Origin of the sequence: Paracoccus aestuarii (genome assembly GCF_028553885.1) — a bacterium.
GTDB lineage: Bacteria > Pseudomonadota > Alphaproteobacteria > Rhodobacterales > Rhodobacteraceae > Paracoccus > Paracoccus aestuarii.
In genome coordinates this window covers 2,515,825-2,573,495 of record NZ_CP067169.1, presented here as the reverse complement: position 1 = coordinate 2,573,495, position 57,671 = coordinate 2,515,825, and the positions used below count along the sequence as shown (strand labels likewise).

Annotated in this window: 46 protein-coding genes and 3 pseudogenes (2 of these 49 only partly in view); 31 read left to right on the top strand and 18 right to left on the bottom strand. The window is 64.1% G+C overall.

Features of this window, described 5'->3' with window-relative positions; all coding sequences use genetic code 11:
• Together JHW48_RS13050 and JHW48_RS13045 are read right to left on the bottom strand one after the other, a co-directional pair.
• A protein-coding gene (locus JHW48_RS13050; protein WP_240637868.1) for a transketolase family protein crosses the window boundary here: on the bottom strand, positions 1–568 show its 5' portion. 392 nt of this gene lie to the left of the window's left edge; the window shows 568 of its 960 coding nt (coding positions 1–568); the start codon lies at positions 566–568; the stop codon falls past the left edge of the window.
• 86 nt (positions 569–654) lie between these two features.
• Positions 655–1,512, bottom strand: a complete 858-nt coding sequence (locus tag JHW48_RS13045) for a transketolase (protein WP_119886540.1) — start codon at positions 1,510–1,512, stop codon at positions 655–657.
• Between the two features lie 292 nt (positions 1,513–1,804).
• Between JHW48_RS13045 and JHW48_RS13040 the strand changes: the two genes are divergently transcribed.
• The 6 genes from JHW48_RS13040 (at position 1,805) to JHW48_RS13015 (ending at position 7,279) form a co-directional block, all read left to right on the top strand.
• Complete coding sequence (locus JHW48_RS13040; protein WP_119886541.1) at positions 1,805–2,779, top strand: TRAP transporter substrate-binding protein; 975 nt, start codon at positions 1,805–1,807, stop codon at positions 2,777–2,779.
• Positions 2,780–3,346, top strand: coding sequence for a TRAP transporter small permease (locus JHW48_RS13035; RefSeq protein WP_119886542.1), 567 nt, complete (start codon positions 2,780–2,782; stop codon positions 3,344–3,346). It abuts the gene before it with no gap.
• Positions 3,343–4,602: a TRAP transporter large permease gene (locus tag JHW48_RS13030; RefSeq protein ID WP_119886543.1), complete on the top strand. Its 1,260-nt coding sequence runs from the start codon at positions 3,343–3,345 to the stop codon at positions 4,600–4,602. Before JHW48_RS13035 ends, JHW48_RS13030 begins: the two co-directional genes overlap by 4 nt.
• Positions 4,603–4,609: 7 nt before the next feature.
• Entirely contained in the window at positions 4,610–5,509 is a 900-nt protein-coding gene (locus JHW48_RS13025) for an NAD(P)-dependent oxidoreductase (RefSeq protein WP_119886544.1), read from the top strand.
• 61 nt (positions 5,510–5,570) lie between these two features.
• Complete coding sequence (locus JHW48_RS13020; RefSeq protein WP_119886545.1) at positions 5,571–6,545, top strand: LysR substrate-binding domain-containing protein; 975 nt, start codon at positions 5,571–5,573, stop codon at positions 6,543–6,545.
• A gap of 452 nt (positions 6,546–6,997) precedes the next feature.
• The gene (locus JHW48_RS13015) at positions 6,998–7,279 is read left to right on the top strand and encodes a nuclear transport factor 2 family protein (RefSeq protein WP_336390889.1); all 282 of its coding nucleotides are present in this window, start codon (positions 6,998–7,000) and stop codon (positions 7,277–7,279) included.
• 212 nt (positions 7,280–7,491) lie between these two features.
• Here the strand turns inward: JHW48_RS13015 and JHW48_RS13010 are convergent, their stop codons facing one another.
• The 10 genes and pseudogenes from JHW48_RS13010 to JHW48_RS12960 form a co-directional block, all read right to left on the bottom strand.
• On the bottom strand, positions 7,492–7,992 hold the full coding sequence (locus tag JHW48_RS13010) for a GNAT family N-acetyltransferase (RefSeq protein WP_119886546.1): 501 nt from the start codon (positions 7,990–7,992) through the stop codon (positions 7,492–7,494).
• Between the two features lie 89 nt (positions 7,993–8,081).
• Positions 8,082–8,501, bottom strand: coding sequence for a VOC family protein (locus JHW48_RS13005; protein ID WP_119886547.1), 420 nt, complete (start codon positions 8,499–8,501; stop codon positions 8,082–8,084).
• A 351-nt stretch (positions 8,502–8,852) separates the two neighbouring features.
• Positions 8,853–9,290 carry a GIY-YIG nuclease family protein gene (locus JHW48_RS13000; protein WP_205961919.1) on the bottom strand — a complete coding sequence of 146 codons (438 nt, stop codon included), beginning with the start codon at positions 9,288–9,290 and terminating at the stop codon, positions 8,853–8,855.
• A 711-nt stretch (positions 9,291–10,001) separates the two neighbouring features.
• Positions 10,002–10,649 carry a hypothetical protein gene (locus JHW48_RS12995; protein WP_272835621.1) on the bottom strand — a complete coding sequence of 216 codons (648 nt, stop codon included), beginning with the start codon at positions 10,647–10,649 and terminating at the stop codon, positions 10,002–10,004.
• A 607-nt stretch (positions 10,650–11,256) separates the two neighbouring features.
• Positions 11,257–12,585, bottom strand: coding sequence for a cytosine deaminase (locus tag JHW48_RS12990; RefSeq protein ID WP_119886549.1), 1,329 nt, complete (start codon positions 12,583–12,585; stop codon positions 11,257–11,259).
• Positions 12,586–12,595: 10 nt separating this feature from the next.
• Positions 12,596–13,504 (bottom strand): LysR family transcriptional regulator, encoded by a 909-nt coding sequence (locus JHW48_RS12985; protein WP_119886550.1) that lies wholly within the window; start codon positions 13,502–13,504, stop codon positions 12,596–12,598.
• A gap of 57 nt (positions 13,505–13,561) precedes the next feature.
• Positions 13,562–14,554, bottom strand: a complete 993-nt coding sequence (locus JHW48_RS12980) for an isopenicillin N synthase family dioxygenase (protein WP_119886551.1) — start codon at positions 14,552–14,554, stop codon at positions 13,562–13,564.
• Positions 14,555–14,619: 65 nt separating this feature from the next.
• Positions 14,620–15,137, bottom strand: a pseudogene (locus JHW48_RS18585) (ABC transporter permease).
• A 370-nt stretch (positions 15,138–15,507) separates the two neighbouring features.
• Complete coding sequence (locus JHW48_RS12965) at positions 15,508–16,284, bottom strand: ABC transporter ATP-binding protein (protein WP_272835619.1); 777 nt, start codon at positions 16,282–16,284, stop codon at positions 15,508–15,510.
• Positions 16,285–16,288: 4 nt separating this feature from the next.
• Entirely contained in the window at positions 16,289–17,269 is a 981-nt protein-coding gene (locus tag JHW48_RS12960) for an ABC transporter substrate-binding protein (RefSeq protein ID WP_119887826.1), read from the bottom strand.
• A 568-nt stretch (positions 17,270–17,837) separates the two neighbouring features.
• Here JHW48_RS12960 and JHW48_RS12955 point away from each other — a divergent pair.
• Positions 17,838–18,797, top strand: a pseudogene (locus tag JHW48_RS12955) (IS481 family transposase).
• Positions 18,798–19,272: 475 nt separating this feature from the next.
• Here JHW48_RS12955 and JHW48_RS12950 read toward each other — a convergent pair.
• The gene (locus JHW48_RS12950; RefSeq protein ID WP_119887827.1) at positions 19,273–20,694 is read right to left on the bottom strand and encodes a tyrosine-type recombinase/integrase; all 1,422 of its coding nucleotides are present in this window, start codon (positions 20,692–20,694) and stop codon (positions 19,273–19,275) included.
• A 517-nt stretch (positions 20,695–21,211) separates the two neighbouring features.
• On the opposite strand from JHW48_RS12950, the pseudogene JHW48_RS12945 reads away from it, so the two are divergent.
• The 17 genes and pseudogenes from JHW48_RS12945 to JHW48_RS12865 all read left to right on the top strand — a co-directional run bounded on the left by JHW48_RS12945 (position 21,212) and on the right by JHW48_RS12865 (position 43,672).
• Positions 21,212–22,377 (top strand): annotated as a pseudogene (locus JHW48_RS12945) (IS3 family transposase).
• Positions 22,378–22,580: 203 nt separating this feature from the next.
• Positions 22,581–22,778, top strand: coding sequence for a preprotein translocase subunit SecE (secE, locus tag JHW48_RS12940; protein WP_240637895.1), 198 nt, complete (start codon positions 22,581–22,583; stop codon positions 22,776–22,778).
• A gap of 165 nt (positions 22,779–22,943) precedes the next feature.
• Entirely contained in the window at positions 22,944–23,480 is a 537-nt protein-coding gene (nusG, locus tag JHW48_RS12935; RefSeq protein WP_119886857.1) for a transcription termination/antitermination protein NusG, read from the top strand.
• Positions 23,481–23,556: 76 nt separating this feature from the next.
• Complete coding sequence (gene rplK / locus JHW48_RS12930) at positions 23,557–24,009, top strand: 50S ribosomal protein L11 (protein WP_119886856.1); 453 nt, start codon at positions 23,557–23,559, stop codon at positions 24,007–24,009.
• Positions 24,010–24,012: 3 nt separating this feature from the next.
• Positions 24,013–24,711, top strand: a complete 699-nt coding sequence (gene rplA / locus JHW48_RS12925) for a 50S ribosomal protein L1 (protein ID WP_119886855.1) — start codon at positions 24,013–24,015, stop codon at positions 24,709–24,711.
• A 236-nt stretch (positions 24,712–24,947) separates the two neighbouring features.
• Positions 24,948–25,463 carry a 50S ribosomal protein L10 gene (gene rplJ / locus JHW48_RS12920; protein WP_119886854.1) on the top strand — a complete coding sequence of 172 codons (516 nt, stop codon included), beginning with the start codon at positions 24,948–24,950 and terminating at the stop codon, positions 25,461–25,463.
• A gap of 65 nt (positions 25,464–25,528) precedes the next feature.
• Positions 25,529–25,900, top strand: coding sequence for a 50S ribosomal protein L7/L12 (gene rplL, locus JHW48_RS12915; protein ID WP_119886853.1), 372 nt, complete (start codon positions 25,529–25,531; stop codon positions 25,898–25,900).
• Positions 25,901–26,129: 229 nt separating this feature from the next.
• The gene (gene rpoB / locus JHW48_RS12910; RefSeq protein ID WP_119886852.1) at positions 26,130–30,275 is read left to right on the top strand and encodes a DNA-directed RNA polymerase subunit beta; all 4,146 of its coding nucleotides are present in this window, start codon (positions 26,130–26,132) and stop codon (positions 30,273–30,275) included.
• Positions 30,276–30,326: 51 nt separating this feature from the next.
• Complete coding sequence (gene rpoC / locus JHW48_RS12905; protein ID WP_119886851.1) at positions 30,327–34,565, top strand: DNA-directed RNA polymerase subunit beta'; 4,239 nt, start codon at positions 30,327–30,329, stop codon at positions 34,563–34,565.
• Positions 34,566–34,691: 126 nt separating this feature from the next.
• Positions 34,692–34,880, top strand: coding sequence for a hypothetical protein (locus JHW48_RS12900; protein ID WP_147388118.1), 189 nt, complete (start codon positions 34,692–34,694; stop codon positions 34,878–34,880).
• A 17-nt stretch (positions 34,881–34,897) separates the two neighbouring features.
• Positions 34,898–35,836, top strand: a complete 939-nt coding sequence (locus JHW48_RS12895) for a DMT family transporter (protein ID WP_119886850.1) — start codon at positions 34,898–34,900, stop codon at positions 35,834–35,836.
• Positions 35,836–36,657, top strand: a complete 822-nt coding sequence (locus JHW48_RS12890) for a glycosyltransferase (protein WP_119886849.1) — start codon at positions 35,836–35,838, stop codon at positions 36,655–36,657. The genes JHW48_RS12895 and JHW48_RS12890 overlap by 1 nt, the downstream gene beginning before the upstream one ends.
• Before the next feature lie 232 nt (positions 36,658–36,889).
• Positions 36,890–37,261 carry a 30S ribosomal protein S12 gene (gene rpsL / locus JHW48_RS12885; RefSeq protein ID WP_022705687.1) on the top strand — a complete coding sequence of 124 codons (372 nt, stop codon included), beginning with the start codon at positions 36,890–36,892 and terminating at the stop codon, positions 37,259–37,261.
• Between the two features lie 12 nt (positions 37,262–37,273).
• Positions 37,274–37,744: a 30S ribosomal protein S7 gene (rpsG, locus tag JHW48_RS12880; RefSeq protein ID WP_119886848.1), complete on the top strand. Its 471-nt coding sequence runs from the start codon at positions 37,274–37,276 to the stop codon at positions 37,742–37,744.
• Positions 37,745–37,762: 18 nt separating this feature from the next.
• Complete coding sequence (gene fusA / locus JHW48_RS12875; protein ID WP_119886847.1) at positions 37,763–39,886, top strand: elongation factor G; 2,124 nt, start codon at positions 37,763–37,765, stop codon at positions 39,884–39,886.
• Positions 39,887–39,948: 62 nt separating this feature from the next.
• Positions 39,949–41,124 (top strand): elongation factor Tu, encoded by a 1,176-nt coding sequence (tuf, locus tag JHW48_RS12870; RefSeq protein ID WP_272835618.1) that lies wholly within the window; start codon positions 39,949–39,951, stop codon positions 41,122–41,124.
• 184 nt (positions 41,125–41,308) lie between these two features.
• Positions 41,309–43,672, top strand: coding sequence for an ATP-dependent helicase (locus JHW48_RS12865; RefSeq protein WP_119887504.1), 2,364 nt, complete (start codon positions 41,309–41,311; stop codon positions 43,670–43,672).
• Here the strand turns inward: JHW48_RS12865 and JHW48_RS12860 are convergent.
• Positions 43,669–44,454: an EcsC family protein gene (locus JHW48_RS12860; protein ID WP_119887503.1), complete on the bottom strand. Its 786-nt coding sequence runs from the start codon at positions 44,452–44,454 to the stop codon at positions 43,669–43,671. The genes JHW48_RS12865 and JHW48_RS12860 overlap by 4 nt on opposite strands.
• A 13-nt stretch (positions 44,455–44,467) precedes the next feature.
• Positions 44,468–45,388, bottom strand: a complete 921-nt coding sequence (locus JHW48_RS12855; RefSeq protein ID WP_119887502.1) for a cation diffusion facilitator family transporter — start codon at positions 45,386–45,388, stop codon at positions 44,468–44,470.
• Between the two features lie 141 nt (positions 45,389–45,529).
• Here JHW48_RS12855 and JHW48_RS12850 point away from each other — a divergent pair, with 141 nt between their 5' ends.
• The 4 genes from JHW48_RS12850 to JHW48_RS12835 are packed head-to-tail and all read left to right on the top strand — an operon-like array spanning position 45,530 to position 49,665.
• Positions 45,530–45,808 carry a hypothetical protein gene (locus JHW48_RS12850; RefSeq protein ID WP_119887501.1) on the top strand — a complete coding sequence of 93 codons (279 nt, stop codon included), beginning with the start codon at positions 45,530–45,532 and terminating at the stop codon, positions 45,806–45,808.
• Between the two features lie 8 nt (positions 45,809–45,816).
• Positions 45,817–46,386 (top strand): DUF1523 family protein, encoded by a 570-nt coding sequence (locus tag JHW48_RS12845; RefSeq protein WP_119887500.1) that lies wholly within the window; start codon positions 45,817–45,819, stop codon positions 46,384–46,386.
• On the top strand, positions 46,383–47,321 hold the full coding sequence (gene deoC, locus JHW48_RS12840) for a deoxyribose-phosphate aldolase (RefSeq protein ID WP_119887499.1): 939 nt from the start codon (positions 46,383–46,385) through the stop codon (positions 47,319–47,321). Before JHW48_RS12845 ends, deoC begins: the two co-directional genes overlap by 4 nt.
• A 7-nt stretch (positions 47,322–47,328) precedes the next feature.
• On the top strand, positions 47,329–49,665 hold the full coding sequence (locus JHW48_RS12835) for an aldehyde dehydrogenase family protein (protein WP_119887506.1): 2,337 nt from the start codon (positions 47,329–47,331) through the stop codon (positions 49,663–49,665).
• Positions 49,666–49,756: 91 nt separating this feature from the next.
• Here JHW48_RS12835 and JHW48_RS12830 read toward each other — a convergent pair whose 3' ends face one another.
• The 3 genes from JHW48_RS12830 to JHW48_RS12820 form a co-directional block, all read right to left on the bottom strand.
• Positions 49,757–50,719 (bottom strand): ABC transporter permease, encoded by a 963-nt coding sequence (locus JHW48_RS12830; RefSeq protein WP_419182388.1) that lies wholly within the window; start codon positions 50,717–50,719, stop codon positions 49,757–49,759.
• 5 nt (positions 50,720–50,724) lie between these two features.
• Complete coding sequence (locus JHW48_RS12825; RefSeq protein WP_119887533.1) at positions 50,725–51,732, bottom strand: ABC transporter permease; 1,008 nt, start codon at positions 51,730–51,732, stop codon at positions 50,725–50,727.
• Positions 51,733–51,803: 71 nt separating this feature from the next.
• Positions 51,804–53,507: a peptide ABC transporter substrate-binding protein gene (locus JHW48_RS12820; RefSeq protein WP_119887532.1), complete on the bottom strand. Its 1,704-nt coding sequence runs from the start codon at positions 53,505–53,507 to the stop codon at positions 51,804–51,806.
• A 254-nt stretch (positions 53,508–53,761) separates the two neighbouring features.
• Between JHW48_RS12820 and JHW48_RS12815 the strand changes: the two genes are divergently transcribed.
• The 3 genes from JHW48_RS12815 to purU form a co-directional block, all read left to right on the top strand.
• Complete coding sequence (locus tag JHW48_RS12815) at positions 53,762–55,594, top strand: ABC transporter ATP-binding protein (RefSeq protein ID WP_205961979.1); 1,833 nt, start codon at positions 53,762–53,764, stop codon at positions 55,592–55,594.
• A gap of 71 nt (positions 55,595–55,665) precedes the next feature.
• Positions 55,666–56,832 (top strand): M20 aminoacylase family protein, encoded by a 1,167-nt coding sequence (locus JHW48_RS12810; protein ID WP_119887531.1) that lies wholly within the window; start codon positions 55,666–55,668, stop codon positions 56,830–56,832.
• Between the two features lie 139 nt (positions 56,833–56,971).
• Positions 56,972–57,671 carry the 5' portion of a formyltetrahydrofolate deformylase gene (purU, locus tag JHW48_RS12805; protein ID WP_119887530.1) on the top strand. 185 nt of this gene lie beyond the right edge of the window, so 700 of the gene's 885 nt are visible here — the first part of the coding sequence; the start codon lies at positions 56,972–56,974; its stop codon lies beyond the right edge, outside the window.

Genomic DNA, 57,671 nt, shown 5'->3' with positions numbered 1-57,671 from the left:
TGCCCAATTCGAACTTGTAGTCGAGGCAGTGCTTGCGGATCACGGACGGGACGTTGCCGCGCGGCAAGCGCATGTAGACTGGTCCGGGATGGGCGGTGATGGCGGGCACGGCCTCGGCGACGTCGATGGCGTCGCAGGGGTCCACGATGGTCAGGTTGGGCAGGCCGCGGAAGATCGCCAGATCCTCAGTCGCTTGGTGGCTGGGCCCGTAGCCGGTGGTCAGGCCAGGCAGGGCGCAGACGATCTTGACCGGCAGGTATTCCTCGGCGATGGCCATGGCGATGAAGTCATAGGCGCGACGGCTGGCGAAGACGGCATAGGTAGTGGCAAAAGGAATGAAGCCTTCGCGCGCCATGCCGGCGGCGGCGGACACCATCACCTGTTCGGCCATGCCCATCTGGTAGAAGCGATCCGGGAACGCCTTTGCGAAGATGTGCAGATCGGTGTATTTCGCCAGGTCCGCCGTCAGGCCGACGATGCGGTCGTTCTTCTTAGCCTCTTTGACAAGGGCATGGCCGAAGGGCGCGGGCACTGCATCATAGCCTTCGGCCGCAAGCGAGGCGATCATGGCCGAGGTCTTGCCCCCGCCGGTGCCGGGCTGGCGAGGCTCCCATTTGCGGTGCGGGTCGTAACGGTGCTGGATGGTCATGGTCCTCACTCCTCCGGCTTGTTGTCGTCTAGGACCGCAAGGGCCTTTTGCCATTCGTCGGATTCGACACGAACGAAATGCGTGATCTCGCGCGATTCCAGGAAGGGCACGCCCTTGCACATGACGGTGTCGCAGACGATGACGCGGGGACGGTCATCCTCCAGGTTACGGGCGGCGTCGAATGCCGCGACCAGCGCCTGGATATCGTTGCCGTCCACGCGCTGGACGTGCCAGCCGAAAGCGGCCCATTTATCGGCCAGAGGTTCGGCGGTCAGCGTTTCGGTCGACTTGCCGTCGGCCTGCTGGTCGTTGAAATCGACGATGCAGATCAGTTTCGACAGCTTGTGATGAGCCGCCGACATTGCGGCCTCCCAAGTCGAGCCTTCGCCTAGCTCGCCGTCCGACATAAGGTTGTAGACGAAGGCCGGGTTCTTCTTGGCCTTCAGGCCCATGGCCATGCCGACGCCGATACCCAGACCATGTCCCAGCGATCCGCCGGTGATCTCCATACCTGGCGTGTATGCGGCCATGCCCGACATGGGCAGGCGGGAGTCGTCCGCGCCGTATGTTTCCAGTTCAGCTTCGGGCAGAATCCGTGCCTCGATCAGCGCGGCGTAAAGCGCGATGGCGTAGTGGCCGATGGATAGCAGAAACCGGTCACGTCCCTCCCATTCGGGATCGGTGGGCCGATAGTTCAGGGCGTGAAAATACGAGACCGCAAGCACGTCCGCGACGCCCAGGGCCTGTCCAACATAGCCTTGTCCCTGCACTTCGCCCATACGAACGGCCTTGCGGCGGATTTCCCACGCGCGGCGTGCAAGACTGGTGTTCGACAGCGTCGCTGCCGAGCTCTCATTTTGCATGATTCCTCCTCCAGCGGCAGGTCATACCGAGACCCGCGGCGCCTCCTAGGAACGGCCAAACCGGCGCCGGATCAATTAAGTTAATCTACGAACTTGCTAAGCATAGCTTAGGTGACGCAGAGGCGCGAATCGGTCAGGTTCTACGTTAGCCGAGCGAGGAGGACGCTCAGCCCCATCACAGACAGTCGATCTTATGCGTGGAAGCGCACTTGGCAGAAGTGCCAAAGAGGATCGCATGGCAGGGGGCTTGGCATTCTGCTGTTCGAACAGCAACAGCTCTGGGAGGGGCCACATGAAACTTCGTCATCTTTTTGCTGCAACCGCGATCACGCTTTGCGCGGGGCCGGTCGCGGCGCAGAATTTCCAGCTTTCACACAATGCGGCAGCAGGCAATCCCAAGGCCGTAGCTTCTGAAAGGTTCGCTGAACTTGTTTCCGAGAAATCCGACGGACGCCTGAATATTGATGTTGGCGGCGCGGCTCAATTTGGCGACGATTCTGAAACGCTCACTAACATGCGCCTTGGAACGGTTGCATTTTCTGCCAACTCGCAGGGCGCAACGTCGGCAATTGTTCCTGAAATGGCGCTGCTTGGACTGCCCTTCTTGTTCCAGGACCTCGACCAGGCCGAGGCCGTGATGGACGGCCCGGTCGGCGACAAGATTGAGGCTGCGGCCGAGGTGCAGGGTCTTGTCGTGCTGGCTTGGTGGAACAACGGCATCCGCGAAGTCTCGAATTCGAGAGGGCCGATCAACACACCCGCAGATCTGGCCGGTATGAAGATCCGCACACCTCCCGATCCGATGACCATCGACATCTTCACGGCGCTCGGTGCCTCGCCCACGCCGATGGCATTTTCGGAACTCTACATCGCGCTGCAGCAGGGCGTGGTCGACGGGCAGGAAAATCCGCTGATCAACATCCACTCGTCCAAACTGTATGAGGTGCAGCCCTATATCTCGATGACGGCGCACAAATATGAATCGACGCCGCTGCTGGCCTCGAAGATCATCATGGACACGATGTCGCCGGAAGATCAGCAGATCATCCGCGAAGCGGCCGCAGAGGCGGCCGAGCTGAACCGCCAGATGGTCCGCGAGCAGACCGTGTCGCTGAAAAACGAAATGGAGAACGCCGGCGTCGCCTTCAACGAGGTCGACACCGCACCCTTCATCGAGGCGACGCAGCCCGTCTATGAAAAGTGGCGCGCCCAGTTCCCCGAGCTGCTGGAAGAAGTCGTCGCCGCCGCACAGGCTGCGAGCCAATAGATGGAAGCGGCGCGCGGCCCCATGAGCAACAGTAAGGCGGATCCTCCCGCCTTGCGCATCGCCAATGCGGTCGGGCTGGCGCTTGACCGCATCGCCGTCGTGATCGCTACCTCCGCGGTGGTTGTCATTTTCCTCGCCCTGATGGCTGAAGTGTTCGTGCGCTATTTCACATCTTCTGGCCTCGGCTGGCCCAATGAGGTGCCGAATATCCTGTTTCCATGGCTGATCATGGGAGGCATCGTTGTGGGTGCAAACCGCGGCGCCCACATCGCTGCAGAATTCATCCGTGGCCAGCTGTCCCGCACTCAGCTGCGAGTTCTGATGGTCCTGATCCACCTGATGGTCGCAGGGGTCTTCGCATCCCTGGCTTGGCTGTCGCTTGGCGTCATCCAGATCACCCGGGCCCAGGTCTTCCCGATCACCGGGCTAGGTCAGGCCTGGGCCTATACCTCGATGCTGTTCGGTTTCGGCGGTATCTCGGTTGCCTCACTCGCCAACGCGATGCGCGTGTTCTTCGCCGCCGATCCAAGCACTCTCGACCAGACTGAGACGGAGCATATGACATGACCGCCGTGATGACCGGACTCTTCGCGATCATGCTGGTGCTGTCGGTGCCGGTCGGATACGCGCTGATCGTCGCTTCGGGCACCGCAATCCTGTGGCAGGGCAGCACGCCGACCGTTCTGGCCGTGGTCAAGCTGTTCCAGCCCACCCAAAGCTTTCCGCTGCTGGCGATCCCGTTCTTCATCCTCTCCGGCTCGCTGATGATGTCGGGCACGCTTGGGCAGAAGCTGGTGGCCTTCGCAGCCGCCATGGTCGGTCGTTTCCACGGCGGCATGGGGCAAGTGACGGTCGTCGGCTCTACGATCTTCGGCGGCGTGTCGGGTTCGGCCGTGGCTGAGGCCTCCGCGCTTGGATCGATGCTGATTCCGTGGCAGAAGCGCGAGGGGTATCCGCCCGGCTTCGCAGCCGCTGTGACGGCATCGTCGTCGACCATTGCAGGCCTTATCCCTCCGTCGATCCCGCTGATCCTCTATTCGACGGTCTCGAACACCTCGATTGCAGCGCTCTTTACCGCCGCCATCCTGCCTGGGATCATGTTGGCCTTCGGCTTCATGCTGGTCTGCTACCTCTCGGGGCGGCTTCGCGGCTTTCCCCGCCTGACCGACCGCTCGCAATTCAAGGGCTACCTGAACTCGGTCATTTCTGCAGCGCCTGCGCTTGCCATGCCGTTCTTCATCATTATCCTGCTGCGCGCTGGTATCGCCACCCCGACGGAGGTCAGCGTCATCGCCGTCTTCTATGCACTCGTTGTCAGTGCGCTTATCTATCGCGACCTGACGCTCGCCCGGATCAAGGATGCACTTGTCGGCACGGTCATTACCACCGGCGTGGTGATGTTGGTGATCACCGCGTCTAGCTTGGTTGGCCATGTGCTGATCACGGAGCGGATACCGACGCTCGTCGCCCAGTGGGCGCAGAACACCCTCGGCGCTGCGGTGCTGATTATCCTGATGATGAACATCATCATGCTGGTCATCGGGATGTTTCTAGATCTTCCTGCCGCGATCCTGCTGCTGGGCCCGACCTTCGTCGCCATCGGCGGGGCCATCGGTATGGATCCAATTCAGATGGGCGTGATGATCTGCATCAACCTATCCATCGGACTCTTCACTCCCCCGATTGGCACGACACTCTTCATCGGCGCGGCCATTGCGCGCGTTCCGATCGGTGTCGTCGTGAAGGAGCTCTGGCCGTTCTACCTAGTCGCCTTCACCGTCCTGATCCTGATGTCCTACGTCCCCGCCTTCACGCTCTACTGAGGCCACCATGACCGATATAAAAACAGTTGCCTTCGTTGGACTTGGATCGATGGGCCTGCCCATGGCCAGCAACCTCGTGAAGGCGGGGCATCGGGTGCGCGGCTTCGACATGCGGGATGCCGCCATGAACGCTCTGGCAGCGCAGGGCGGCACCCGCCCTGCCGATCTTGCCGATGCTTGCAACAGTGCCGGCATCCTAGTGCTTATGGTCGTCAACGCTGATCAGGCGCGGTCCGTGCTGTTCGGTCCCGACCGCGCCGGCGGCGCCTTGGCCGCGCTGCCTCAGGGCGCGCGGGTCTGTCTGATGGCGACTTGCCCGCCTGATCAGGTCACTCAGCTAGCTGCCGATGTGGCCGCCGAAGGGCACGAGTTGATCGATTGCCCTGTGTCCGGCGGCGTCGTCGGCGCAAAGGGCGGCACGCTGACCCTCATGGTCGCAGCGCCCAAGGCTAGTTTCGATGCGATCGCGCCAGTCCTGCGGGTGATGGGCGATAAGCTCTATCATGTCGGCGAATCTCCCGGTCAAGGCGCCACCGTCAAGGCAATCAACCAGCTTCTCTGCGGCGTCCATCTTGCAGCAGCTGGCGAGGCACTGGCGCTTGGCCGCAAGGCCGGCGTGGATGGCGCGACCCTGTTGGAGATCGTGTCGGGGTCGGCCGCCTCCAGTTGGATGCTGAGGGATCGGGGCCCGCGCATGCTGCAGGATACGCCGCCTGTGACGAGCGCGGTGGATATTTTTGTTAAGGACTTGGGCATTGCATTGGCCGCCGGGCGCGGCTTCAGCATGTCGCTGCCGCTGGCGGCAGCCGCGCACCAGATGTTTCTGGCTGAGAGCGGCTTCGGTAACGGCCTTGCCGACGACAGCCAGGTCATTGCCGCGTATTGCCGCTTGAACGGCATATCTTGAAGCTGTCGGAGGTGTCTTGACCGGCGCCTCCGTCCGCAGTCCTCTGGTCTTGGAGGACCCGATGCCGCTCAACCCAAACCTGAACTCTCTGGCCTACTTCGAAGCCGTGGCACGCACGGGACGCGTCACTGACGCTGCGGCCGAACTTGGTGTCTCCACCGCTGCCGTCAGCCAGCAACTGAAGCGGCTTGAAGAGCAGTGGGGCGTCAAGCTGTTCCGCCGCCAAGATCGCCATCTGTTGCTGACTCTGGACGGCGAGAGACTGTTCCAGACCACCACCGCAGCTTTCCGCATGATCCGTGGCGCCAGAACGGCCGTATTGCGCAAGAGCGATAGCCGTCAGTTGTCATTGCGGAGCAGCCCCAGTTTCGCCGTCCGCTGGCTGACACCCCGGCTGAAGGATTTCTTGGATCAGAACTCGGACGTGGGCATCAGGGTCGACGCATCGCCCGATTTCACGGATTTCGAAACCGAGGCGATGGATCTGGATACGCGCTACGGCTCTGGCAATTGGCCGGGGCTACACTCGGAATGTATCGTGAGCGACTACATTCTCCCATTATGCAGCCCGGACTACCGCGACCAATTGCGCCGCCTTACTGATGACCCTCGCGAACAGATGGCCGCTGCGCGTTTAATTCACTCGGTCAAGGCCTTATATCAGTGGGACCTATGGCTTGCAGTCCACGGCATCGACATGCCGGACGAGCCAGCACCCTTACGGTTCGACCGGTCTTCGATGGCGATCCCGTTGGCCTGTGACGGGGCTGGCATCCTTCTGGATTCGGTGACGCTGGCTTATGACGAACTGCGTCAGGGCACTCTGGTGCCCATGTCGACAGCCTTTCCGGCAGTCGAATTTCCGGCCTACTGGGCCATCTGCCCCCCGCGCCACATGAACCGGAGGATCGTGCGACTATTTATCGAATGGTTGAGGACACATGGAGACACTTTTCAAGTTAACGCTCGTGGGATGCTGCAAGGTTTTGGCTGCTCAATACGCATGGCAGAGGCTGGAGAACCTGGCTTGTTATGAAAAGCGCAGCCACACAGTGCTGTTGTCATTACACGAGCCGTTGGCGAGATTAAGCTAGTGCCTTGCCCACAACGCCCTTGTCGTTCTGCCATAGATTTCTTTGTATAGCCCTTGATGTGGTCAGCAGCGCCCGCTTCGTCCGCAAGAGCAGACTGCGTCTGCTCGATCTCGCCGCGCCAAGCACGACCGTCAGGCTCTGAGAGGCGGCGAGGGAGCAGCCGGCAGTCTTCGACCGTTCGCAATGGGCCGAAGTGCGCGGGTCAGAGGCTGCCGCGCCCTTGTGCCGTCGCCAAGGGCGACAGATCGACGTGAGGAGCCCATAGTTGACCTCCAGAATGTCGGCCGTATCCTAACATCGAGCAAAAATGGAGGTAAGGTTGACCCGAATTCAAGGTAGTAAGGACTGAGGCAATTCCCCGAAGAACCAGTTTGTTCAGGATGCGTCTATCGCCATGGAGTGTGGAGAAGCTATGCCAGAGGCATTCAGCGAGGATGTAACTTGGGAGCAACCTGCAACACAGCCCTTGTCGGGAAAGAATGCTCTTCTTGAGCATCTTGGGTCTCGGCCGAAGCCCGCCTCCATTACAGTTCTGCACGCCATTTCGCACGGAAAGGTCGGTGCCGCGAACGGAGAAGTGACCTTGGCGATCGGGCAAACTCGACGGTTCTGCCATGTCTTTGAGTTTACGAATACCAAGGCAAACTGCATTTCAGTTATCAAAAGCTATAGCTGATCAAGCAGGCGGCTGCTCCGTCCCGCGTAGCAGCCTTTGACCCGTCGATCTCGCTGCGCCAAACACGAATGTCGGGTTTGGGGTAGCTGCAATGCAGCGCACGACACAGGCCGACTGGCCGCAAAGGGCCGAAGAGTGCTCGGGTCTGTGCTGACGGATACATGTGCGGTCGCCATGGACAGAAGATGACGGGAGGCGCTTCTTGAGGTCATTTACCCGTAGTGCCTGTAGACTAAATCCGCAGGATCGGGCCGTTGCGCGTTTTCATCCAGCGTCGCACCAAGCCGTTCTGCCAATTTGGATGATCTCACATTGTCAGGGTCGACGTAGCTCACCAGTGTCTTGATGTTTTTGACATCAAGGCTCCATGCGAGTAGCGCGGCTGCTGCTTCGTATGCGAACCCGTGGCCTTCGGCCTCTGGGTAGAGGAACCATCCCAGCTCGAACTCTGGGAACAACGGTCCTGAATTGATGCCCACCTGTCCGACGCATGCGCCGCTGGCTGTGTTCTCGATCATCAGTGCGCCACAGCCGAAGAGACTCCACTGGGCATGATCGGCACAAAACATGCCCCAAGCTACGGCAGTGGAGAAGGGACCGCCCATGAAGATGGAGCGATCTGACGCCATCAGGCGATGGTATCCCGTCCAGTCCACCGCGCGCATGGACCGGAGGGTTAGGCGAGGAGTGGTAAGCGTGGGAATCGTGGTCATCTGCAGCCTTTTGCTCCTGACTGCAGAACCAATACAGATCATTATCGGCTCTGTCGCGCGTAGCTGCCACGGCAGCTGCATGATGAGCGTCAATCTATGTCGGTTTGCCCACTTACGGGATGGTCCCGGTAATGCTGAAGGCGGGAAGCCAACGAGCCGACATGAAGCTCCAGCTTGTGCCCATCTGGATCCAGGAAATACAGCGACGCGCCCTCTGAACGATTCTCCTTCCAGATGGGTGCGGTTGTGCGGACCTGCGCCGCTAGAGACTCAAAGTGGGATGCCGCAACGTCGAGGGCGAGGTGAGTGTAGTCATCCCGCCTTGCATGCTTGGCGTTTAAGTCCAGTGAAAGGCATAGCCATAGTGCGCCTGCATCTAGATAAGCGCCATCATCCCAAGTGGCGCGCAACCGAAAGCCTAGCGTGTCCTGATAGAAAGACACTGATCGCTCCAGGTCCGCTACCGCCAGTGTTATATGGTTCAGGCCTGCGACGCGTGGTCCGGACATAGCCCCCCGTGATAGCTTTCGACGCCAAGTATTCAGACACTGACATAAATAGAGGTTGGCCTGCAATGCTCCGACACTTGGAGACAGCTTCGTTCCGCAGAGCTGACTGTGACCCGTCGATCTCGCTGCGCCAAGCACGAACGTCCGGTCTGGGGATGCTGCAGGGCGGCGCCAGACCGGACTGTCTGGCAGCAATGGGCCGGTTGCGATGTCAGCAGGGGTCAGAGCCGCGCAGTCACGGGCGCGGCACTTCGAGGCCGCTTCAGGCGATGCTTACAATTTCGGCTGAAGTCGCTTCCCGTATGCGGCAAATAAAGCTGTCGGCATCACAAGTAGCGTTAACGACTGCGATCAATCGGTGGGGGCAACCTTCGCCTGATATGTTTCTTCCCACTCCCACTGCGCAATCTGCTCCCACTTCTCTGCACCATCGAAACGCATCTTCTGAATGTTAAGCTTTGGACCCATGGCCGCAATTAAGAGCGCCTCGAGGTCGCCAATCGTTGTCGAAGTGTCCTCTGTTACGTCCCTGCGTGGCTGGATTAGCGACAGCACTCCGTGGTCGTCGGAAGCCGCACCGACCGGATTGAAGCCGAACCATGAGAAGCGGTCCCACTTGCCGTTGAGATGATCACCATGGTGGTCGCGCAGGCGCGCTCCGAGCCTGTCTCCCTTTGCCAATCCGACGTAGGCCGGACCATATTCGTCGAAGAGAATGTAAATGCCTTGCTGGCGGCGAAAATCGGCAACGCGGATGCCGGGACGATTCTTTCCGATGCGCCCGAGCAAACGGAACTCGTTGCGATTACCCTGTCCTGGAAACCACTCGATTTCCTCTGCTCTCCAGAATAGTCCAAAACTAGTTACCTTCATCGTAGTCTTATTCCCTTATTCCCGCTCAAGCATTGATAATTCGAAACGCTAGTCAACAGACGCTCAGTCAGACAGTTCACTTCGGGACATTTGAACACCACTTATGTTTTCAGCTCAACCTTTCATCCGTCTCAACAGATCCTGTCGCCGTAGATCTCTAAGTTGTGCCGCCTGAGCAGGGCAGGTAGGATCGACAGGGTCGGAGAGATTGCTGCTGCCTGACTTGAGATCAGCGAACACTGTCCGCCTAACTAGCAGGCGCTACCGGTAATTTTTTTGCCTTGAACACGATGTCCGGTCTAGGGAAGCTGCAATGCAGCAGTGCCAGTGTGTCGAGCGGCAGCTAGGGGCCGGGTGCGCAGGTCGAAGGCTGACTGGCGCCATTCCGTTCCCCAACACTGGCAGATCTACATGAAGAGCCCATCGACGACGCTCAGGCAGACTGCAGCATGTCGTGGCTCTGGGGTGGTGAAGTGGAAGGCACAGCGCTTAGTTGCCGGTCGAATCCGCCCATGCTGCGCGGCAGCATTCTCGGAAGACGTCGTTCGATCCGAGCCGCAACGAAATCCAGTGCATGATGATAGGAATTCTGGCTAAGACAGTCGAACTAGATCCTAATCTAACAGATCAGCTCTTGCGTGCCAAGGCCGGAGCTTTTTCGCCTTCGAGCTTCACTGCAGGCTTTGGGTTCTTACCTGCAGATGCATCCGCTGCCTCCTTGATCTTTCCAATGGTTGCCGATACTGAATCATCAGTGTTTTCAATAGCTGCCATTGCGATTTCTGCAGCAAGTGCTGTAATATCAGATGCAGAAACACGCCTCCAAATCTTGATCCTAAGATCTGAAATCAAAACTCCATCCTTCGAACTGAATTTTTTTCCATCAGCCCAAGCTCGAACGGATACTTTTCCACGATTGCTGCCGACGACAGAAGTCATAAACTTTAAAGTGGATGCTGCTGTTTTTAGTTTTAAAAATCCTTCAACGCCTTTCCCGCTTTTCTTCGCCTCTCCGGCAAGTTCATCGAGCGAGTTGTCCAAAGATACAAGTGCATCCCATGACACAGCAACAGTGCCGGGCTGGACGATATCAATGCTTCTATCGACGCCGTGCTTCTGTTGCGATACGACAAACTCCGCCTTTAAAATCTCGAAACCTTCCGGGACAAAAATCGTTGATCTATGGGACAGGTTTGATTTATCGGCAATAAGCCTGATGTAATCAGTGTAGTAAATCTCAACGACCCCATTGACAGGAACGTCCAAATTCTCCATCTCAAACTCAGAGCTTTTTGTCATCGGTTTTCCCTACAAAAATGCTACATTGTTATCTGAGGAGATGGGCTGGCTGAGATGCTCTTTAGATCGAGAGTCGCCTTCTACCACTCCTACATATCGGTCATTTCTTCCTGCATTCTCGACGTATCTCTCGCCGCCAGCCAATCTAAAAGATCGAGTTCCAGCGGAGGAAAACACGGTGAAGTCGCAGTAATCAGCGTGTTCAGGACAAAAAAATGTGGCTTTGAACGCCATCACTATCCTCCCAGCCATCACATCCGAAGAGTGTAGCACATACCCGCCAGATCTCGAACAACTTCTCTGTCTGTGTAGTCAAGAAGGCGTAGTTTCGATCAAAAACTCAGCCACCTTTCGTTCTGGACGCAGCGAACGGCTGCTTCCTGCCCTTTGATCGATTAGTCCGAAGTGGGACTGATTCTGTCGCTGCACCGGCAAACGGCAGCTTCGTCCCGCATAGCAGACTTTGGCTGGTCAATCGCGCCGCGCCAAGCACGAGCGTCCAGTCTGGAGAACCAGCACGGGGCATCCGTCTAATCACGACCGTCCGCTTAGGGCCGACGTTCTGTTGCAGAGAGTTTTACCGTCACGAAAATCGATAGCCGGGAAGATTTCGTGAAGACCATTGTCCGGCTCGGATCAGCGTCCGGTCTGATTGAGGACGGGCGACGACCTGATCAAGAGTATAGGCCTGAAACAGCATCAGGTCTGCCTGCCGTCCGGCGCCGATCACGCCGGCATCGATGCCCATGATCCGGGCTGGAACGGGCCCGGCGAGGCTTGGGGCGTCCGCGATGGGATGATCCAGATGCAAGATGCGAACTGCCTGCCGCCACGTGTCTAGCATGTCGTGATCGCCGTAAGCGTAGAACGGATCGCGGCAGTTGTCCCCGGCCACCGCCACCGGCAGGCCAGCCGCCTGCAGTTCGGCCACCGGCATCACGCCGCGCCAGCGGGGGGTGCGGCCGGGCTGGCGATCCTGCAGATACATGTTCACCGTCGGCAAGGTGATGAGGTTCAGCTGCGCCTCGGCCAGCAGGGCGATGGTCTGGTCCAGATCCGCCTCGGGCAGCAGCGACAGCGAGCAGCAGTGACCGCAGGTGACGCGGCCCTGCCAGCCGTGCCGGATGGTCGCGCGGGCGACATGAGGCAGCGCGTCCGCCTCGGCGGCTTCGTCGACATGCAGGTCGATGTCCAGATCGCGTTCACGGGCCAGCGCGAACAGCCGGTCGAGCAATGCGTCCAGTCCCTCCAACGCGCCGTGGGTCCCGCCCGAGGCGCGGGTGACGCCGCCCAGAATGCCATGCTCAGCGGCCACCAGGTCGGCCAGCTCCGGGCCGTAGTCCCCGCCCCACGCGTCCATCGGCACGAGCGCCACGGCCTGCAGGGCGATCCGGCCCACAAACGCCGCGCGCATCTCGGAAAAGGCTGCCCAGGTTTCGGGGGCCTGTCCCTCGTGGCTGTCCAGATGGGTCCGGATCGCGGCGACGCCATGGGCCTCGGCGCAACCGAGGCCGAAGGACATCCGGGCCAGCAGATCGTCGCGGCGCCAATGGGCCTTGCGGTCGCGGCTGGTCGCATCGCGCGCCCCCGCATGGGTGCCGCCGCTGTCGGGGGCGCGGCCAAGGGTATGGGCCTTGTCCAGATGCGCATGGGCATCGACCAGCATCGGCCAAAGCTGGCGGCCGGCGAGGTCGATCCTGTCGGCCACGGCCGTCCCCGCCGCCGCGATCTGCGCCACGACCGGCCCGTCCAGCATCAGGTCCACCCGCACCGAGCCATCGGCTTCGGGCGATGTCCCCTCGGGCGCACCGTCGGCCAGCAGGGACAGCGGCACGCGGGCATTGCAAAGCGCCGCGCGCCCGCGGCCGCTCAGGCGCCGCAGCGCCGCAAGGGAAGAACCCAGGTCATCCATCTTTCTGTTCCTATTCGTGTTCGGTCGCAGGTGTGGCAGCGAACCGCCGCCGCACCAGATCGACAAAGCGGCTGGCCGCAGGAGACAACGCGCCCCGGGCCCGATGAGCCAGCGACAGGTTTTGCCGCCCCGCAGCGCCCTCCAAAGGCAGGAAGGCCAGATCGCCGTCACGCAGTTCCTGATCCACGTCGACGCGGTTCAGGAAGGTCACATGCGGGCTGCGGCGCACGAGTCGCTTCATCATTTCCATCGAGTTCGTCTCGACCACCGGGCGGATCACCGCATGGGCGGGTGCCAGGTTCTCGACCACCTCGCGCAGCGAGATGCTGAGATCTGCCAGCACCAGCGGATAGGTCAGGCAATCGGACACGCGCACCTGCGACTTGATCGTCAGCGGATGGTCATGCGCCATGACCGCACCGAGCCGGTGCTGAAACTCGGCCACCCGCTGCAGGCGCGGGTCCCGCGGCAGGTTGTAGGCCAAAGCAAGCTCGCAGCCGCCGGACAGAAGCGCCTCGAGGACCGCAGGCCGGTGGCCCACGGTCACGCGGAAGTCGACCTGCGGATGGGCGTCGCGGAACTCGGCGATCACATCGGCCAGGCGTCCGGCGGCCAGCGTGGCCATGGTCGCCACCGTCACCTCGCCCCGCGCCATGCCCTTTAGGCCCCGCACCTGCGCGCGCACCCGGTCATGGGCGCGCAGCGTGTCACGGATATGGCCCATCAGCATCTCGCCGGCCGTGGTCAGCTGCAACCCGCGGGGCAGGCGCTCGAAGATGGGCGTTCCCAGATCGGCCTCGGCCTCCAGCACGAAGCGGCTGACGGCCGAGGCCGACACGTTCAGCACCCGCGCCGCCTTGCGGATCGAGCCCTGGCGGGCGACCTCGTCCAGATAACGCAAGGCGCGGCCGTGCAGCATGGACCTTCCGGGGGCTGGTTTCGCAGCCACGATGTCACCCGGAAGGCCCATCCGCAATCAGCCCTTGATCGCGGCGAAGTTGGCGTTGATCCGCATGGTCAGGTAGTCACCCGCAGTCATCGGCTCATACTTGCCCAAGGGACCGACCATCAGCGCGTCGCGGTTGGCTTGGCAGAAGAAGGGCAGCGACAGGCGCCGGCCCATGTATTCGCCGGGGCGCGGCATCCGCACGCGGTGCAGCGTCGATTGCAGCTGATCGTCGGACCAGCGCATCAGCATGTCGCCGATATTGCAGGTGATGTAGCCCGTGCGCGGCGGCACGTCGGTCCATTGGCCGGACGCCGCGTCCTTGCCGGGGCAGACCTGCAGCCCGCCTTCGCCTTCCTTCTGGTGCAGGATGGTCAGGCAGTCGAAATCGCTGTGCGCACCCGCGCGCCACGACTTGAAGTCCTCGGGCTGGGCGTTCTCCATTGACATGTAGTGGATCAGGCGCAGGGTGGACTGATACTGGTCGCTGGAGGGATCGTGGGCCTTGGCGAAGAAGTCCTCCTCGAACCCCATCTTCAGCGCGAAGCAGGACAGGATGCGCATGCCCAGCTGCCAGTTCTGCGCTTCAAAGCGCAGCATCCGCTCCTGAAATCCCGGCAGCTCACCCTCGGAGGGCCAGAGGCCGCCCATGTTCGGCCGGGTGATCTGGTAGCTTTCCTTGTTGTCGGGCGTGCCGGTCGAGGGGCGGACCTGGGCCTTGAACTCCCACCCCGCATTGGTGCCCTTGGGCATGGGATACTGCGCCTTCACCTCTCGCGGCAGCTCGAAAAATTGCCAGGCGGTGTCGAAGGCCGCGTCGATATCTTCTTGCGCGATGCCGTGGTTGTAGACCTGGAAGAAGCCGATATCGGTCGAGGCCGCCCAGAGGGCGTCGGCGATCTCGGCCTTGCGGCTGTCGAAATCGGACAGGTCGATGGTGGGCACCTCGCGCTCGACCGTGGTGCCTTCACCGCCGATGGTGGCTTCCTTGGCCAGCTCGGCCAGCGTCGTCTGGTTGGTCATGGTCTTCTCCTTGAGTGAGGGAGCAATTCCCAAGGCCGCGGCCTCGGACGCTTCTACTCCGGGGGTTATTTCGAGGGTTTGGGCAGGCTCCACGGGAACAGCCATTTCTGGGTCAGCACGATGGCCTGGAACAGAATCAGCGACATCGCGGCCAGCACGACCAGCCCGGCCCAGGCCTGCGGCATCCGGAACATCGAGGTCGAGAACTGGATGAAGTAGCCGACGCCTGCATCGGCGGCGATGAATTCGGCCACCACCGCGCCGATGACCGCCAGCGTGATCGAGACCTTTAGCGCCGAGAAGATGTAGGGCACCGCATAGGGCAGGCGGATCTGCGTCATCTCGCGCCGGGCGGGGGCCGAGAGGCTGCGCGACAGCTCGATCAGCTCGGGGGGGTGGCGGCCAGTCCAGTGGCGGTGCTGACGACCAGCGGAAAGAAGGCGATCAGCGTGGTGATGACGACGCGCGGCAGATCGCCCGCCCCAAGCGCCACTACGATGATCGGCGCGATGGCGACGACGGGCGTGGACTGCACCACGATCAGCAGCGGATAGAGCGTTCTCGACAGAAATGCCGAGCGCATCATCACCATGGCCAGCGGGATCGCCACGAGGATGGCAAGGCTGAAGCCCATCACCGCGACGCGCAATGTGGCCCAGATATGGGTGGCCCATCGCGCCGGACCGACCGCGCCGAAGGATCCGATGATCGCGCTTGGCGCGGGCAGCAGGAAGGACGGGATCGCTAAGGCACGCACCGCGCCCTCCCAGACCAGCAGCACGGTCAGGAATGTCGCGGCCGTCGTCAGGCCGGGGATGCGCGCCAACCGAGGCGGCCGCGCGTTCGCGGCGGCGGGGGGGCTGGGGGGCGCGGGGGCGCGTGTGCGCGCGCTGCGCAGCGGCGGGACCGGCGATGTCGCGGCGCGGGGCTGTTCGGTCACGGCAGGCTCCATCTCATGCGGCCTTTCGGGTCATCAGGCGGGCGCGCAGGTCGGCGGACAGGTCCAGCACGCCGGGATCGCGCATGCTGTCCGGCCCGCGCGGCCCGCTCAGCGGCACGACATGCTGGCTGGCTACGGTGCCGGGCCGGCCGGACATGACCAGCACGCGGTCGGCCAGCAACGCGGCTTCATTGACGGAATGGGTGATGAAGACGACCGTCTTCGGCCTGTCCGCGAAGATGCGCAGCAGATCGAAGCCCATCACCTCGCGCGTCAGCGCGTCCAGCGCGGAAAACGGCTCGTCCATCAGCAGGATGTCGGGGTCCAGATGCAGGGCGCGGGCAATGCCGACGCGCTGCTGCATCCCGCCCGACAGCTCGTCCGGCAGGCGCTTGCCGAACCCCTCAAGCCCCACCATCGCCAGCAGCTCCTGCGCCCGCTCGCGGTCGCGGGGGCTGACATGGCCGGTCTTGTGGCGCAGCGGAAAGGTCACGTTGTCCTCGACCGTGGCCCAGGGCAGCAGGGTGGGCTTCTGGAAGACGATGCCGATATCGTCGCGCGGGCCGGTGACCGGCATCCCGAAGACATCGACCACACCGGCCGTGGGCGTCAGCAGCCCCGCGATCATCCGCAACAGCGTGGACTTGCCGCAGCCCGAGGGGCCGAGCACCGCCAGGAACTCGTGATGGCCGACCTCGAAGGCGACATCCTGCAAGGCGTGGATGGGGCCCGAGCGGGTCTGGAAAACCTGCGCCACGGAGTCGAAACGGATCGCGGGGGGCTGGTGCATCGCGCTATTCCATGAAATCGCGCGAGACGGTCGTCTCGGCGTCATAGCTGTCCGGATCAAGGCCCTGCGCGGCGGCGACGCGGCCCCAGGTCTCGGCCAGGCGGCCCGGCTCGAAGACGCCCAGCCCGTCGGCCTCGGTCACCTCGTTCATGATCAGCGCCATCGCGTCCGACAGCGAGCCCTGCACATCCTCGGCGCCCAGCTCGGCCACGATGTTGGTGACGGATTGCGCGGCCGCCTCGGGGTTCTCGTGCGCGAACTCGACCGAGCGCTTGAAGGCGCCAACGAAGCGCCGCGCCACGTCGGGGCGGTCCGCGAGAAAGCCGTCATTGGCGATCAGCGAGGCGGAATAGAGGTTCAGCCCCGCCGCCGACCAGGGCAGCGCCTCGATCTGATGGCCCGCCTCGCTGCCTTGGTTGCGATAGCGCGTCAGGTCGGTCATCCAGGCCACGATGGCATCCACCTGGCCCGTCATCAGCATCGGCCCAAGCGCGCCCGGCTCGGCATTCACCACCGTGACCGCGTCCGGATCGACGCCCGCATCCTGCAGCACCAGCGGCAGGAACACGTTGGACGAGGTAAAGGCCGAGGTCGCGATCCGCTTGCCCGCCACGTCGGCGACTTCGACGACATCGCCGCCCTCGACGACGTAGAAGGCATGAGGCCCCTTGTTGAAGATGGACATGATGGCGGTGACGCCCACGCCTTCCTGCGCGCGCGCCGCCATCAGCGCCCCGATATCCGAGACGCCCACATCCGACGACCCCGCCGCCAGCCGCGAGATCGCGTCGGTCGAGCCGCGGCCGGGCGCGATGGTCACCTCGATCCCGGCCTCCTCGCAGAAGCCCTGGTCGATGCAGACATAGATCGGCGCCTTGTCGCCCCCGGGGAGCCAGTCCAGCTGGAACGTAACCGGATCGGCGGAGAGGGCGGGTGTGGCCATGGCTGCGACACTGGCAAAAAGGCAGGCAATGGAGCGGGTCATGCTTGGGGTCCTGTCGGTCGAGGTTGGGGTGACGGCTTGGGCGCCGTGGCCTGCCGGTCGGCGGCCAGGTGGCGCAGCGCGCAGGCCTGTTTTTGCGGATCACCGCTGCGCAGGCAGGGCAGGCAGCGATGGGCCGGATGATCTGGTTCAGTGCGGGTCGCGAACATCATGTCCTCGCATCGAGGGTTTCCGTTCGAGCAATGTCCAAGGGCTGCACCCCCGACCGCTTCTACTCGCCCCTCAAGCTTGCCAGATGCGTTCGATTATCGGCAACGCAAATCCAGTGTTCTTCCCCGGCTTCGTCAGAAGGCTGCCCGCTCAGAGGCAACACGCGCATAGACTGAGCAAATTCTATGAAGCCAGTAATACCTGATGGGGTCGAACCAATTTAGTGCGGGTGCGCCGTGGGTTTCATGAACAGGCCAGCAATCCGCACAACGCGTTCTGAAAATTCGCACGCTGGCAAGCTCGAAGCTGGGTTTTGACCTAGCTGCGCGAGCGTCAAGACTAGGTGTTTGATCCCACGGTTTGATGGTGCGATCCTTTCTCAGGAATGGAAGGAAGCATTATGGGCCAGGTTCGCCATGGAAGCGCCACGACCACGCACGCCGTCAGAGCTGCAATACAACGATCGCAAGCTTCGCTCGCGACGCTAAGCCGGGATCTTGGGATCAACCCGAAGACGGTTGCGAAATGGCGCAAGCGCCAGACGGTCGAGGACCTCAAGACCGGGCCGAGAGAACCGCGCTCGACGATCTTGACCGAGGCCGAAGAGGCGACCATCGTCGCTTTCCGGCGGCACACGCTGCTGCCGCTGGACGACTGCCTCTATGCCCTGCAGCCATCCATTCCGCACCTGACACGCTCATCGCTCCATCGGTGTCTGCAGCGCCACGGCGTTTCTCGGCTGCCTGACGTGGAGGGCGACAAGCCGAAGCGCCAGAAGTTCAAGCGCTACCCCATCGGCTTCTTTCACATCGACATCGCCGAGGTGCAGACTGCTGAGGGCAAGCTGTTTCTGTTCGTCGGCATTGACCGCACGAGCAAATTTGCCGTGACCCAGCTCGTCGACAAGACAGACAGGAAGACGGCCTGGGAGTTCCTGCAGCACATGCTCGAAGCAGTGCCCTATCAGGTCCACACCATTCTCACCGACAACGGCATTCAGTTCGCCGAGCAGCCCCGGAACCGCAACTCTGTTCATTCTCGCCCCATGCGTTTCGACATGATCTGTGAGGCCAACGGTATTGAACACCGCCTCACAAGGCCCAACCACCCGTAGACCAACGGCCAGGTCGAGCGAATGAACCGCACGATCAAGGACGCGACCGTCAAACGCTTCCATTACGACGATCACGACCAGCTCCGCACCCACCTGTCAGACTTCATGGCAGCCTACAACTTCGCCCGCCGGCTCAAGACGCTCGGCGGGCTCACACCCTATGAATACATCTGCAAGATCTGGACATCCGAGCCAGACAGATTCATCCTAAATCCGATCCACCAGATGCCGGGACTAAACACCTAGGGTTCCGGGTCTTTGGTCGTCCAAGTGCGGGACATTTACGACAACATGAAGACGGCAGCCAAGCGGAGCCCGCTCCAGCTCAAAGGGCTCGAGGGTGATGTCGCGGCCATCCTCGATACGAATGCCTTCGACCGTGACGCAGCGAATAATAGCAAGAACCTCTAAGTCGCAACGACAAGGGGATCTAGGAAACTGGTGGTCTATTCGCCAACGCACCTTGTGGGATCGAGGTGAGGCGACTTGTCCATTCGTATAAAAGATGCGCAGAGGCAAGTTGTGGCGGAAAAGCAAGCTGAGTTCACCTTAAGTCAAAGCCCGCAGACCGCCTTCGTGTCGACGAAAACGGTCGATTTATCTCGGTGATGTCTGCGTAGGGCCGTCGAAACCACGGTGCGCGACCGGGGTCCTAGCCTTGCCTCTTCCAGCTTCTAAGGTGATTTGGTTCCTTAGCGCGGCCTGCCCGAACTTTCCGCCCTCACGTGGCCGTGTCAATGGAGGCCCGATTTCTGGATGATGCAGGGACGCGACCTCTTTTGAAAGCCTTCGGATTCTCGATAAAGGCATAGGCATCCGCTAGCTTTTCTAAAGCTTCACGCTGCGGATCCTCAATGAAATCTAACTTGAACATTGACGCCAAGTAGTTTTCCAGCGCCCGGCTTACGGTTTCATCTTTGGAGCCGGCCTGATGGGCCAGAATTTTATCGATGACGCGCGCAGAGACATCCAAGGCATCCATAATCGTGGCTGCAGTCCTTCGTAAGTCATGACGGTGCCAAGCTTGCGTTCCACTTTCGCGCTGCAGCGCCTTGGTGATTCGATTCCAGTTCCCGAGCTCTTTCCCCTTCGAATTACGGAATACCAAGTCATCGGGGCGCCGGCGTTCAAAGTTTGGTAGGCTACGGAGAAGTCTGATCGCTGCGTTAGACAAGGGAAGCGTCTGTTGCCGTGGCTTTCCGCGAACGGTCTTTACACGAGGTTTGTGCCAATCGCCCTCGTCTTCCTTGAAGTCCCGCCATCGCATCTTCACCATCTCGTCCAGCCGCGCTCCGGTGAGCAGCAGGAACCTTAAGGCGATCGGCCTAACGTCATCCTCGGGTTTGGTATGCATCGCGAGGGAAGCAGGAGCGGGCCATACGAGAAGAGGCAGCAAAGCTTCCATCTCAGGCTGGCTCAGGGATCGGTCCCGTCTACCGGTGATTTTATCATCGTCCGACGCGGGGTCGTGCGTTTGTGTGAGGTCTACCACAGGAAGCGACGGCACGCGCCCTGAACCAACCTTGCTGAACTTTCGCCGATTTGCAGCCCAATCAAGGACAGGCGAAAGATATGCACGTGCTCGCGAAACTTGACCGCTCGCGGTGTCCTTCCCCGACAGCGGCCGATAGCGAGACATGTCGGCTGAGAGGTCGAGCAAGGTTAGATCGGTCACTCGGGTTGACAACCTCTTGCTGAAGACGGCCTTGATCCGTTTTTCAGCCTCCGACGGATAACCGCGTTTTGTCTTCTCCCAGATTTTGAGTTTGCCGGCCACTACGTTGGAATATTCGTTAATGACATCCTCGAAGGTCGGAATTTTCCTTTCTGCTGCCTCATCGTTGGCAAGCGCTACTTTTTGTGCCGCGGCGGTGACATCGCCGCCATTTCGCACTTGCTGGCGCAAGGCCGAGGCTTTCAGCCGCGCAGCCGAAAGTCTGACATCGGGATACTCTCCAACAATGGCGTTCTGGATCCGTCCGTCCTTGCCTCGCATTCGGAACGCGAAGATCTTACGTCCGGACGGGTATGCGCGCAGCATCAAGCCAGCTTCCGTATCCAAGACCTCGGTCCTCCGATCCGGCCGCATGTTCCTGATGAAATTCTCGGTAAGTGTAGTTCTCGCCAAAGCAAAGCCTCCCATCCTATGCCCCAAGGACACGTAAGGGCATGATGATGGTGGCACAACGGTGGCACAGATCGAGCGGTTGCGGTTGTGCAACTTGGTTAAGGCTGCGCTATAGAAGAAGAATGAAAGACTATCTTGTAATTGTAATTTAATAGAAAAAACGATTTCTAAGGTGCGTAGGCAGGCATTTTAGAACGTTGGAGATGCGGCGTATCGCGGAATCATAATCCGCGTGTCGGGGGTTCAAGTCCCTCCTCCGCTACCATTGGTCCCCCCGAAATTTCCGGCATCAGTTCTGGGGCATCGACAAGGGCCCTGAGGTGACCGGCGATCGAAATCTCCATTTGACCGTTTGCGCTTTCTGAAACAGTGACTGTTTCGCTCAGCCGACTCAGGATGAGGGCATATTCGTTCGTGTCACCAGAAGCATTTGAGCCCATGATGGGAATAAGCTGCTGCAAGTCCTTCCTGGACCTGCATCGGTTTCGTTCCGGTCTTTTGAGAGCGATAGTCGCCATCAATAAGACCGGATATGGCAGCGATACACAGCGACGAGTTCAAGCGGGATGCGGTTCGCATCGCGCTTACCAGTGGCCTGACACGGCGTCAGGTTGCATCTGATTTGGGGATCGGGCTTTCGACGCTCGGCAAGTGGGTTCGGGCGGTTTCGGAGAAAGCCAAGGTGCCCTCGCAGGATGCCGGTCTTCTGCGCGAGAACGAGCGGCTTCGCAAAGAGAACCGCATTCTCCGGGCGGAGAGGGAGGTGCCAAAAAAGCGGCGATGTTCTTCGCGGATCAAAGGCCGTGAAGTTTCAGCATATTGACGAGTATCGCGGCCCCCTGACCCGTAGCCATCTGTGCCGCCTGATGGGAGTTTCGGAACGCGGGCTTTATGCCTGGAAGCACCGGCCTCCATCGCATCGCCAGCGGCGCGACATGGTGCTCTTGGCTCATATCCGCGATCAGCATCGGTTAAGCCTGGGCAGCTAGGGCCGACCACGGATGACCGAGGAGCTGAACGAGCTGGGCATCCGCGTCGGCCAGCGCCGTGTGGGCCGTCTGATGCGCCAGAACGGCATCCAGGTCATTCGCAGCCGAAAGTTCAGGCGCACCACCGACAGCGATCACGCCTTCAACATCGCGCCCAATCTCCTGCAGCAGGATTTCACGGCGAGCGGGCCGAACCAGAAGGGGGCTGGTGACATCACCGTCGCCATTGTCGCTCGGACCGATGGCGCAACAATGGCGACTCTGGACGCGCGAGGGGCGGGTTTATCTGGCCGTGATCATCGATCTCTTCTCAAGGCGGGTCGTGGGCTGGGCCATCAGCAACCGCATGAAGCAGGATCTGGCCTTGCGGGCCCTGAACATGGCGATCGCGATCCGGAGGCCACCGCCAGGTTGCATTCATCACACGGATCGCGGGTCGCAATACTGCGCTCACGACTATCAGAAGCTGCTGCGCAAGCACGGGTTCAAGGTGTCGATGAGCGGGAAGGGCAACTGCTATGACAATTCTGCCGTCGAGAGCTTCTTCAAGTCGCTCAAGGCCGAACTCGTCTGGCGCCGCAACTGGCAAACCCGTCGCGAGGTCGAGATCGCCCTCTTCGAATACATCAACGGCTTCTACAATCCGCGCCGGAAACACTCAGCCCTCGGCTGGAAATCACCCGTGGCCTTCGAACAAAGGGCCGCTTAACATGAGCGCCTGACCGGAACAGAGCCGGTGCAGGTCCAGCCCGGCTATGATCAAGAACAAGTCCTGACATTAAATCCAATCCACCAGATACCGGGACTGAACAGCTCTGGAAGGGTTCTGTGGAACACCCCATGGCGGGTGGGAACCGGGTTGAAACCCGGGCGGGGCGGCGCTATGTGGGGCCGGTATCAAAGGAGCCTGCCGTGGCCACGAATCCCGTCCAGTTCATTAACCAGGTCCGCGCCGAAGCCGCCAAGATCACCTGGCCGAACCGTCGCGAGGTCATCACCACCACGATCATGGTGATGATCTTCGCCTCGCTGACCAGCCTGTTCTTCTTCCTGGTGGACCTGGCGATCCGCACCGGGCTGACCCAGGGGCTGCGGCTGATCAGCGGCTGATCTGGGGCTTGCAATTTCCGGGCAGGGGCGGTATCAGCCCCCGACTGTCCGGTTCACGGCGTGCGGCCAATGCGCCTGCGCGCCGATTTCAATTTTTCCGGACGTGATGGAATTCAAGGGAATTTCGCAGGAATTCCCGGAAGATGAGCAGGGGTCGATCAAGACATGGCAAAGCGTTGGTATTCGGTCAGCGTCCTGTCGAACTTCGAAAAGAAGGTCGCAGAGGCGATTCGCCAGTCCGTCGCCGAGAAGGGTCTTGAGGATCACATCGACGAGGTGCTGGTCCCCACCGAGGAGGTGATCGAGATCCGCCGCGGCAAGAAGGTGACCTCGGAACGCCGCTTCATGCCCGGCTATGTGCTGGTGCATATGGAGATGTCGGACCGGACCTATCACCTGGTGAACTCGATCAACCGGGTCACCGGCTTTCTCGGCGCGCAGGGCAAGCCCATGCCGATGCGCGACGACGAGGTGAACGCGATGCTGAACCGGTCGGGCGACGGCGAACCCGTCGCACCGCGCAACCTGATCCGCTTCGACGTGGGCGAGAAGGTGAACGTGACCGACGGTCCGTTCGAGGGCTTCTCGGGCATGGTCGAGGAGGTCGACGAAATCTCGTCGCGGGTCAAGGTCACCGTGTCGATCTTTGGCCGGCCCACGCCGGTCGAACTGGAATTCACGCAGGTCTCCAAGACCGCGTGATCGTCTGCGGGAGGCCGTTTGCGCCGCACCGCTAAGTCGGCCCCGTCCCGGGGCGTGATGATAAGGAGAAGGCCAGATGGCCAAGAAAGTTGTCGGCAGCCTGAAGCTGCAAATCAAGGCGGGTCAGGCGAACCCGTCGCCCCCCGTCGGCCCGGCCCTGGGTCAGCGCGGGATCAACATCATGGCGTTCTGCAAGGAATTCAACGCCAAGACTCAGGAGATGGAGCAGGGCGCCCCGGTGCCTGTCGTCATCACCTATTACGCGGACAAGTCCTTCAGCTTCGAGACCAAGACGCCGCCCGCGTCCTTCCTGCTGAAGAAGGCCGCCGGCCTGAAGCCCGTGGGCAAGCGCAACCGCGCCAAGGGTTCGGAAAAGCCGGGCCGTGCCACCGCCGGCACCGTGACCGTCAAGCAGGTCCGCGAGATCGCCGAGACCAAGATGGCCGACCTGTCGGCGAATGACATCGACGCGGCAATGAAGATCATCGTGGGTTCCGCCCGGTCGATCGGTATCGAGGTGAAAGGCTAAGTCATGGCAAAGCTGTCCAAGAAAAAAGCCGCCGCCCGCGAAGCCTTCGAAGGCAAGGCCAACCTGACCGTCGAGGACGCCGTCAAGCTGGTCAAGTCGCAGGCCTCGGCCAAGTTCGACGAGACCGTCGAGATCGCGCTGAACCTGGGCGTCGACCCGCGCCATGCCGACCAGATGGTCCGCGGCGTCGTGACCCTGCCCGCAGGCACCGGCAAGGACGTCCGCGTCGCCGTCTTCGCCCGTGGCCCCAAGGCTGACGAAGCCAAGGCCGCCGGTGCGGACATCGTCGGCGCCGAGGACCTGATGGAGACCATCCAGTCCGGCAAGATCGAGTTCGACCGTTGCATCGCGACGCCGGACATGATGCCGCTGGTCGGTCGCCTCGGCAAGATCCTGGGCCCGCGCAACCTGATGCCGAACCCCAAGGTCGGCACGGTGACGATGGACGTGAAATCGGCCGTCGAGGCCGCCAAGGGCGGCGAGGTCCAGTTCAAGGCCGAAAAGGCCGGGGTGGTGCATGCGGGCATCGGCAAGGTGTCCTTCGACGAGGACAAGCTGGCCCAGAACCTGCGCGCCTTCGTCGAGGCCGTCAGCCGTGCCAAGCCGACCGGCGCCAAGGGCACCTACATGAAAAAGGTCTCGATCAGCTCGACCATGGGTCCGGGCGTGTCGGTGGACGTCGTTTCGGCGACCGCCAACTGAGACCACAAGTTTCCCGTCCCGCAAGGGCCGGGAATGGCGGGGCCGCCTGGCCCCGTCCTGTCCGAGACGGAGGGTGCGGAGCGATCCGCTTAATGTCCTTCCTGAGATGGGGAAGCATTTTTCCGAAGACCGCCTTGCGGACCTTCGGGTGATCTTGCCCTAGCGGACCCGACCTGAGGCCTTGGCCTTGGGAAAAGTGAGAGCCGGGGGGATACCCCCCTACTTGGAGTGAAACCGTGGATAGAGCACAAAAAGAACAGGTGGTCGACGAGCTCGGCCAGATCTTTGAAAGCTCTGGCGTCGTGGTGGTTGCCCACTACGAGGGGATGACGGTTGCACATATGCAGGACCTCCGCGCGCGCATGCGCGAAGCGGGTGGTTCGGTTCGCGTTGCCAAGAACAAGCTCGCCAAGATCGCCCTGGAAGGTAAGCCTTGCGCCAGCATCGCCGACTACCTGACGGGCATGACCGTGATCACCTATTCGGAGGATCCGACCGCAGCTGCGCGGATCGCCGACAAGTATGCCAAGGATAACGATCGTTTCGTGATCCTGGGCGGTGCGATGGGTGATTCGGCTCTGGATCCGGCCGGTGTGAAAGCCGTCGCCTCCATGCCGTCGCGTGACGAGCTCATCGCTCAGATCGTGTCGTGCCTGGGTGCGCCTGCCTCGAACATCGCCGGTGCCATTGGCGCGCCTGCTTCGAACATCGCGAGCATCCTCACGACCCTCGAGGAACGTGAGGCTGCGTAAGCAACCCGATCCCTGCGTGTGGTTGAAGACCCGACGTTGGAACACTAACTGGAAAGAACGGAAAAATGGCTGATCTGAAGAAACTCGCCGAAGAAATCGTGGGCCTGACCCTGCTGGAAGCCCAGGAACTGAAGACCATCCTGAAGGATGAATACGGCATCGAGCCCGCCGCCGGCGGCGCCGTGATGATGGCTGGCCCGGCTGCTGCCGCCGAAGCCGCCGAAGAGAAGACCGAATTCGACGTCGTCCTGGTCGAAGCCGGCGCCAACAAGATCAACGTGATCAAGGAAGTGCGCGGCATCACCGGTCTGGGCCTGAAAGAAGCCAAGGACCTGGTCGAAGCCGGTGGCAAGGTCAAGGAAGGCGCTTCCAAGGCCGATGCCGAGGAAATGAAGAAGAAGCTCGAAGCGGCTGGCGCCAAGGTCGAGCTGAAGTAATCGATCCCCGGATCGACGTGAAACAGGCAGGGTCCGGGGTTTCCCGGTCCCTGCCGAACCTGTCTTGAAGGGCGGTCCGGGATCGGACAATCCTTCAGGGCATGTTCGAGGTTCGGGAGCCGCGCGGTGGGACGCGCGGCACGAATGGAACCTCACCCCTGCTATTCGTATGCCGCATCCGGGGGCCCCGACCCGCATGCCGCGCGAAGACGAAAGGTGACAAGACCCCATGGCGCAAGCTTATGTCGGCCAAAAGCGTATCCGTCGCTATTACGGCAATATCCGCGAAGTGCTGGAGATGCCGAACCTGATCGAGGTTCAGAAATCCTCCTATGATTTGTTCCTGAATTCGGGCGAGGGGTCGGGCCATAATGACGGCGACGGCATCCAGGGCGTCTTCCAGTCCGTGTTCCCGATCAAGGATTTCAACGAGACCGCGACGCTGGAATTCGTGAAATACGAGCTGGAAAAGCCGAAATACGACGTGGACGAGTGCCAGCAGCGCGACATGACCTATGCCGCGCCGCTGAAGGTCACGCTGCGCCTGATCGTCTTTGATGTCGACGAGAATACCGGGGCGAAATCCGTCAAGGACATCAAGGAACAGGACGTCTTCATGGGCGACATGCCCCTGATGACCCAGAACGGCACGTTCATCGTGAACGGCACCGAGCGCGTGGTCGTCAGCCAAATGCACCGCAGCCCGGGCGTGTTCTTCGACCATGACCGCGGCAAGACCCATTCCTCGGGCAAGCTGCTCTTCGCCTGCCGGATCATTCCCTATCGCGGATCCTGGCTGGATTTCGAATTCGACGCCAAGGACCTGGTCTTCGCGCGCATCGACCGCCGCCGCAAGCTGCCGGTGACGACGCTGCTCTATGCGCTCGGCATGGATCAGGAGGGCATCATGGATGCCTTCTATCAGACCGTGAACTATACCCTGCGCCGCGAGGGGCGCGAGCAGGGCTGGGTCACGCGCTTCTTCCCCGAGCGCGTGCGCGGCACCCGTCCGGCCTATGACCTGGTCAATGCCGACACGGGCGAGGTCATCACCAAGGCCGGCGAGAAGGTCACCCCCCGCCTGGTCAAGAAGCTGCAGGAATCGGGCGAACAGCTGAACCTGCTGGTCCCGTTCGAGCGTATCGTGGGCCGCTTCGTCGCCAAGGACATCGTCAACCAGGAGACCGGCTTCATCTATGCCGAGGCCGGCGACGAGATCACCGCCGAATACGACAAGCAGGGCGAGATGAACGGCGGCCTGCTGAAGGTGCTGTTGGACAATGACATCACCGATGTGCCGGTGCTGGACATCGACCATGTGAACGTGGGCCCCTATATCCGCAACACCATGGCGGCCGACAAGAACATGGGCCGCGAAGGCGCGCTGATGGACATCTACCGCGTCATGCGCCCGGGCGAGCCGCCCACCGTCGAGGCCGCGCAGACCCTGTTCAACAGCCTGTTCTTCGACAGCGAGCGCTATGACCTCTCGGCCGTGGGCCGGGTCAAGATGAACATGCGCTTGGATCTGGACGCGCCGGACACGCAGCGCACGCTGCGCCACGAGGATATCGTGGCCTGCATCCGCGGTCTGGTGGAGCTGCGAGACGGCAAGGGCGAGATCGACGACATCGACCACCTGGGCAACCGCCGGGTGCGTTCGGTCGGCGAGCTGATGGAGAACCAGTATCGCGTGGGCCTGCTGCGCATGGAGCGTGCCATCCGCGAGCGCATGTCCGGCGTCGAGATCGACACCGTGATGCCGCAGGACCTGATCAACGCCAAGCCCGCGGCGGCGGCGGTGCGTGAATTCTTCGGCTCCAGCCAGCTGTCGCAGTTCATGGACCAGACCAACCCGCTGTCCGAAGTGACGCACAAGCGTCGCCTCTCGGCCCTTGGGCCGGGCGGTCTGACGCGCGAGCGTGCGGGCTTCGAGGTCCGCGACGTCCACCCGACCCATTACGGCCGGATGTGCCCGATCGAGACGCCGGAAGGCCAGAACATCGGCCTGATAAACAGCCTGGCGACCTTTGCCCGGGTGAACAAGTACGGCTTCATCGAGACCCCCTATCGCAAGGTGGTCGAGGGTCAGGTGACCGATGACGTGGTCTACATGTCCGCCACCGAGGAGATGCGCCACACCGTCGCCCAAGCCAACGCGACCCTGGACGCCGATGGCAACTTTACCGACGAGCTGATCAGCACCCGCCAGGCGGGCGACTTCATGCTGAACCCGGTGGATGCGGTCGACCTGATCGACGTATCGCCCAAGCAGCTGGTCTCGGTCGCCGCGGCGCTGATCCCGTTCTTGGAGAACGACGACGCCAACCGCGCGCTGATGGGGTCGAACATGCAGCGTCAGGCGGTTCCGCTGCTGCGGGCCGAGGCGCCCTTCGTCGGCACCGGCATGGAGGCGACCGTCGCCCGCGATTCCGGCGCCGCCATCATGGCGCGTCGCGGCGGCGTGATCGACCAGGTCGATGCGCAGCGCATCGTGGTCCGGGCGACCGAGAACATGGGCGCGGGCGATGCGGGCGTGGACATCTATCGTCTGCGCAAGTTCAAGCGCTCGAACCAGTCCTCGACCATCAACCAGCGTCCGCTGGTCAAGGTGGGCGAGAAGGTCGTGGCCAACCAGGTCATCGCGGACGGTCCCTCGACCGACCAGGGCGAACTGGCCATCGGCCGGAACGTGGTCGTGGCCTTCATGCCCTGGAACGGCTACAACTACGAGGACTCGATCCTGATTTCCGAGCGGATCCACCGCGACGACGTGTTCACCTCGATCCATATCGATGAATACGAAGTGGCGGCCCGCGACACCAAGCTGGGGCCGGAGGAGATCACCCGCGACATCCCGAACGTGGGCGAAGAGGCCCTGCGCAACCTCGACGAGGCCGGCATCGTCTATATCGGTGCCGAGGTCGGGCCGGGCGACATTCTGGTGGGCAAGATCACCCCGAAGGGTGAGAGCCCGATGACGCCGGAAGAGAAGCTTCTGCGCGCCATCTTCGGCGAGAAGGCTTCGGACGTGCGGGACACTTCGCTGCGTCTGCCGCCGGGTGCCTATGGCACGATCGTCGAGGTGCGGGTCTTCAACCGGCACGGCGTCGACAAGGACGAGCGTGCGCTGCAGATCGAGCGCGAGGAAGTCGAGCGTCTGGCCCGCGACCGGGACGACGAGCAGGCGATCCTCGACCGCAACATCTATGCCCGCCTCAAAACCCTGATCCTCGGCAAGACCGCGGTGAAGGGGCCGAAGGGCATCAAGGCGAATAGCGAGATCACCGAGGAACTGCTGGGCACGCTGTCGCGCGGTCAGTGGTGGCAGCTGGCCGTGTCGGAAGAGGACACCGCCAAGGAAGTCGAGGCGCTGAACCAGCAATACGACACCCAAAAGAAGCTGCTTGAGGCTCGCTTCGAGGACAAGGTCGAGAAGGTCCGTCAGGGCGACGACCTGCCGCCGGGCGTGATGAAGATGGTCAAGGTCTTCGTCGCCGTGAAGCGCAAGCTTCAGGCTGGGGACAAGATGGCCGGTCGTCACGGCAACAAGGGCGTCGTGTCCAAGGTCGTCCCGATGGAGGACATGCCGTTCCTTGCGGACGGCACTCCGGTCGACCTGGTGCTGAACCCGCTCGGCGTGCCGTCGCGGATGAACGTCGGGCAGATCCTCGAGACCCACATGGGTTGGGCATCGCGCGGCCTTGGCCTCAAGATCGACGAGGCGCTGGAAGAGTATCGCCGCAACGGCGACATGACTCCGGTGCGCGAGGCGATGCGGATCGGCTATGGCGACGAGCTCTATGCGGACACGTTCGAGGGCATGGACGACGAGACGCTGCGTGAGCATGCCGGAACGGTGCGGACGGGTGTTCCCATCGCGACGCCGGTCTTCGACGGCGCCAAGGAAGCGGACGTCAACGACGCGCTGACGCGGGCGGGCTTCGACACGTCGGGTCAGTCTCTGGTCTTCGATGGCCGCACCGGCGAGCAGTTCGCGCGCAAGGTCACCGTGGGGATGAAGTATGTCCTCAAGCTGCACCACCTTGTCGATGACAAGATGCACGCCCGCTCAACCGGGCCGTACAGCCTGGTGACGCAGCAGCCTCTGGGCGGCAAGGCGCAGTTCGGTGGTCAGCGTCTCGGCGAGATGGAGGTCTGGGCGCTGGAAGCGTACGGCGCCGCCTACACGCTGCAGGAGATGCTGACGGTCAAGTCGGACGACGTTGCCGGCCGGACCAAGGTCTACGAGTCCATCGTCAAGGGCGAGGACAACTTCGAGGCCGGCGTCCCGGAAAGCTTCAACGTGCTGGTCAAGGAGGTCCGGGGTCTGGGCCTCAACATGGAACTCCTGGATGCGGAGGAGGAGGAGTGAGGGCCTGAGGCCCTCACCCACCCCCCCACGCGCCCTTTCAAGGATTGAGAAATGAACCAGGAACTTGCCACCAACCATCTGAACCCGCTGGCCCCGCCGCGGCAGTTCGACGAAATCAAGATCTCGCTGGCCAGCCCGGAGGAGATCCTCGCCTGGTCCTTCGGCGAGGTGAAGAAGCCCGAAACCATCAACTACCGCACGTTCAAGCCGGAACGTGACGGCCTCTTCTGCGCGCGCATCTTCGGTCCGATCAAGGATTACGAATGCCTCTGCGGCAAGTACAAGCGCATGAAGTATCGCGGCCTGGTCTGCGAGAAATGCGGTGTCGAGGTGACCCTGCAGAAGGTCCGCCGCGAGCGCATGGGCCATATCGAACTGGCCGCGCCCGTGGCCCATATCTGGTTCCTCAAGTCGCTGCCCTCGCGCATCGGCCTGATGCTGGACATGACGCTGCGCGATCTGGAACGGATTCTCTATTTCGAGAACTATGTCGTCATCGAGCCGGGTCTGACCGACCTGACCTATGGCCAGCTGCTGACCGAGGAGGAATTCCTCGACGCGCAGGACAACTATGGCGCCGACGCCTTCCAGGCGGATATCGGGGCCGAGGCGATCCGTGCGATGCTGGCCAATATCGATCTGGGCGCCACGGCCGAGCAGCTGCGCGAGGACCTCAAGGAGGCCACGGGCGAGCTGAAGCCCAAGAAGATCATCAAGCGCCTGAAGATCGTCGAGTCGTTCCTGGAATCAGGCAACCGTCCCGAATGGATGGTGCTGACGGTCATTCCGGTCATCCCGCCGGAACTGCGCCCGCTGGTCCCGCTGGATGGCGGTCGCTTCGCGACCTCGGACCTGAACGACCTCTATCGCCGGGTCATCAACCGCAACAACCGCCTGAAGCGGCTGATCGAGCTGCGCGCGCCCGACATCATCGTGCGCAACGAAAAGCGCATGCTGCAGGAATCGGTCGATGCGCTGTTCGACAACGGCCGTCGCGGCCGCGTCATCACGGGCAACAACCGTCGCCCGCTGAAGTCGCTGTCGGACATGCTGAAGGGCAAGCAGGGCCGCTTCCGCCAGAACCTTCTGGGCAAGCGCGTCGACTTCTCGGGCCGTTCGGTCATCGTGACCGGCCCCGAGCTGAAGCTGCATCAATGCGGCCTGCCGAAGAAGATGGCGCTCGAGCTGTTCAAGCCGTTCATCTATTCGCGGCTTGAGGCGAAGGGTCTGTCCAGCACGGTCAAGCAGGCCAAGAAGCTGGTCGAGAAGGAACGCCCCGAGGTCTGGGACATCCTGGACGAGGTCATCCGCGAGCATCCGGTTCTGCTGAACCGTGCGCCCACGCTGCACCGTCTCGGCATCCAGGCCTTCGAGCCGATCCTGATCGAGGGCAAGGCGATCCAGCTGCACCCGCTGGTCTGTTCGGCCTTCAACGCCGATTTCGACGGCGACCAGATGGCCGTGCACGTTCCGCTGAGCCTCGAGGCGCAGCTGGAAGCGCGCGTCCTGATGATGTCGACGAACAACGTCCTGTCGCCCGCCAACGGCGCGCCGATCATCGTGCCGTCGCAGGACATGGTTCTGGGTCTCTACTACACGACCATGATGCGCGAGGGGATGAAGGGCGAGGGCATGGCCTTTGCCAATATCGACGAGGTGGAACACGCCTTGTCGGCCGGCGAGGTGCATCTGCATGCCAAGATCCAGGCGCGCATCAAGCAGATCGACGAGAATGGCAACGAGGTGCTCAAGCGCTTCGAGACGACGCCGGGCCGTCTGCGCCTCGGCGCGCTGCTGCCGCTGAACGCCAAGGCACCCTTCGAGCTGGTCAACCGCCTGCTGCGCAAGAAGGACGTGCAGGTCGTCATCGACACCGTCTACCGCTACTGCGGCCAGAAGGAATCGGTGATCTTCTGCGACCAGATCATGGGTCTGGGCTTCCGCGAGGCCTTCCGCGCCGGCATCAGCTTCGGCAAGGACGACATGGTCGTGCCCGACAACAAGTGGTCGATCGTCGAGGAAGTCCAGGAGCAGGTGAAGGAGTTCGAACAGCAGTATCTGGACGGCCTCATCACCCAGGGCGAGAAGTACAACAAGGTCGTGGACGCCTGGTCGAAATGCAACGACCGCGTCACCGAATCCATGATGTCCACCATCTCGGCCAGCAAGCGCGACGATGCCGGCGCCGAGATGGAGCCGAATAGCGTCTACATGATGGCCCATTCCGGTGCCCGGGGTTCGGTCAACCAGATGAAGCAGCTGGGCGGCATGCGGGGCCTGATGGCCAAGCCCTCGGGCGAGATCATCGAGACGCCGATCATCTCGAACTTCAAGGAAGGTCTGACCGTTCTTGAATACTTCAACTCGACCCACGGTGCCCGGAAGGGTCTGTCGGACACCGCGCTCAAGACGGCGAACTCGGGCTATCTGACCCGTCGTCTGGTTGACGTGGCGCAGGACTGCATCATCCGCGAGCATGATTGCGGCACCGAGCGCGCGATCACCGCATCCGCGGCGGTCAATGACGGCGAGGTGATCAGCCCGCTCTCCGAGCGTGTTCTGGGCCGCACCGCGGCCGAGGACGTGCTGGTTCCGGGCAGCGACGAGATCATCGTGCGCGGCAACGAGGTGATCGACGAACGCAAGGCCGACGCCATCGAGGCGGCGGGCGTGCAGAGCGTGCGCATCCGTTCGGCCTTGACCTGCGAATCCGAGGACGGGATCTGCGCGCTCTGCTATGGCCGCGACCTGGCCCGCGGCACGCTGGTGAACATCGGCGAGGCTGTCGGCATCATCGCCGCGCAGTCCATCGGCGAGCCGGGCACCCAGCTGACGATGCGGACCTTCCATATCGGCGGCATCGCCCAGGGCGGACAGCAGTCCTTCCAGGCGGCCTCGCATGAAGGGACGGTCAATTTCCGCAACGAAAGCGTGCTGACCAACGCCAATGGCGAACAGATCGTGATGTCGCGCAACATGCAGATCCTGGTCATGGACGACCAGGGTCAGGAACGCGCCAGCCACAAGCTGTTCTACGGCTCCAAGCTGTTCGTGAAGGAAGGCGAGCGGGTGATCCGCGGTGCGAAGCTGTTCGAATGGGATCCCTATACCCTGCCGATCATCGCCGAAAAGGGCGGCATCGCGCGCTTCGTCGACCTGATGTCGGGCATGTCCGTGCGCGACGAGACCGACGATGCCACCGGCATGACCCAGAAGATCGTCACGGATTGGCGGTCGGCGCCCAAGGGCAACGACCTCAAGCCCGAGATCATCATCATGGACGAGGCCGGCGAGCCGGTGCGCAACGACCAGGGCAACCCGGTCAGCTATCCGATGTCGGTGGACGCGATCCTCTCGGTCGAGGACGGCCAGGAGATCCGGCCCGGCGACGTGGTGGCCCGCATCCCGCGCGAAGGCGCGCGGACCAAGGACATCACCGGCGGTCTGCCGCGCGTGGCGGAACTGTTCGAGGCCCGTCGTCCGAAGGATCACGCCATCATCGCCGAGATCGACGGCTATGTGCGCTTCGGCAAGGACTACAAGAACAAGCGCCGCATCAGCATCGAGCCGTCGGACGAGGGCAACAGCCCCGTCGAATACATGGTGCCCAAGGGCAAGCACATCCCGGTGCAGGAAGGCGACTTCGTGCAGAAGGGCGACTACATCATGGACGGCAACCCGGCGCCGCATGACATCCTGCGCATCATGGGGATCGAGGCCCTGGCCGACTATCTCATCGACGAGGTGCAGGACGTCTATCGACTGCAGGGCGTGAAAATCAACGACAAGCATATCGAGGTGATCGTCCGCCAGATGCTGCAGAAGATCGAGATCCTGGACAGCGGCGACACGACCCTGCTGAAGGGCGAGCATGTCGAGCGCGACGAGTTCGACGAGGAGAACGCCAAGGTCGAGGCCCGCGGCGGGCGTCCCGCCCAAGGCGAGCCGGTCCTCTTGGGCATCACCAAGGCCAGCCTGCAGACCCGCAGCTTCATCTCGGCCGCCTCCTTCCAGGAGACGACCCGCGTGCTGACCGAGGCTGCCGTCCAAGGCAAGCGCGACAAGCTGGTGGGCCTGAAGGAGAACGTCATCGTGGGCCGCCTGATCCCGGCGGGCACCGGTGGCGCGACCAGCCGGGTGCGCCGCATCGCATCGGAACGCGATGCCGAGGTGATCGAGGCGCGCCGCGCCGAGGCCGAGGCGGCCGCCGCCCTGGCCGCGCCGCAGCCCGATGTCGATCAGCCCAGCCCGGAGGCGGTGACCCTGCCCGAGGATCGCGACCAGGACTGATCGTCCCGACCAGACCGACAGGGGGCCCGGCATTGCCGGGCCCCTTGGCATTCCGGGGCAGGGGCCTTTGGGCTTGACCCATGGGCAGGGCTGCACATACTGCACCTGTCTTTCCAAGGATGTGCGATGCAGACCGACGCCCCGGTTCCCGCTGGCCCGCGCACGGACCCGTCATGGGCCGGGCAGGGCAGGGGCCTGTGCGGCGGGCTGTGCAGCGGGGCCGTGCAAGGCGGCGCCGTCCCGCCCGAGGCGCGGGGCCATTGCGGCGATCCGCCCCGCCGGGGCCGGACCGACCGCGCCCTGCACCGACCCTGATCACCGGACAAGACCCCATGGCATCGCCCATCATCTCCCCCCTCCGCCGGGTTCGCCCCGCCTCGATCCGCCCCGAACCGCTGCAGCCCGGCGACAACCTGCGCGGTGCGGGGCTGATGACGCTGTCGATGATCGGCTTCACCTGCAACGATGCGGTCATCAAGTTCGTGACCCAGGACATGCCGCTCTATCAGGCGATCACGCTGCGGGGGGCCTTTGTCATGCTGGCGCTGATCCTGCTGGCCAGCCGGACGGGCGGGCTGCGGCTGCGCATCCCGCCCGCCGCCCGCGCGCCGATGACCCTGCGCCTGATCGGCGAGGTCGGATCGACCCTTCTGTTTCTGAACGCGCTACAGCGCATGGCCATTGCCGATCTGACCGCGGTGATGCAGTCGTTGCCCTTGGTCGTGATGCTGGGGGCCGCGCTGTTCTTTGGCGAGACCTTGGGCTGGCGGCGCATCCTGGCGGTGGCGGTGGGGATGCTGGGGGTGCTGATCATCCTGCGCCCGGGCAGCGGCACCTTTGGGATCTGGTCGCTGGTCGCCCTGGGGGCGATGCTGCTGGTGGCGCTGCGCGATCTGTCCACGCGGCGTTTCGGGCGCGATGTCAGCTCGGCCACCATCGCCTTCTATGCGGCGGTGCTGGTCACGCTGACCGGGCTGGTCTTCAGCCTGGGGCAGGGATGGGTGCTGCCCGACCCGGTGCAGATCGGCCTGCTGCTGCTGTCGGCGGCCTTCCTGACGGTGGGCTACATGTGCGCCGTCGCCGCCATGCGCGTGGGCGAGATCGCGGCCGTCACGCCCTTCCGCTATACCTCGCTGCTGGCGGCGATCGTGCTGGGGCTGGTGATCTTCGGCGAATGGCCGGATCGCTGGACCTGGATCGGGTCGGGCCTGGTCGTGGGGGCGGGGATCTACACGATCTGGCGCGAGGCGCAGCTGGGGCGGCGGCGCTGATGCGGGTGCAGATGCTGGGCCTCTGCCGGTTCTCCTATCTGGGGATGCGCGGCTATCAGGTCGATCACGACCGGATCGAGGATCGGCGGGCCTATCTCTATGATCCCGACCGGCTGGCCCGCCGTTGGTCCTGGTTCGAGACGGTGGCCCTGCCCGGATGGCTGGCCCAGACCGATCCCGATTACACGCTGGTGCTGATGACCGGGCCGGACCTGCCGGACCCGTTCCTGGCGCGGCTGCGGGATCTGTGCGACCGGGTGCCGCAACTGCGCCTGTCGCTGGTCCCGCCGATGGAGTATCACCTGCAGGCCTGCCGCGCCGCGATCGCGCCCCATCGCGACCCGGATGCGACGGTGATCGGGCATTTCCGCCATGATGACGACGACGCGGTGGCGGTGGATTACATCGCCCGGGCCCGCGCCGACTTCGCCGCCGTCGCAGACCTCTGGGCGCGGGAGGGGCGGCTGTCGCTGGATCACGCCCGCGGCCTGATGATCGAGGCGCGGGACGGCCGGCTGCGGATCACGCCGCGTATCTGTCACAACATGGGGGTGGCGCTGACGATCTTCCTGCGACCCGACGCGCCCGAGACGGCGCTGGATTTCAACCACACCCGGCTGGCCCAGTGGATGCCGGGGGTGCAGGTGCCGGAACCGGTCATGTTCGTCCGGTCGATCCATGGCGACAGCGATTCCGGCGACATGGGCCCGGGCCTGCCATGGCAGCCCGAGGAGGGCGCGATCAACCGCATCCTGCGCGAGCGTTTCGACCTGCGGCGCGGGGCCTTGGCGGCGCTGGCCCGCCGCCTGAGCCTTGGTTGACAGTTGCGGGGATTCCCCTTATAGCCCCGCTACCCGGCGGATCATCAGCCCCGGGGACCAGAACCTGACAGGTCAGGGTCAGGGCCGCTTTTGCCCCGATCCTCTGGAATTATGCCCGTCAGCCCTTTATGGGCGGGACGGGCTTGGCATTTTGCGATTCGCGCAAGATGCCGTCGAGAAGCGGCGCAACCGGCATGGTTGCGAGTATTGACAGAGCAAGACGGGGAACCGAATGCCGACGATCCAACAGCTGATCCGCAAACCGCGGCAGCCGAAAGTGCAGCGCTCGAAGTCGCAGCACCTTCAGGGCTGCCCGCAGAAGCGCGGCGTCTGCACGCGCGTCTACACCACGACGCCGAAGAAACCGAACTCCGCCATGCGGAAGGTCGCCAAGGTGCGCCTGACGAATGGCTTCGAGGTCATCTCCTACATTCCGGGCGAAAAGCACAACCTGCAGGAACACAGCGTCGTGCTGATCCGCGGCGGCCGGGTCAAGGACCTTCCGGGTGTCCGTTACCACATCCTGCGCGGTGTGCTGGATACCCAGGGCGTCAAGGACCGTCGTCAGCGTCGTTCGAAATACGGCGCCAAGCGTCCGAAATAAGGAGAGGCATCCATGTCCCGTCGTCACGCCGCTGAAAAGCGCGAAGTCCTGCCCGACGCCAAATTTGGCGATCGCGTGCTGACCAAATTCATGAACAACCTGATGGTTGACGGCAAGAAATCGACCGCCGAGCGGATCGTCTACAACGCGCTCGACCGCGTTCAGACCCGCCTGAAGCGCGAGCCGATCGAAGTCTTCCACGAGGCGCTGGAAAACGTGAAACCCTCGGTCGAGGTGCGTTCGCGCCGCGTCGGCGGTGCCACCTACCAGGTCCCCGTCGAAGTGCGCCCGACCCGTCGCGAGGCGCTGGCGATCCGCTGGCTGATCACCGCCGCGGCCAAGCGCAACGAGAACACCATGGAAGAGCGCCTTGCGGGCGAGCTGGCCGATGCCGTCAACGGCCGCGGCACCGCCGTCAAGAAGCGCGAAGACACGCACAAGATGGCCGACGCCAACAAGGCGTTCAGCCACTACCGCTGGTAAGGCGAAAGGATCCACTTCATGGCACGCGAATATCAGCTTCCGCGTTATCGCAACTTCGGCATCATGGCCCACATCGATGCCGGCAAGACGACGACGACCGAGCGCATCCTTTACTACACCGGCAAGTCGCACAAGATCGGCGAAGTGCATGACGGCGCTGCGACCATGGACTGGATGGAGCAAGAGCAGGAGCGCGGCATCACGATCACGTCTGCCGCGACCACCACGTTCTGGCAGCGCCAGGAGGACCCGACCACCGAAGGGACCTCGGACACGAAATACCGCTTCAACATCATCGACACGCCCGGCCACGTGGACTTCACCATCGAGGTCGAGCGTTCGCTGGCGGTGCTGGACGGCGCGATCTGCCTGCTGGACGCCAATGCCGGCGTCGAGCCCCAGACCGAGACGGTGTGGCGTCAGGCCGACCGCTACAAGGTTCCGCGGATCGTCTTCGTCAACAAGATGGACAAGATCGGCGCGGATTTCTTCAACTGCGTCAAGATGATCAAGGACCGCACCGGTGGCACGCCGCTGCCGATCGCCTTCCCGATCGGGGCCGAGGACAAGCTGGAAGGCATCGTCGACCTGATCAAGATGGAAGAGTGGGTCTGGGCCGGCGAGGATCTGGGTGCATCCTGGGTGCGCCAGCCGATCCGCGACGAGCTGAAGGACCTGGCCGACGAATGGCGCTCGAACCTGGTCGAGATGGCCGTCGAGCAGGACGACGCGGCGATGGAAGCCTATCTGGAGGGCAACGAGCCCGACGAGGAGACCCTGCGCGGCCTGATCCGCAAGGGCACGCTGTCGCTGACCTTCTTCCCGGTCACCGCCGGTTCCGCGTTCAAGAACAAGGGCGTGCAGCCCCTGCTGAACTCGGTCATCGACTTCCTGCCCTCGCCCCTGGACGTGCCGGCCTATATGGGCTTCACCCCGGGCGACGAGACCGAGACGCGCAACATCGAGCGTCGCGCCGATGACAGCCAGCCCTTCTCGGGCCTGGCCTTCAAGATCATGAACGACCCCTTCGTCGGCTCGCTGACCTTCACGCGCATCTATTCGGGCGTGATGAAGAAGGGCGACCAGATGCTGAACGCCACGAAGAACAAGCGTGAGCGCGTCGGCCGCATGATGATGATGCACTCGATCAACCGCGAGGAGATCGAGGAGGCCTTTGCGGGCGACATCATCGCGCTGGCCGGTCTGAAGGACACGACCACGGGCGACACGCTGTGCGATCCCGCCAGCCCCGTCGTTCTGGAAACCATGACCTTCCCCGAGCCGGTGATCGAGATCGCCGTCGAGCCCAAGTCGAAGGCCGACCAGGAGAAGATGGGCCTGGCCCTTCAGCGCCTGTCCGCCGAGGACCCGTCCTTCCGCGTCGAGACCGATCTGGAATCGGGTCAGACGATCATGAAGGGCATGGGCGAACTGCATCTCGACATCCTGGTCGACCGCATGAAGCGCGAGTTCAAGGTCGAGGCCAATATCGGTGCGCCGCAGGTGGCCTATCGCGAGACCATCAGCCAGCCGGCCGAGATCGACTACACGCACAAGAAGCAGACCGGTGGTACCGGCCAGTTCGCGCGCGTGAAGCTGCAGATCACCCCGACCGAGCCGGGCGAGGGTTACTCGTTCGAATCCAAGATCGTCGGCGGCGCGGTGCCCAAGGAATACATCCCGGGCGTCGAAAAGGGCATCAAGTCGGTTATGGACAGCGGTCCGCTGGCAGGCTTCCCGGTGATCGACTTCAAGGTCGCGCTGATGGACGGCGCGTTCCACGACGTCGACTCCTCGGTCCTGGCCTTCGAGATCGCCTCGCGCGCGGCGATGCGTGAAGGCCTGCGCAAGGCCGGCGCCAAGCTGCTGGAACCGATCATGAAGGTCGAGGTCGTCACGCCGGAGGAATATACTGGTTCGATCATCGGCGACCTGACCAGCCGTCGCGGCATGGTCCGCGGCCAGGACAGCCGCGGCAATGCGAACGTCATCGACGCCTTCGTGCCGCTGGCCAACATGTTCGGCTATATCAACAACCTGCGTTCGATGTCCTCGGGCCGGGCGGTGTTCACCATGCTGTTCGACCATTACGAGGCCGTGCCGCAGAACATCTCGGACGAGATCCAGAAGAAATACGCCTGATCCGGCGCGGCGGGGCCAGTCCCCGCCCGCCCTTTTTGCATTGACGAACAAGGAGCCATTCCATGGCAAAGGCAAAGTTTGAACGCAATAAACCGCATGTCAACATCGGCACCATCGGCCATGTCGACCACGGCAAGACGACCCTGACCGCCGCGATCACCAAGTATTTCGGCGAATTCCGCGCCTATGACCAGATCGACGGCGCGCCCGAGGAAAAGGCCCGCGGGATCACGATCTCGACCGCGCATGTGGAATACGAATCCGAGAACCGCCACTATGCCCATGTGGACTGCCCGGGCCACGCCGACTACGTCAAGAACATGATCACCGGTGCCGCCCAGATGGACGGCGCGATCCTGGTCGTGAACGCCGCCGACGGCCCGATGCCGCAGACGCGCGAGCACATCCTGCTGGGCCGCCAGGTCGGCATCCCCTACATGGTCGTCTACCTGAACAAGGTCGACCAGGTGGATGACGAGGAACTGCTGGAACTGGTCGAGATGGAAGTGCGCGAGCTGCTCAGCTCCTACGACTATCCGGGCGACGACATCCCGATCATCAAGGGCTCGGCCCTGGCTGCCATGGAAGGCCGCGACAACGCCATCGGCGAGGATTCGATCCGCGCGCTGATCGCCGCCGTCGACGACTACATCCCGACGCCCGAGCGCGCCGTGGACCAGCCCTTCCTGCTGCCGATCGAGGACGTCTTCTCGATCTCGGGCCGCGGCACCGTGGTCACCGGCCGCATCGAGCGTGGCGCCGTGAACGTGGGCGACGAACTGGAGATCGTGGGCATCCGCGACACCAAGAAGACCACCTGCACGGGCGTGGAAATGTTCCGCAAGCTGCTGGACCGCGGTGAGGCCGGCGACAACGTGGGCGTGCTGCTGCGCGGCATCGACCGTGACGGCGTCGAGCGTGGCCAGGTCCTGGTCAAGCCGAAATCGGTCACCCCGCACACCCAGTTCGAGGCCGAGGCCTATATCCTGACCAAAGAAGAGGGCGGCCGCCACACGCCGTTCTTCGCGAACTACCGCCCGCAGTTCTACTTCCGCACGACGGACGTGACCGGGACCGTCAAGCTGCCCGAGGGCACCGAGATGGTCATGCCCGGCGACAACCTGAAGTTCGAGGTCGAGCTGATCGCGCCCATCGCCATGGAAGAGAAGCTGCGCTTCGCCATCCGCGAAGGCGGCCGCACCGTCGGCGCAGGCGTCGTCTCCAAGATCATCAAGTGATCGCGGGGGCCGCAAGGCCCCTTCGGGACCGCCGCGTGATCCTTCGGGATATCTCGGCAGGGGGGCCGTCCTTCGGGGCGGCCCTTTGCCATTTTCCGTCAATCGGCGCCGCCGGTGACAATCATCCGAACGAATGCGGAACATGGGCTTTCTTTGGGCCGCATCCGTGCTTATGCTGAGAGCCATGAACCAGTTCGACGATTCCGACGATCTTGCGGTGCCGCTGTCGCAGCGGGCCATGGCGGCGCGACCCGCGCCCTATCTGGACGGGCTGAACGCCGCACAGCGCGCGGCGGTCCAGACGCTGGACGGGCCGGTCCTGATGCTGGCCGGGGCAGGCACGGGCAAGACGCGGGCCCTGACCACGCGGATCGCGCATCTGCTGATGCTGGGCCGGGCGCGTCCGGGCCAGCTGCTGGCGGTGACCTTCACCAACAAGGCCGCGCGCGAGATGAAGGACCGCATTACCCGCCTGCTGGGCGACATGGTCGAGGGGATGCCGTGGCTGGGCACCTTCCACAGCATCAGCGTCAAGATCCTGCGCCGTCATGCCGAACTGATCGGAAACGGCACGCTGCATCTGAAGCCCAGCTTCACCATCCTGGACACCGACGACCAGATCCGCCTGCTGAAGCAGTTGATCGCGGCCGAGAACATCGACGAGAAACGCTGGCCCGCGCGCCAGCTGTCGCATCTGATCGACGGCTGGAAGAACCGCTGCCTGACGCCCGCCAATCTGCCGCGGGGCGAGGGCGAGGCCTTCGACGGGCATGGCGGCAAGCTCTATGCCGCCTATCAGGACCGGCTGCTGACGCTGAACGCGGTCGATTTCGGCGACCTGCTGATGCATTGCGTGACGCTGTTCCAAGCGCATCCGGATGTGCTGCGGCAATGGCAGGACCGGTTCCGCTATATCCTGGTGGACGAATATCAGGACACGAACGTCGCGCAATACATGTGGCTGCGGCTGCTGGCGCAGGGGCATCGCAACATCTGCTGCGTGGGCGATGACGACCAGTCGATCTATGGCTGGCGCGGCGCCGAAGTGGGCAACATCCTGCGCTTCGAAAAGGATTTTCCGGGCGCCGAGGTGATCCGGCTGGAACAGAACTATCGCTCGACGCCGCAGATCCTGGGGGCGGCTTCGGGGCTGATCGCGGCCAACCGGGGGCGGCTTGGCAAGACGCTCTGGACCGATGCGGAACCGGGCGATCCGGTGCGCCTGATCGGCCATTGGGACAGCGAGGCCGAGGCGCGCTGGATCGGCGAGGAAATCGAGGCCTTCCAAGGCGGGCACCGCGCGGCCTTGGGCCGGGTCAGCCTGAACGACATCGCCATCCTGGTCCGCGCCAGCCACCAGATGCGCGCCTTCGAGGACCGGTTCATGACCATCGGTCTGCCCTATCGGGTGATCGGGGGCCCGCGATTTTACGAACGGCAGGAGATCCGGGACGCCATGGCCTATTTCCGGCTGATCACCAGCCCGGATGACGACCTGGCCTTCGAGCGGATCGTGAACACCCCCAAGCGCGGCCTGGGCGACAAGGCGCTGCAGACCATCCAGTTGGCCGCCCGCCAGAACGGCACCGGCCTGTTGGAGGGCGCGCGCATCGTGGTCGAGGAAAAACATCTGGGCGGCAAGGGCCTGGCCAATCTGCGCGATTTCGTGGCGTTGATCGGGCGGTCGCATATGGCCGTCCGGGACGGTGCCCCGCATGTCGAACTGGCCGAGCGGGTGCTGGACGAATCCGGCTATACCGCCATGTGGCAGAACGACAAGTCGCCCGACGCGCCGGGGCGGCTGGACAACCTCAAGGAACTGGTCAAGGCGCTGGAGGAGTTCGAGAACCTGCAGGGCTTTCTGGAACATGTCGCCTTGGTCATGGACCGCGACGACGGCGATCAGGCCGAACAGGTCAGCATCATGACCCTGCACGGCGCCAAGGGTCTGGAATTCCCGGTCGTCTTCCTGCCGGGATGGGAGGACGGGTTGTTCCCCAACCAGCGCGCCATGGACGAGCAGGGCACCAAGGGCCTGGAGGAGGAGCGGCGGCTGGCCTATGTCGGCATCACCCGCGCCGAACGTCTGGCCACGATCACCTTCGCCGGCAACCGCCGCATGTATGGGCAATGGCAGTCCAGCCTGCCGTCCCGCTTCATCGACGAACTGCCCGAGGAACATGTCGAGGTGCTGACGCCGCCCGGCCTCTATGGCGGCGGCTATGGGGCGGCGATGGCCTCGGCGGGCAGCACGCGGATGGATGATCGCGTGTCCAAGGCCGATGTCTACAACTCGCCCGGCTGGAAGCGGATGCAGGCGCGGGCGGCGGAACGCGTGGCCCCGGTCCATCGCACCCCGGTGGTGATCGACGCGGCCCCCGCGTCGCGCTTCACCGTGGGCGATCTGGTCAGCCATGCCAAATTCGGCGAGGGGCGGATCATGGGCATCGCCGAGGACACGCTGACCGTCCAGTTCGATGCCGGGTTCAAGAATATCAAGGCCGCCTATGTCCAGCCCGCGGGCGGCGGGGATGACGTGCCCTTCTAGGTCCGGCGCAGACGGCGGGGACCGTGGCCCCTGCGGCGCAGGGCCGCGGCATATTCCGCGTCGATGTCCAGGTCGGGGTGGTCCTTGGACAGGCGCAGCAGGCGGAAATGGATCTGCGCCACGCGCTCGTAGTAATCGAGGAAGGCATAGTTGATCGCCGCCCCCGTGGCCGCGCCCAGCACCGGCACCGCCTGCGCGCCCAGCTTGGTGGTCAGCCGCGTGGCGAAGCTGCCCGCAAAGCGCGTGATCAGCGCCGAGACGGTCTGGCCGTTGGTCAGCAGGCGGTTGGCCAGAAAGGATTTCGCGGCCGCGTCGCCATCCTCGCCCGGCTCGCCGTATTGGAACACGGCCAGGCATTCCAGCCGGATGTCGGGATCCGATGTGTCAAATCCCTGACGCCGCGCCACCTTCTGGATCGCATTGAAGATCACCGTGGTGGATGCGACCAGGTCCGGCACGATCCCCGCCAGCCCGAACCAGCCGCCCGTGGCGCCTGACAGCACCGCTGCCGCCCGGTTGGCGACCAAGGGGGCGTCGCGCACCACGCTGATCCCGTCGCCCCGCGCCGACAGGTCGTAAAGCTGGCGGAAGGCGCTTTCCAGGACCGTCTCCAGCGCCACGGGGGACAGGCCCATCACGGTGGTCGCGGCGCCCTCGGTCAGCCGGCCCACGGCCTCGACCCCGCGCATCAGCAGGCCGCGTCCGGCGGTCTGCTGTGCGGCCAGGCGGTCCAGCTCGGCGCGCAGGGGGGCCATGGGATCGGTCAGTTGGGTCGAGGTCATGGAAAGGCTCCTGTCAGTCGGCCCATTCGGGGTCGGTGGTGAAGGCGATGGTCAGCCAGCGATCGGCGCTTTCGCCGCCCAGCTCGTCGCCGATCTCGTCGCGGATGGCGTCCCATTCCTCCAGCGCGCGGGGCGGCTGGCCTGCGGGGACGATGAAATAAAGTTCGATCTGGCGGCCGCGGCCCACGCGCGCGACATAGGCGCGGTGGTCCAGAAAGCCGTGGCGGTCGCGGGCGCGGCGGGCGACGTCGTCCACATGCGCCTTCATGTCGGCAGGCGTGATCAGCAGGATGTCGGCGAAGGCCTGGCGGATCACCGGGATGGGCAGGGGGATCATCACCAGACAGACCGCCGCCAGGATGGCCGGGTCGATATAGGGCGGCCAATGGTCCAGCGCCGTCCCCTGGATCGCCCAGCCAAAGACGAAGGCCGCCAGCAGCGCGCCGGTCAGCGCCGCCGACATGGTCCAGCCCTTGACGTCCAGCGCCACGAAATTCGACCCGATGGTCTTGTTGGCGCGGTGATTGCGCCAAGCCATCGTCACCGCCACCGCGACGACGATCAGCGCATAGATGATGGCGCGGCCGAAATCCAGCTCGCGCCCGCCCGACATCAGACTGCCCACCGCCATGACCAGCGCATAGATCGCCGCCCCCGTCAGCAGCATCCCGTTCAGCCCCAGCACGATCGGTTCCAGATGCCAGAATCCCATCGTGAAATGCTGGACCAGCCGCGCTTGGCGGCGTTCCGACAGGCTCTGGGTGATCAGCGAGGAGACGAGCAGCGCGACCGAGGTCATCACCGCATCGGTCAGCGAATAGATGCCGTCGAAGACGATCGAGGCCGATCCCGATGCCAGGCCAAAGCCGATCCCCGCCGCCGCCACGACGAAGACCATGGCGATGGATTGTCTCAGAACCTGCTGCTCGGTCATGTGCGGGACCCCTTTCGCGCGGGAAACGCCCGGCCCCGTCAAAGGGTTGCACGCCGGGGGCCCGGTGACGCGACGCGACATCTGGCCCCTGTCGCGGCCCCCGTGCTAACCTTGGGGTCGCGACGACAGAGGGGGGCATCCGTGGCGCTGATCAGGCTGTGGCTGTTCATGCTGGCGGTGCAGCTGGCCTTCTATGTGGCGCTGCGGCTCTATGTCCGGTCGCGCAAGGTCGAACGGCTGGAGAACCGGTGGGATGCCCGGCATCCCGACCAGGCGGGGAACAGCGCCGCGCGGCGGGCGTTCATCGCCAAGTCGATGCGGGGCTTCAACCGGACGCTGCGCGCGCGGCTGACGCTTCTGGTCTTCGTGCTGCCGACGGCGGCGGTGCTGACCATCATCATCCTGGTCAACTGGCGATAGGAGAGGCCATGTATTATCTGCGCGTCGTGATCGGCGTCCTGTTCGGTGTCATGGTGTTCGCGCTGCTGGACTATGTCCTGCCGTCCCAGAACACGGTGCGGATCAGCAACACCTATAACCGGCTGACGACGATCCCGCCCTCGGCCCAGATCTTCTGGGCGTCCGACAGCACCGGCACGGTCGAAAACGCCCAAGGCCAGCGCGATGTGCGCTTCATCGACACGGTGCGCCCGAACGGCCGCGTCTTCGTCTATCGCAACGAGGATACGGGCTGGGTCTGGCCGCCCTATTTCAAGTATGACAGCGCGAACCTGCATGCCGAGGCCACCAATCTGCAATCCTCGGCCCAGAACCCGATCTGGGTCAGCGTCACCGCCTATGGCTGGCGGATGCCGTGGCTGTCCACCTATCCCAACGCCATTTCCATCAACACCGTGGCGGGGCCGGGCGACCGGCCCGTGAACTGGGCCGCGCTGATCGTCTGCGGGGTGCTGCTGGCCCTGCTGGTCCTGATCTGGCGCATGTGGAACCAGTTCCGCCGCCGCAGCCTGACCCGCCTTGACCGGAGGAACCCGTGAGCAATCCCGGCACCGACCTGCGCCCCGACTGGTTCGAGGGCATCCGCATCAACACCCCCGCCGTCGAACGCCGCGCGGCGACCCTGCCCGCGCGGCGCAGCCTGAAGAAGGACCATCAGGCCGCCTGGCTGCTGAATGCCGTGCGCTGCATCGACCTGACCACGCTGGCAGGCGATGACACGCCCGACCGGGTCGCGCGGCTTTGCGCCAAGGCGCGCCAGCCCATCGCCGCCGATCTGCTGGAGGCCGTGGGCGTCACCGGGCTGACCACCGGCGCGGTCTGCGTCTATCCGACGATGGTCGCGCCTGCGAAACGCGCGCTCGGCAACAGCGGCATCCCCGTGGCCAGCGTGGCGACGGGCTTTCCCGCGGGCCTGATGCCCTTGGACCTGCGCCTGGCCGAGATCCGCTATGCCGTCGACCAGGGCGCGGACGAGATCGACATTGTCATCACCCGCGCCCATGTGCTGCAGGGCAACTGGACGGCGCTCTATGACGAATTGCGCGCCATGCGCGAGGCCTGCGGCGCGGCGCGGATGAAGGCGATCCTGGCCACCGGCGATCTGAAATCGCTGGAGAATGTCGCCCGCGCCAGCCATGTGGCGATGCAGGCCGGGTCGGACTGGATCAAGACCTCGACCGGCAAGGAGGGCGTGAACGCCACCCTGCCCGTCAGCCTGGTCATGGTCCGCACGATCCGCGACTTCCACGCCCGGACCGGCATCAAGGTGGGCTTCAAGCCTGCGGGCGGCCTGCGCACCGCCAAGGACGCGATCAGCTGGCAGGTGCTGATGGCCGAGGAACTGGGCCGCGACTGGCTGGCCCCGGACCTGTTCCGCATCGGCGCCTCCAGCCTGCTGGGCGATATCGAACGCCAGATCAGCCACCATGTGACGGGCCGCTATGCGGCCGCCCACCGCCAAGCGATTGCCTGAGGATCCGATGACCAGAGTGAGCGAGATCATGCAGACGATGGAATACGGCCCCTCGGTCGAGGACAGCGCCGCCGCGCGCGACTGGCTGGCCGCGCGGGGGACGTTCGGCCATTTCATCGACGGGGATTTCACCGATCCCGCCGAGACCTTCGAGACCCGCGACCCCGCTACCGGCGATCTGCTGGCCCATGTGGCCCAAGGCGGCCCCGATGACGTGGCCGCCGCCGTCGCCGCCGCCCGCCGCGCGCAGCCGGGCTGGGCCGCGCTGACCGGCCATGCGCGGGCGCGGTTCCTCTATGCGCTGGCGCGGCATGTGCAGAAACGCGAACGCTTCCTGTCGGTCCTGGAGACGCTGGACAACGGCAAGCCCATCCGCGAGGCGCGCGACATCGACGTGCCGCTGGTCGCGCGGCATTTCTACCACCATGCAGGCTGGGCCGAGCTGCGGGATGCGCAGTTCCCGGGCCATGCGCCCTTGGGCGTCTGCGGCCAGATCATCCCGTGGAATTTTCCGCTGCTGATGCTGGCCTGGAAGATCGCGCCGGCGCTGGCCGCGGGCAACACAGTCGTTCTGAAGCCCGCCGAATACACCCCGCTGACCGCCCTGGCCTTCGCCGAGATCTGCCGCGAGATCGGCCTGCCCAAGGGCGTCGTGAACATCGTGACCGGCGACGGCGCGACGGGTGCGGCACTGGTCGCGGCCGAGGTCGACAAGATCGCCTTCACCGGATCGACCGAGGTCGGGCGCGGCATCGCCACCGCCCTGGCCGGGACGGGGCGCAAGCTGACGCTGGAGCTGGGCGGCAAATCGCCCTTCGTCGTCATGGAGGATGCCGATCTGGACGCCGCCGTCGAGGGCGTGGTGGACGGCATCTGGTTCAACCAGGGCCAGGTCTGCTGCGCGGGATCGCGCATCCTGGTCGCCGAATCCGTGGCGGAGCGGTTCGAGGCACTGATGCGCGCCCGGATGGCGCGTCTGCGCGTCGGCCCGCCCTTGGACAAGTCCACCGATATCGGCGCCATCGTCGATCCGGTCCAGAAGGACCGCATCCTGTCCATCTGCCGCGCCGCGACCGATGCCGGGGCCGAACTGGTGGGCGGCGAGGCGCAGGAGGGATGCTTCATCGCGCCCGGTTACCTGCGCGACATCGCCCCCGCCAATCCGGGCATGGAGCAGGAGATCTTCGGCCCCATCGCGACGCTGTCCACCTTCCGCACCGCCGATGAGGCGGTCGAGCTGGCCAACAACACCCGCTACGGGCTGGCGGCCTCGGTCTGGTCGGAAAGCGCGACGGTGGCCACGGATCTGGCCGCGCGGATCAAGGCCGGGGTGGTCTGGATCAATGCCGCGAACCTGTTCGATGCGGCCGCACCCTTCGGGGGCTGTCGCGAAAGCGGCTATGGCCGCGAAGGCGGTGCGGCGGGGATGCTGGACTATCTGGCGGCCCCCGCGGTCGAGGCAGCCCCCGAGACCGCGCCCACCCGCCCCGATGCCGTGACCGGGGCCGAGGCGCCCGGGTCCGGCGGGATCGACCGGACGGCCAAGCTCTATTACGGCGGGGCGCAGAAGCGGCCCGATGGTGGCGCGATGTATGCGGTGCCGGGCGGGCTGGCCCCCTTGGGCGGCCGCAAGGACATCCGGAACGCCGTCGAGGCCGCGACCAAGGCCGGGAAATGGGCCGCGATGGGCGGGCATGCGCGCGCGCAGGTCCTCTATTACATCGCCGAGAACCTGGCTGTGCGCGCGGATGAATTCGCCGCGCGCAGCGGCCGGGCCGAGGTCGATGCGGCCATCGCCCGGGCCTTTCACTATGCGGCCTGGGCCGACAAGCTGGACGGCAGGACGGTCGCGGCCAAGCCCGGCCATCTGGTTACCGTGATCCCCGAGCCCTACGGCGTCATCGGCATCGCCTGTCCGAATGCCCAGCCCTTGGCGGGTTTCCTGTCGCTGGTCCTGCCGGCGATCGCGATGGGCAATGCGGTGGTGGCCATCCCGGCGCAGGACGATCCGCTGGCGGTGACGGACCTCTATCAGGTCTTCGACACCTCGGACCTGCCGGGGGGCGTCGTAAATATCGTCACGGGGGCGCGGGCGGATCTGGCCCCAACCTTGGCCGCGCATGAGGTTGTCGCGGCCTATTGGCATGGCGGGGGGGCGGATGACCTGGCCGTGGTGGACCGGGCGGCTTCGGGCAACCTGAAGCCTGTCTGGGCGGTGCCGTCCCGCGACTGGACCGGGCCGGATGCGCAGGGCGAGGTCTTCCTGCACCGGGCTGTGCGGTCGAAGACGATCTGGCTGCCCTATGGCGCGCTGCCTGCCGGCAGCGGGTCGGCGGCCTATTGAACGGGGAAGGGGGGCCTTCGGCCCCCCTCTTGGCCTGCGGCCAATTCACCCCCCGAGGGTATTTGCGCAACGGAGAGGCGGCCGGGGCGGTCTAGCGGCCCCGGATGCGGGGATCCATCGCGTCGCGCAGACCGTCGCCGATATAGTTCACGCAGAGCACGGTCAGCGAGATCATCAGCCCCGGAAAGATCACCCGCCAGGGATAGAGCTGCATCTGGTCGACCGCGTCGAACAGGAGCCGCCCCCAGGTCGGGAAGTCGGGCGGAAAGCCCAGGCCCAGAAAGGACAGCGCGCTTTCGGTGATGATCGCGGTGGCGATGCCCAAGGTGGCCGCGACCATGATCGGCGACAGCACGTTGGGCAGGATGTGGCGCGTGATCATCCGGTGCGATGGCGTCCCGATGGAGCGGGCGGCCAGGATGAATTCGCGTTCCTTGAGGCCCAGCACCTCGCCCCGGACGATGCGGGCGGCCTGCATCCAGCTGGTCGCGCCGATGGCCGTCACGATCAGCAGGAACACCCCGAAGGCGGAGCCGAAGTTCTGGGACAGCGGCTCGCGGAAGAGCGTCACCATCAGCAGAAGCAGCGGCAGCAGGGGCAGGGCCAGGAACAGTTCGGTCATGCGCATCAGGGGCGCGTCCAGCCGGCGGAAGAAGCCCGACAGCACGCCGATCAGGCTGCCCAGCAGGATCGCGATGATCATCGCCGTCAGTCCCACCGCGATCGAGACCTGGCCCCCCGCCATCAGCCGCGCCAGAAGGTCCCGGCCCAGCTGGTCCGTGCCCAGGGGATGGGCCAGCGAAAAGCCCGAATTGCGCGCCCGGATGTCCACATAGGTCGGGTCGATCCGCCAGATCAGCGGCCCGATCGACACGAAGAGGATGATCGACACGAAGATCACCAGCGCCACCATCGCCCCGCGATGGCTGCGGAACTGGCGCCAGACGTCGGACCATTGGCTGCGGGTCTCGACCTGGGCCGGGGAGGGGCCACGGGGGGCTGGCGGCCTCGGGGACGGCGGCGTTGCCCGCGCTTGCGCGCAGGGCGTCTGCATTGGGATCAGTCATAGCGAATCCTCGGGTCCAGCACCCCGTAGAGGATGTCTGCGATCAGGGTGAAGGTGACGATCAGGATGGCGAAGATGAAGGTCAGCGTCAGCACCATCGGGATGTCATTGGCATAGATGGACGAGATCAGCAGCTGCCCCAGCCCGTTCACGCGGAACACCTGTTCGGTGATGATCGCGCCGCCGAAGACCGCGGGCAGGCCAAGCGCGATGACCGTCACCACCGGGATCAGGCTGTTTCTCAGCGCGTGTTTCAGCACCACCTTGCGTTCCGACAGGCCCTTGGCGCGGGCGGTGCGGATATAGTCCTGGCCCAGATTGTCCAGCATCGAGGACCGCATGAAGCGGCTGATCTGCGCCGCGTTGTAGAGCGCCAGCACCGTGACCGGCATCACCATCTGTCGGGCCTGCGCCAGAAAGCTGTCCCAGTCCCGCACGACCAGCGTCGTGTCATAGACCGAGGGGAACCATTGCAGGTTTACCGCGAAGACGATGATGAGCACGACCCCGGTGAAGAAGGTCGGCATCGAGAAGCCGATCATCGAGATGAACGTCCCGATCTGATCGAACAGGCTGTATTGCCGATAGGCCGACAGGATGCCGATGGGCACCGCGATCAGGATGCCCACCACATAGGACATGCCCACGACGGTCAGGGTCTGGGGCAGGCGCTGCGCGATCACGTCGAAGACCGGGCTGCGCGACTGAAAGCTGATGATGCGCTGCATCCCCTCGCTAAAGCTGGTGCCGAACCAGCGGTCGGTCCAGTGAAGCGGCTCGACCCAGAAGAACTGCTTCAGCCACAGCAGGTAGCGCACGAACCACGGCTCGCCCAGGCCCAGGGCCGCGCGCATGCGTTCGCGCACCTCGGGCGGGACGGTCAGCGGCACGTCGCCCAAGGGATCGCCCGGCGACGCCTCCAGAAGCAGGAAGATCACCAGAGAGATGAACAGCAATGTCGGTATCGCCAGCAGCAGCCGGCGGATCGTGAAATTCAGCATGGGCCCCTTGTCCGTCTGTCGCAGCGCCTCGGGATGCCGCCCCGGTGCGGGGACCGGGGCGGCTGGCGTGCTTATTGCTGGATGCGGTACCAGTCGGCGGTGTTCCAGATCTCGCTGTCCCAGGCATTCAGCTGAACGCCGCCGAGCGAGTTGGAATGCGCCGATGCCGTGCCGCGATAGACCAGCGGGATGATGACATTGCTGTCCTTGGTCAGCATGTCGTTCATCCGGCGGCCCATCTCGGCGCGTTCATCCGCATCCGAGATGGTGCCGATCTCGGCCACGAGGCGGTCGTATTCCTCGTCGCAGAAGCGGCTGATGCCTTCGCCCTGCCACTGGTTCGCGGGCGAGGGCGCCTTGTTGCAGGTATGCTTGGACAGGTAGGGGGTCGGGTTCACCCCGTCGAAGTTGTCGGCATACATCTGCACATCGGCATAGAACTTCTGCAGCGTGTCGGGCGAGCCCGCATCCGATCCGAAGAAGATCGAGGCGTCCACGGTCTTCAGCTCGGTCTCGACGCCGATCTCGGACCACCACTGCTTGATCAGCGCCTGGAAGTCCTGGCGCACCGCATTGACCGAGGTCTGATAGAGCATGCGCAGCTCGACCCCGTCCTTGGCGCGGATGCCGTTGCCTTGGCGTTCCCAACCGGCCTCGTCCAGCAGCGCGTTGGCGCCCTCGATGTCCTGGGTCAGGCAGTCGGTGTTGTCGGATGCCCAGGCCTCCGGGGCGGGGACATAGTTGCAGGTCGGCTGGCCGGCCGCGCCATAGCCGATCTCGACCAGCAATTCGCGGTCGATGGCCATGGACAGGGCCTGGCGCACCGCCGGATCGGTCAGGAAGGGATGCGGGTGCTGGGCGGTGGACCGCTCGCCCTCGGGCAGCGAGGAGGAGGGGTCGGTCAGGTTGATGTGCAGCCGTTCCACGAGGCTGCCGAAGGCGGCGCTGACCTGGCCACGGCCGGCGGCCTCCATCCCGGCGATGACGTCGGGGGCCAGCTGGGTGTTCCAGGCATAGTCGAATTCGCCCGTCTCCAGCACGGATCGCGCGGCGCCGGCGGCGTCGCCGCCGCCCTTGACCAGCACGGTCGCGAAGGCGGGCTTGGCCGGGTCGCGATATTCGGGATTGGCCTCCAGGCTGATCGTGTCATTGGTCAGGAACTGGGTCACGCGGAAGCCGCCGGTGCCCACGGGGCTGAAGTTCTGGTCGGTGCAGGTCGGCGCATCGGCCCCCAGGCAGGCCTCGAACTGGGCCTTCTGGATGATCGGCGACTGCGATCCGACAAAGGTGGTGAAGGGGTCGGGCCGGGGGCCGGTGAAGGTGATGCGCACGGTCAGGTCGTCCACCGCCTCGACCGATTCCACGCCCTCGAACTTGGCCAGCTGGGAACAGCCGCCTTCGGGATGCATGCAGTATTCGGCGGTGAAGACCACGTCATCGGCGGTGAAATCGGTGCCGTCGGACCATTTCACGCCCTCGCGCAGCTTCCAGGTGACCGAGGTCATGTCCTCGGCGATGCCGCCATTCTCGATCGACGGGATCTCGGCGGCCAGGCGCGGATAGATGTTGCCGTCCGGGTCATAGCCCGCCAGCGGCTCCAGCGTCAGGCTGGAGGCGATCATCTCCTTGGTGCCGCCCGACAGATAGGGGTTCATCGTGGACGGCGCCTGCCAGAGGATCAGGCTCAGCTGACCGTCGCTGCCGCGCTCGGCGAAGGCAGCGGGGGCCATCGCCATGCTGGCGGCGGCGCCCATCAGAACGGTTCTCAGTTTCATTGCACTCTCCTGTTGGGTGTTGCGGCCCGCGGGGTCCACGCCACCTCCGGCCTTCGGGGGCCGGTCATGTTGTCTGTCCCGGTTGTCCGGTCGGTTCTTGTCGTTCGTGTCGTCCCTGCGGAATGGGCATATCTTCAGATGAAGCCCGCGCCGAAAGCAAGACCCATCGCGACCCCGCGGCGTCCCCGTTTGGGGCTTTGACTTTTTCGGGGCAGCGTCTAGCGTGATGGCCTGACCATGACCGGGGGCGCCTGATGCTGGACGACAAACCACTTGTTTCCATCGACAAATTGCGGGTCGAATTCGAGACCGGCGACGGCGTCGTGGTCGGCGTCAAGGATGTCAGCTTCACCATCAATCCCGGCGAATGCGTCTGCGTGGTGGGGGAATCCGGGTCGGGGAAATCGGTCAGTTCGCTGTCCTTGATGCGGCTGGTGGAATATGGCGGCGGCACCATCGCGGGCGGCAGCCTGATGTTCGATCCGGGCGACGGCAAGCCCATCGACCTGGCCCGTCAGTCCAGCGCCACCATGCGCGACATCCGCGGCAACCAGATCGGCATGATCTTTCAGGAGCCGATGACCGCGCTGAACCCGGTCTTCACCGTCGGCGACCAGCTGACCGAGGGGCTGATCGCCCATCGCGGGCTGAAGAAATCCCAAGCCCGCGCCCGCGCATTGGAGATCCTCCGCCAGGTCCGCATTCCCGAACCCGAGCGCCGCATGGACCAGTATCCGCACGAGCTGTCGGGCGGCATGCGCCAGCGCGTCGTCATCGCCATCGCCATGGCCTGCGAGCCGCGCCTGCTGATCTGCGACGAGCCGACGACCGCGCTGGACGTGACCATCCAGGCCGAGATCCTGGCCCTGATCGACCGGCTGAAGCGGGAAAAACAGATTGCCGTTCTTTTCATCACCCATGACATGGCGGTGGTCGCGCAGATGGCAGACCGCGTCGTGGTCATGTATCGCGGCGACAAGGTCGAGGAAGGCCCCGTCACCCAGATCTTCGAAAGCCCGCGCGAGGATTACACCCGGATGCTGCTGGCCGCCGTGCCGCGCCTGGGCGAGATGACCGGCAAGCCCGCCCCCGAACGCCTGCGCCTGATGCATGACGGAACCCATGGCGCGCCCGAGCCGATCATCGTGGCCGACCCCAAACCCCTGCTGACGGTCAGGAACCTGACCACGCGGTTCAACGTCAAGGGCGGGCTGCTGCGCCGCACCGTGGCCCGCGTCCATGCGGTCGAGGATGTCAGCTTCACGCTCAACGCGGGCGAGACGCTGTCGCTGGTGGGCGAATCGGGCTGCGGGAAATCCACCTGCGGCCGGTCGATCCTGCGCCTGGTCGAACCCGAATCGGGCAGCGTGGATCTCGGCGGCACCGACCTCTTGGCCCTGTCGCCGCGCGACCTGCGCCGCGCGCGGCGCGAGATGCAGATGATCTTTCAGGACCCCTTCGCCAGCCTCGATCCGCATATGACGCTCTATGACCAGGTGGCCGAACCGCTGGAGAATTACGGCATCGGCACGCGGTCCGAGCGCAAGGACCGGATTGCCGCCCTGTTCGACCGGGTGGAGCTGCCGCGCAGCTTCATGCGCCGCTATCCGCACGAGATGTCGGGCGGCCAGCGCCAGCGCATCGCCATCGCCCGTGCCCTGGCGCTGAACCCCAGGCTGATCATCGCCGACGAGGCCGTGTCCGCGCTGGACGTGTCGGTGCAGGCGCAGGTCCTGAACCTGCTGATGGAGCTGCAACAGGATCTGGGCATCTCGATGCTGTTCATCAGCCATGACATGGCGGTGGTGGAACGCGTCAGCCACCATGTCGGCGTCATGTATCTGGGCCGCATCGTCGAGATGGGCACCCGGCAGCAGGTCTTCGAGAACCCCCAGCACAGCTATACCCGCCAACTGATGTCCGCCGTCCCCGTCGCCGATCCGCGCCAGCGCAAGATCAGCGAGGATCTGAACTTTCGCCCCATCCCCTCGCCCATCCACCCGTCGGATTACCGCGCGCCGCCTTCCGTCTATCGCGAGGTCGCGCCGGGCCATCGGGTGCTGGTCGATCCCGTGACGCATTCCTGAGGCGGTGCCCCCGCCGCCTCTTGCAGATGATGCAGGAAATCGCCACGCTGCCGCCCGAAGGAGAAGTCATCATGCCCGTCAAGAACCGCTTTGCCGAACTGCTGCCCGAGATCACCGCCTGGCGCCGCGATTTCCACGAGAACCCCGAACTGCTCTATGATGTGCATCGCACCGCGGGCCGGGTGGCCGAGCTGCTGCGCGAGTTCGGCTGCGACGAGGTGACCGAGGGCGTGGGCCGGACCGGCGTGGTGGGCGTGATCCGGGGCCGCAGCGACACGCGGGGCCGGGTCGTGGGGCTGCGCGCGGATATGGACGCGCTGCCGATCCATGAACAGACGGGTGCGGCCCATGCCTCGAAGGTGCCGGGCAAGATGCATGCCTGCGGCCATGACGGCCATACCGCCATGCTGCTGGGCGCGGCGAAATACCTGGCCGAGACGCGCAATTTCGACGGCACCGCCGTGGTCATCTTCCAGCCCGCCGAGGAGGGCGGCGGCGGCGGCCAGGCGATGGTGCTGGACGGGCTGATCGACCGCTGGAAGATCGACGAGGTCTACGGGATGCACAACATGCCCGGCATGCCGGTGGGCCAGTTCTCGATCCGGCCCGGCGCGATGATGGCGGCGGCCGATCAGTTCGACATCACCGTGACCGGCAAGGGCGGCCATGCGGCCAAGCCCCATGAATGCATCGACACGACCCTGACCGCCGCCCAGATCATCGTGGCCGTCCAGTCGGTCGTGGCGCGCAACATCGACCCTTTGCGGAACGCCGTGATCTCGGTCTGCGTGGTCTCGACCGATTCCACGGCGCATAACGTCATCCCCCAGGTCGTCAAGCTGAAGGGCACCGCCCGCAGCCTGGACCCCGAGGTCCGCGACCAGCTGGAGGAGGGGATCACCCGCGTTGCCACCAATATCGCCGCCGCCATGGGCGCGCGGGCGGATGTGGATTACCAGCGCGGCTATCCGGTGACGATGAACGACCCGCAGGCGACGGAATGGGCCGCCGACGTGGCGCGCGCGATCTCGGGCGGGGTGGACATGGACATGTTGCCGATGATGGGCGGCGAGGATTTCAGCTATATGCTGAACGAACGTCCCGGCGCCTATATCTGGGTCGGCAATGGCGATACGGCCATGGTCCATCACCCGGAATACGACTTCAACGACGATGCGATCCCGGCGGGCTCCAGCTGGTATGCGGGCATGGTCGAGGCGCGGCTGCCGGCCGCGTGACGCGCGACGGCCGATGTCGCGTGCGGCCCCGCGGGGTCGCAAACGGATTGTCATTTCCGCATGATCGGGGGAAATGTCGGGGGCGCGGGGCCGGGGGTCCCGCGCCCCTTTCTATATCCGGCCAAGGATGATGCACCCGATGAACAGCTTTACCCTGCGCGTGACCTGCGCCTCGACCCGCGGCATCGTTGCGGCCATTTCGGGCGCGCTGGCGGATGCGGATTGCAACATCACCGACAGCGCCCAGTTCGACGATACCGAGACCGGCCGGTTCTTCATGCGCGTCAGCTTCCGGTCCGAGGGCGCGGCCACGCTGGACAGCCTGCGGGCCGATTTCGCCCCCATCGCCGCCCGTTTCGGCATGGAGGTCGAGATCACCGCCGATGCCGTCAAGAAGAAGGTGCTGATCATGGTCAGCCGCTTCGGGCATTGCCTGAACGACCTGCTCTATCGCTGGCGCATCGGCGCGCTGCCGATCGAGATCGCAGGCGTCATTTCGAACCACATGGATTACCAGAAGGTCGTGGTGAACCATGACATCCCCTTCCATTGCATCAAGGTCACCCCCGACACCAAGCCCGAGGCCGAAGCCGCCCAGATGCGCATCGTCGAGGAAACGGGGGCTGAGCTGATCGTGCTGGCCCGCTACATGCAGGTCCTGTCGGACCGCATGTGCCGCGAGATGTCGGGCCGGATCATCAACATCCACCATTCCTTCCTGCCCAGCTTCAAGGGCGCGAACCCCTACAAGCAGGCCTATGAGCGCGGCGTGAAGCTGATCGGCGCGACCAGCCATTACGTCACCGCCGATCTGGACGAGGGCCCGATCATCGAACAGG

Excerpts from the sequence above, each read along its gene's own strand:
- JHW48_RS13045 (WP_119886540.1), bottom strand. The coding sequence starts at position 1,512 with ATGCAAAATGAGAGCTCGGCAGCGACGCTGTCGAACACCAGTCTTGCA.
- JHW48_RS13040 (WP_119886541.1), top strand. The coding sequence starts at position 1,805 with ATGAAACTTCGTCATCTTTTTGCTGCAACCGCGATCACGCTTTGCGCG.
- JHW48_RS13035 (WP_119886542.1), top strand. The coding sequence starts at position 2,780 with ATGGAAGCGGCGCGCGGCCCCATGAGCAACAGTAAGGCGGATCCTCCC.
- JHW48_RS13030 (WP_119886543.1), top strand. The coding sequence starts at position 3,343 with ATGACCGCCGTGATGACCGGACTCTTCGCGATCATGCTGGTGCTGTCG.
- JHW48_RS13025 (WP_119886544.1), top strand. The coding sequence starts at position 4,610 with ATGACCGATATAAAAACAGTTGCCTTCGTTGGACTTGGATCGATGGGC.
- JHW48_RS13020 (WP_119886545.1), top strand. The coding sequence starts at position 5,571 with ATGCCGCTCAACCCAAACCTGAACTCTCTGGCCTACTTCGAAGCCGTG.
- JHW48_RS13015 (WP_336390889.1), top strand. The coding sequence starts at position 6,998 with ATGGAGTGTGGAGAAGCTATGCCAGAGGCATTCAGCGAGGATGTAACT.
- JHW48_RS13010 (WP_119886546.1), bottom strand. The coding sequence starts at position 7,992 with ATGACCACGATTCCCACGCTTACCACTCCTCGCCTAACCCTCCGGTCC.
- JHW48_RS13005 (WP_119886547.1), bottom strand. The coding sequence starts at position 8,501 with ATGTCCGGACCACGCGTCGCAGGCCTGAACCATATAACACTGGCGGTA.
- JHW48_RS12995 (WP_272835621.1), bottom strand. The coding sequence starts at position 10,649 with ATGGAGAATTTGGACGTTCCTGTCAATGGGGTCGTTGAGATTTACTAC.
- JHW48_RS12990 (WP_119886549.1), bottom strand. The coding sequence starts at position 12,585 with ATGGATGACCTGGGTTCTTCCCTTGCGGCGCTGCGGCGCCTGAGCGGC.
- JHW48_RS12985 (WP_119886550.1), bottom strand. The coding sequence starts at position 13,504 with ATGCTGCACGGCCGCGCCTTGCGTTATCTGGACGAGGTCGCCCGCCAG.
- JHW48_RS12980 (WP_119886551.1), bottom strand. The coding sequence starts at position 14,554 with ATGACCAACCAGACGACGCTGGCCGAGCTGGCCAAGGAAGCCACCATC.
- JHW48_RS12965 (WP_272835619.1), bottom strand. The coding sequence starts at position 16,284 with ATGCACCAGCCCCCCGCGATCCGTTTCGACTCCGTGGCGCAGGTTTTC.
- JHW48_RS12960 (WP_119887826.1), bottom strand. The coding sequence starts at position 17,269 with ATGACCCGCTCCATTGCCTGCCTTTTTGCCAGTGTCGCAGCCATGGCC.
- JHW48_RS12950 (WP_119887827.1), bottom strand. The coding sequence starts at position 20,694 with ATGGGAGGCTTTGCTTTGGCGAGAACTACACTTACCGAGAATTTCATC.
- nusG (WP_119886857.1), top strand. The coding sequence starts at position 22,944 with ATGGCAAAGCGTTGGTATTCGGTCAGCGTCCTGTCGAACTTCGAAAAG.
- rplK (WP_119886856.1), top strand. The coding sequence starts at position 23,557 with ATGGCCAAGAAAGTTGTCGGCAGCCTGAAGCTGCAAATCAAGGCGGGT.
- rplA (WP_119886855.1), top strand. The coding sequence starts at position 24,013 with ATGGCAAAGCTGTCCAAGAAAAAAGCCGCCGCCCGCGAAGCCTTCGAA.
- rplL (WP_119886853.1), top strand. The coding sequence starts at position 25,529 with ATGGCTGATCTGAAGAAACTCGCCGAAGAAATCGTGGGCCTGACCCTG.
- rpoB (WP_119886852.1), top strand. The coding sequence starts at position 26,130 with ATGGCGCAAGCTTATGTCGGCCAAAAGCGTATCCGTCGCTATTACGGC.
- rpoC (WP_119886851.1), top strand. The coding sequence starts at position 30,327 with ATGAACCAGGAACTTGCCACCAACCATCTGAACCCGCTGGCCCCGCCG.
- JHW48_RS12900 (WP_147388118.1), top strand. The coding sequence starts at position 34,692 with ATGCAGACCGACGCCCCGGTTCCCGCTGGCCCGCGCACGGACCCGTCA.
- JHW48_RS12895 (WP_119886850.1), top strand. The coding sequence starts at position 34,898 with ATGGCATCGCCCATCATCTCCCCCCTCCGCCGGGTTCGCCCCGCCTCG.
- JHW48_RS12890 (WP_119886849.1), top strand. The coding sequence starts at position 35,836 with ATGCGGGTGCAGATGCTGGGCCTCTGCCGGTTCTCCTATCTGGGGATG.
- rpsL (WP_022705687.1), top strand. The coding sequence starts at position 36,890 with ATGCCGACGATCCAACAGCTGATCCGCAAACCGCGGCAGCCGAAAGTG.
- rpsG (WP_119886848.1), top strand. The coding sequence starts at position 37,274 with ATGTCCCGTCGTCACGCCGCTGAAAAGCGCGAAGTCCTGCCCGACGCC.
- fusA (WP_119886847.1), top strand. The coding sequence starts at position 37,763 with ATGGCACGCGAATATCAGCTTCCGCGTTATCGCAACTTCGGCATCATG.
- tuf (WP_272835618.1), top strand. The coding sequence starts at position 39,949 with ATGGCAAAGGCAAAGTTTGAACGCAATAAACCGCATGTCAACATCGGC.
- JHW48_RS12865 (WP_119887504.1), top strand. The coding sequence starts at position 41,309 with ATGAACCAGTTCGACGATTCCGACGATCTTGCGGTGCCGCTGTCGCAG.
- JHW48_RS12860 (WP_119887503.1), bottom strand. The coding sequence starts at position 44,454 with ATGACCTCGACCCAACTGACCGATCCCATGGCCCCCCTGCGCGCCGAG.
- JHW48_RS12855 (WP_119887502.1), bottom strand. The coding sequence starts at position 45,388 with ATGACCGAGCAGCAGGTTCTGAGACAATCCATCGCCATGGTCTTCGTC.
- JHW48_RS12845 (WP_119887500.1), top strand. The coding sequence starts at position 45,817 with ATGTATTATCTGCGCGTCGTGATCGGCGTCCTGTTCGGTGTCATGGTG.
- JHW48_RS12835 (WP_119887506.1), top strand. The coding sequence starts at position 47,329 with ATGACCAGAGTGAGCGAGATCATGCAGACGATGGAATACGGCCCCTCG.
- JHW48_RS12830 (WP_419182388.1), bottom strand. The coding sequence starts at position 50,719 with ATGCAGACGCCCTGCGCGCAAGCGCGGGCAACGCCGCCGTCCCCGAGG.
- JHW48_RS12825 (WP_119887533.1), bottom strand. The coding sequence starts at position 51,732 with ATGCTGAATTTCACGATCCGCCGGCTGCTGCTGGCGATACCGACATTG.
- JHW48_RS12820 (WP_119887532.1), bottom strand. The coding sequence starts at position 53,507 with ATGAAACTGAGAACCGTTCTGATGGGCGCCGCCGCCAGCATGGCGATG.
- JHW48_RS12815 (WP_205961979.1), top strand. The coding sequence starts at position 53,762 with ATGCTGGACGACAAACCACTTGTTTCCATCGACAAATTGCGGGTCGAA.
- JHW48_RS12810 (WP_119887531.1), top strand. The coding sequence starts at position 55,666 with ATGCCCGTCAAGAACCGCTTTGCCGAACTGCTGCCCGAGATCACCGCC.